Source organism: Dialister pneumosintes (assembly GCF_001717505.1).
In the GTDB taxonomy this organism is placed as follows: Bacteria; Bacillota; Negativicutes; order Veillonellales; family Dialisteraceae; genus Allisonella; species Allisonella pneumosinta.
The window spans coordinates 571,029-628,699 of the sequence record NZ_CP017037.1 but is presented as its reverse complement, the minus strand read 5'-3'; the positions used below and the strand labels follow the sequence as shown (position 1 = coordinate 628,699).

The window sequence follows — 57,671 nt, the reverse complement described above, 5'->3', positions numbered from 1 at the left end:
ATGACTAATAAGTATGCCGAAGGCTATCCGGGGAAAAGATATTATGGTGGGTGTGAGTTTGTAGATAAAGTAGAACAATTAGCTATTGATAGGGCTAAAGAGTTATTTGGTGCTGAACATATAAATGTACAGGCACATTCCGGATCACAAGCAAATCTAGCAGTTTATTATGGTATTTTAAAGCCCGGTGATACTGTAATGGGCATGAATTTAAATGATGGTGGACATTTATCTCATGGAAGCCCTGTTAATATTTCAGGTAATTACTTTAATGTTGTTTCTTATGGTGTAAGTCGTTTGGATGAACGTATTGATTATGATGAATTGGAAAGAATTGCAGTAGAAACTCAGCCGAAGTTGTTGATTGGTGGTTCCAGTGCTTATTCACGTATTATTGATTTTGAAAGAATGGCGACAATCGCGAAAAAAGTGAATGCTTTATTTATGGTAGATATGGCTCACTTTGCCGGATTAGTGGCTGGTGGCGATTATCCTAATCCGATACCATGGGCAGATATTATAACTACCACTACACATAAGACACTCCGTGGTCCACGAGGGGGAATTATTATGTGTAAAGAAGCTTTAGCTAAAATTATTGATAAAGCAATATTTCCTGGAATTCAAGGTGGCCCATTAATGCATGTGATTGCTGCAAAAGCAATTGCATTAGGAGAGGCACTAACTGATGATTTCAAGACATACTCTCATCAGATTTGTCTTAATGCAAAAGCATTATCCAATGAATTAATTCGAAGTGGAATTCGAGTGGTATCAGGCGGGACGGATACTCACGTATTGCTTGCTGATGTAACTACTTTAGGCATTAATGGAAAAGAAGCACAAAATGTATTAGATGAAGTAGGAATTACGTGTAATAGGAATACGATTCCTTTTGAAAAATTAAGTCCTTTTGTTACAAGTGGAATTCGCTTGGGATCACCTGCATTAACAACTCGAGGATTTAAAGAAGCTGATTTTGTAGAATTAGCAGGAATTATTAGTGCTGTATTAAAAAATACTGAAAGTGAAGAAGTAAAAAACATTGTCAAATCACGGGTCAAAACTCTTTGTGATAAATATCCGCTGTATAAAGACTTTTAAATAGAATTTCAAAGGAAATTTTACAGGAGCATCTTTTGATTAATAGATTATTATCAAACTTTACGGACAAAGAGAGAATAGAGGAAGTCATAAGATTTCTTATTGTTGGAGGAGGCTGTTTTCTTCTTGAATATATTTTGTTATATGTTTTAACTGAATATATGCATATAGGATATTTAGTTTCTTCTGCTATAGCGTTTACGGTTTCGTTACTTGTTAATTATATTCTTTGTTTGCTTGTTGTTTTTAATGTGAAGCATCAAAGCAGTTTAGAAATAGGGTTATTTATTATTACTTCATTGATAGGATTAATAATTAATCAAGGAGTTATGTGGTTTTTAGTTGAAATCATTGCATGGTGGTATATGTTTGCAAAAGTGATTGCAAGTGGAATCGTTATGATTTGGAACTATATTACAAAGAGATATATTTTAATTAGAAAATAATGATATAAAAAAGCAAGGAAAATAAATTCCTTGCTTTTTTATATGCTTCAATGTATGTGATCCATAAACACATATAAGTTATTTTATAAATCATTAAAATAACTTGTGTATTTAAAAATCTATGCTAAAATTATAAAAATATTAAATTCATAAATATAGATATTACCAATGCTTTATAGGAGGAATTTGCATGAATAAAAAATGGAAATGGATTATCATAAGCATAAGTTTGCTTGCTATAGCATGTGGTGGAGGATATAGTTATGTATCCACGCAAGAAAAAGCGGTACCTAGCTATACACTTGGGAAAGTAGAAAAAGGCAATATATCACTTCATATTGATGCTACAGGAACTATAGAACCTATCAATAGTGTAGACTTATCAGCTAACGCTTCCGGGATACTTGAAAAAGTATATGTGAAACAAAATGAAAAGGTAACTGTAGGACAAAAACTGGCAACAATCCAATCAAAAGCTTTAAATAGTACACGAGAAGACGCACAAAATACTTTAGAAAATAAAGAATCATATTATAATCGTTTAATTCAGTTGTATCAACAAGATGCTATTTCCTACCAGACTTTAGATAATGCACGTTTAGAATATTTAAATGCTAAGGCTGCTTATGATAAAGCACAAGCAGAAGTAAATGACACAGTGATTATATCTCCGCTTGATGGAACTGTGATTGGAGAACCTATGAAAGCAGGAGAAACGGTTTCTCAAGGGTTAGCTAGTCAAATGCTTATTATGACGGTTGCTGATTTAAGTAGTATGCAAATTCAACTGCTTGTAGATGAAACGGATATAGGAGGAGTTATTGCTGGACAAAGTGTAGAATTTACAGTTGATGCATATCCGGGAAAAGTATTTCATGGTGTAGTTAGAAATGTTTCTAAAAAGAAATATTCTTCATCCTCCTCATCAGTATCCTCTTCTGTTATTTACTATACGGTATATGTAACTATTAATACAGATGAGTTGGAAGGTTTATATCCTTCTATGACTGCTCGTGCGACTATTATTGGGAAAGAAAATAAAGATAGCTTATTAGTTCCTGTTACTGCTATTCGAACGGATGCTTCAGGATCTTATGTCTACAAGTCCGTAGGGAAAGAATTGAATAAGGTTTATGTAAAAACAGGTATTACTACAGATCAAAAAGTAGAGATTTTAAAAGGATTATCTGAAGGAGATGAAATTGTTGTAAGTGGTACTATTGCGAATGAAATAGACACTAAGTCTGACAACAAGCGACAAAGGAGACCATAACTATGACAAATATAGAGGATAATGTAATTAATTTAATAAATATTTCTAAAAGTTACTATATTGGAAAGCAAGAGGTCCCTGTATTAACAGATATTAATCTCTCTATAAAGAAAGGCGAATTTGTATCAATTATGGGATCTTCCGGAGCAGGTAAATCCACATTAATGAATATTTTGGGATGTTTAGATCGTCCTACAACCGGATCTTACTTGTTAAATGGGAAAGAAGTTGCTAATCAAAACGATGATGCGTTAGCGTATACAAGAAATAAAGAGATTGGGTTTGTATTTCAAAGTTTTAATTTAATTCCTAGGCTATCAGCATTAGATAATGTTATTCTGCCTATGATTTATGGTCATGTATATAAATCAGAAAGAAAAGAAAGAGCACTTCATATGTTGGAATTGGTAGGGCTTGAAAGCAGAATTGATCATGTTCCGGCAGAAATGTCAGGAGGGCAACGTCAACGAGTTGCTATAGCACGTGCATTAATTAATAATCCTTCCATTATTATGGCTGATGAACCAACAGGTAACTTAGATAGTAAATCGACAAAAGAAGTAATGGAAATATTTACAAAATTATATAAATTAGGTAAAACTGTTATTTTGGTAACACATGAAACTGGTGTAGCTAATTATGCGTCTCGTCATGTTATTCTTTCTGATGGACATATTAGTAAAGATATAAGAGGTAAATTGGTATGACAAATATTTATCTTGAAAGTATGCAAATGGCATGGCATTCTATTGTAAGTAATAAATTGCGATCATTGCTTACCATGTTAGGAATTATTATAGGCGTATCCGCAGTTATTGCGTTGATGTCTGTTGGTTATGGTGTAAAAGCAGATATTGAAAATGATATTTCAAGTCTTGGCTCTAATACTATTACGATTACACCAGGAGCTAATGATAAACCCGGCATGAAATCTGCTGCAGGATCCATGAAGAATCTTAGTTATAAAGATTATTTAGCTATTCAAAATTTGCCCAATATAGATTTAGCAGCGCCTATAGTAAGTGATAGCTATATAACTGTTAATGGGAATAAGAATTGGACTACTTCAGTTACAGGAATTACTGTAGAATATGCAGATATTTCAAATCAACATCTTAATGAAGGGCGTTGGTGGACTACTGATGAATATAATGAACGTACACGAGTTGCTGTTATAGGAAAAACTGTAGCAACCAATTTATTTGGGAAAGAATCTCCTTTGGGGAAAAAAATTAGAATAGGGAATCAACCTTTTACAGTGATTGGGATATTAAAAGAAAAAGGCTATAGTTTTCAAGATCAAGATGATAAAATTTTTTGTCCATTTACTACAGTTCAGGAACGTATGATGGGAATTACTTATGTGCATGCTATAGTGGTATCGTCTAAAGATAGTAGTCGATTAAATCAAATAGAAACAGATGTGACTAATCTGTTAAGAACTCGGCATAAGACATCTTCTCCTGATGATGACGATTTTAGTATACAAAATTCACAAGATATTTTAGAAACGGTAGAAAATACAACACAAAGTTTAACACTTTTTCTTGGATGTATAGCTGCTATTTCTTTATTAGTAGGTGGTATAGGTATTATGAATATCATGTTAGTTTCTGTGACTGAACGAACAAAAGAAATCGGTATTCGTAAAGCTTTAGGAGCTACTTTTCATATGATTATTATTCAGTTTTTAATTGAATCTGTAACGGTTAGTCTTACGGGAGGTATTATTGGTGTAATTATTGGATGTAGCATAGCGAAGATACTTCCACATATAGTATCTATATCCACCGTTATTACATCAGCACCTGTTATCGGTTCTTTTTTCTTTTCTGTTTTAATTGGACTTGTATTTGGTATTTATCCTGCACGAAAAGCTGCAAAGCTTAATCCTATAGAAGCATTACACTATGAATAAAAAAGAAATTCCTATGTATTGTACATAGGAATTTCTTTTTTATAAAAATATGTGACATATGTTAAAATTAACATATGAAAAGAGGGGTTATGAAATAGTAAAACAGGGGAACAACAAAAAGTAAACCAACAGATATAGATGGAACAAAGCCACATTAATACGTATTTTAACAAAATAAGAGTATTGTGGCTATGTAGATAAAAGCAAGTGACAGATTATAGACAATGTGCATGAGCCGATTATAGACTGAACTACTTTTGAAAATAATGTATCTGTTAAAAGACTAAACGGCGATGGAAAAATTTCCTTTCAGGCTTGATGTACTGTAAATATTGCTGAACGTGAATCCACATTCGCACCATACTCAAAAACGGAAAAGTACAGCGTGTAACCTATTGTAGTGGATATACAAGAGGAAACGCAAAATAACCTAAATGCAATTCCTCATATCGTATTGATCTCAGGCTGTTATGGAAACATTAGTAGAAGTATTGCGAAAGATAGCACCGTATTCTCCAGAAACTAAAGCAGAGTTTGAGAAGCTAAAAAAGCAGTCTGGATAAAGAGCAGACTGAAGAAGTCAAGAAATATAAAAAGCGTATGCCACAAATCACAGACAGAATGAAATAGTATAGAAAGAGTAATGAATAAGCTCTATGAAGAAAATTTTCTTGGCAATATGGATACAGAACACTATGAGCAATTATCAAGAAAGTATACGGAAGAATACTATACCTTGAAAGCAGAAGAGGTAAAAATATGTTAGATTATAAAGTTTTTTTATTGTATATTTTGATTTTTGTACTTGGCGGTATTTTAATTGTAAGATTTGCAAGGCTGCTAAGCTATTTATTCTTTCCGGATGATTATTATACAAAGCATTTTTGTGAGTTGAAACCTCTTATAAAAGTTAAGAGTAAAAAAACAGCTTGGATATTAAGTTTTCTTATACCGATTCCTATTATTGTTGGATTGAGTTTTCTGCGATTGGCCCATATCGGTGACTTTCTTTGGTATCTTTCGCTTTATGCTAAACCAAAGACCGCATTTTATACTTTAGGTTTTATATATTTTGTAGAGGCTTTTATATTTTTGATTATTATACTGGAACAAAAATCAACAAGAAAAACATGTAAGAGTAAACAAAAATTGATACTAGCCACTTTATTTTATTCCATTCTTATTATTAGTTTGTTTATAGGCATATATAAATATATGCCTGAATTTTAGGAATAAAAGATTAACTCCATAAGAAAAAATTGATAGAGTTTTTTGCAGATAGGGAAAATATAAAAAGTCAAGGAGTGGTTAAGGATTTTGAAAATAAATTATATTTTTTTAGAATTACAAGTAGAATATCTAAATTAGAAACAGTAAATCAAAAAAGGTTTACTGTTTTTTGTTCAAAATTAGAAAGAGAGGAAAACGAAAAATGAAAAACATAGAAGAAAAATCTTAATAGCAGATGAAAAAATCAAGCAGTTACAAAATAAAAGAAAAGTAAACAGGAAGATTTTTATAACGCGCATACAGCAGAGCTTATTTTATTTGAAAGTGCATTTAGGAGAAGGTAAGACCTTAAATATATCCAAATGGAAATCAGAAGTTGCCACTTTGAAGAAAGACAAACAAAACCTTTACAATCAAATATTAGAAATAAGAGAAGAAGTAGAACAAGCAGAAAAAAGTTAAGACCTGTATAGAGCAGTTACAGGAACGGGAGAAAGAGCATACACCGGTAAAGAGAAATGAGTTAGGGTTATGAAAAGTGGTATAATAATTCGGTTAGTATAGACAAACAAAATTGAACTTATAAAGATGAAATTATGGTGACTGGGAGTATAACAATGTTTCGTAATGATACTTTATGTGATATCAAAGGGGCATTTAATGAAAAAATATGAATTTAGGGCAGTGAGATCAGGTAAACAAGAGACAATCATAGGTTTTGCTTTTTCTGCGATAATCATGTTTCCGATTTTAGCGATACAGCTCGGGCTGTTTTATACAGGCTTGGATAAAAGCATAAAATCAAATCAATCTTCTTTGTTTGAATTTGGATATGTTTTTTTCATGTTTTTAATAATTTGTGCGAGTTTTTTCCTTGTCAGTAAAATACAAAAGAAGTTAGTAAAAAATTATGTCGTAGAACTTAATGTGACAAATATCAAAATCTTGGAAAATGGAAAAGAAATCATGTCTGGTTCGGTTTCGTATTGCGAGATAATAAACAAAGCAAAAGGAAATCATATAAATAATGTATCTATCATAATATATACTGATACAGATAAAATAACCTTTAAACTTAGGAGTAAGAAGTGGAATAATATTATGGGGAGTTTTCAGTTAAATCCTTTAGGAACAAGTGATGCAAAGGATATGAAAATCGCATTGGAGTTGAGTAAAGATATTAAAGAGATTCTTGAGAAGTATGTAAGTGCCAATTAATGAGTTTGTTCGTTAACTTATAACGTGCAAAACAATTTTTAGGGGATGAAAAAGTTAAATTGTATTGCTAATATTTTTCTGTATTAAGTTCTTGGAAAATTTGAATATTATTCAAATTTTGCCGACAAATACGCTTGAAGAATGAAGTAAATAATAATTGCTTTAGTCTGACAAATAGAGGGATATCAAATACCAAAACAGTAAATCAAAAAGACTAGAGGTTTTTTCTTTGACTAAAAATGAAAATACCTTACAGAAAAAGCATCTATAAATATAAAAAGGTACTTGACAAAATGTTTCTTGAAATATAAGCAAAATTATAAAAACAAATATAGATATACAAATCAAATAATAGGCTTATGTGGTTATAATAAGAGAATAATAGTAATTCATTTATATGTTATAATGCAAGAAATAAGAATTATATTGATGGAGGTCTATAATGGATTTTTCACTTACACCTAAACAAAGAGAAGTTGTAGAACTTGCAAGAGCTATTGCACAGGAAGAAATCAAAGTAGCATCTTTGATTATAGATAAAAACGGAATAGTTCCTGATTCTTTGATGAACATATTAAAACAATCAGGGATGACGCAATTAGCGATACCCAAAGAATATGGCGGTGCAGGATTGGATATTTTAACTGTAGCTATGGTTGCAGAACAATTAGCGATGGGGTGTGCCGGCATTGCTACTATTTGTGCTGCTAATGCATTGGCTACGTTTCCTGTTCTTCAGGCGGGAAATGAAGAACAAAAAAATATATGGTGCAATTGTTTAAATGAAGGTGGTATGGCAGCGTTTGCTTTGACAGAACCCGGGGCCGGTTCTGATGCAGGCGCCGTATCTTGTCAAGCAAAAAAAGTGGATGATGGATATCTTATTAGTGGAAATAAATCTTTTATTACCAATGGACCTATAGCAGATAAAATTGCTTTATTTGCTAATACTAGACAAGAAGGAGGTATTCGTGGACTTACTTTATTTATGGTAGATGCTAAAGCTAAAGGTGTTTCTATCGGGAAGAAAGAAGATAAGATGGGGATTCGTGCTTCTTCTACCTCTGAAATTATTTTTGAGGATTGTTTTGTACCCGACTCCCAGCGAATAGGTAGAGAAGGGCGTGGCTTTAAGATTGCCATGCAAACATTACAAACATCTCGTCCGGTAGTAGGTGCACTGTCTGTTGGTATTGCACAAGCCGCTTTAGATGAGGCAGTTGCTTATTCACAGCAAAGAAAACAATTTGGTGCAAAAGTTTCTTCTTTCCAGATGGTACAAGAAATGATTGCTAATATGGCAATGAAGATTGAAGCAGCACGTGGATTAGTATATAGAGCATGTGTAATGCAAATGAATAATGATCCACAAGCAGCGATGTTTTCTGCTATGTCCAAATGTTATGCATCCGATATAGCTATGGAAGTTACTACAGATGCTGTACAAGTCATGGGGGGAGTTGGATATACTCGTGATTTTTTTGGAGAAAAATATATGCGTGATGCCAAGATTATGCAATTATATGAAGGAACTAATCAAATTCAGCGTCTTGTTATTGCAAATGAAGTTCTTCACTGATACAATGTATTTATAATGGTAATGATGAAGAAAGAATTGTTTACATTATTCTCAGGGATTCGGTGAGAGTGTGACACCGAAAATAATTAAATGGTTTAATTCACTTCGGAGCCTTTATCTGAATTAAGTAGGATAAACGTATAACTGCGTTAAAGTTTTTGAGTAAATAGCAAGGGTGGTACCGCGAATATACACTTCGCCCCTAAGGGGTGGAGTGTTTTTATTTTTTATAATTAAATCTTATTTAGGAGGAGTACATAATGGAAGAAAGAAATTTTCAAGAGCTGAAAAAGAAAGCATCCTACTTATTGGAATCTATCAAGGAAAAAGTAGGAAATACAGATGTAGTTTTAGAAGCTCGGAATCAAATGATGAATCTTCTTGATGATATAAAAAAATTAGAAAAAGAACATCAAGACTCATTATCTGAATTTACCAATGTTTTGCATGCTCATGTTATGGAATTTATGACGTCCGATTTAAAACATATGAAAGAAGAAGCTTCTTTGAAGATCCAAGCAGCATTAAATGAGAAAGAACTACATGAAGTACGTGTTGCTTTTTTAGGCAAAAAAGGACGTTTAACCGGTATTTTACGTATGATGAAAAATCTTTCTGATGAAGTGCGGCCGCAAATGGGCGCTATGGCAAATCAAATTCGAAATGAAATTGAGTCCATGGAAAGTCGAAAAAAGGAAGAACTTAAGAATAAAATTTTAATGGAAAAAATTGAAAGTGAAAAAATTGATATTACACTACCTGCACGTCACGATAGAAGAGGGCATATTCATCCATTAAATAAAGCATTACGTACTATTGTAAAATCATTCACACGTATGGGGTATTCTGTAGAAGAAGGTCCGGAAATAGAAAGTGATTATTACAATTTCTATTGTCTTAATTTGCCTAAAGATCATCCGGCAAGAGATATGCAAGATTCTTTTTATATTACACCCGATATTCTTTTACGTACGCAAACTTCGCCGGTACAAGCTCGTATCATGCAGCGAAACGAACCTAATACACCTATTCGAATGATTGCTCCAGGAAAAGTTTTTCGTTGGGATAATGATGCGACACATTCTCCTGTATTCCATCAAGTAGAAGGTCTTGTAGTAGATAAGGGTATTAAATTTTCTGCTTTAAAAGGAACTTTAGAAGTATTTTTAAAAGATTTATTTGGTTCGGATACAAGAATTAGATTCCGTGCAAGTTACTTTCCTTTTACTGAGCCCAGTGCAGAAGTGGATATTTCCTTCTCTTCTCGTATAGATGAACAAAGTGATGATCCGAATTGGCTTGAAATTTTGGGTTGTGGTATGGTACATCCTAATGTTTTTGAGCTTAATAATTATGATCCGAATAAAGTGAGCGGGTTTGCATTCGGTATGGGGATAGAACGTATTGCGATGCTTCTTTATGGTATAGATGATTTACGTTTATTCTATGAAAATAATATGAAATTTTTAAAACAGTTTTAATGAAAGGAGATTTCTATAATGAATGTTTCATTAAAGTGGCTTAAAACACTTGTTGATATCAAAGACTTACAACCGGAGGAAATAGCAGAAACTCTTACTATAGATGGTATTCCTGTAGAACATATTATTCATCCCGCTGCCGGAATTAAAGGGGTAGTAACCGGTAAAATTTTGGAAGTTGAAAAACATCCGGATGCAGAACATTTAGTAGTTTGTCAATTAGATGTAGGACAAGAAGAACCGGTACAAATTGTTACCAGTGCAGATAATGTAAAACCGGGACAGATTGTTCCGGCAGCTCTTCCGGGGGCACGTCTTCCTGCAAAACATGATAATAGTGCTCCTAATGGAATTAAAGTTGGCGAAGTAAAAATTAAAAAGGGAAAACTTAGAGGGGTTCCTTCTGCCGGTATGATGTGTTCTGTATCGGAACTGTTGCTTGATGTAAACTTATATCCGGATCAAGAAGTGGAAGGAATTATGATTCTTCCGGAAAACACTCCTATAGGTGTAGACTTCCATCATGCATATGACTTGGATGATATTTTATTTGAAATGGAATTGACACCTAATCGTGCAGACTGTTCCAGCATGGTGGGCATGGCAATGGAAACAGGCGCGATTTTTGATAGAAAAGTAACACTTCCTGAAATTAAGGTAAATGCAACAGGAGAATCTATTGTAGGTCGAGCTTCTATTAACATAGAAGACTCTAAATTCTGCCGTCGTTTTTGTAGTAGATTATTGGAAAATGTAAAAATTACACGTTCTCCGGAATGGATTGAGAATAGACTTAGAAGCAATGGGATTCGTCCTATCAATAATATCGTAGATGCAGCGAATTATGTAATGTTAGAGTTAGGACAACCATTGCATACATATGATTATGATAAAATAGCAGGACATTCATTGACTCTTCGTCATGCACATGAAGGGGAATGCTTAATTACGCTTGATAAAGAAGAACGTAAGCTTACTTCTGAAGATTTAGTTATTGCAGATAATAATGGAGTAGTAGGCTTAGCCGGAATTATGGGAGGATTATATTCAGAAGTAACGGACTCTACTCAAAATGTATTATTGGAGGCAGCTGTTTTTGACAGTGTATCCATTCGTAAAACTTCTCGTAGATTTGGATTGCGCAGTGAAGCATCCGGAAGATATGAAAAGGGCGTTAATCCTGTTCGTACAGAAGATGCTATCAATAGAGTTTGCCAATTGTTAGAAGAGCAAGGTGCCTGTATTGTAGCGAATGATATTCTTGATGAATACCCTGTTTTACCTGTAAAACAAGTCATAGAGACCACCTTTGATTATATTAACTCTTACATCGGGATTTCTCTTTCTAATGAAGAAATTATAAATATATTAGAACGTTTGCATTTTAATGTAGAATCAGATGCTGGCAATCTTAGCGTAACAGTACCTGCCTTCCGTGTGGATTTAGACGGGAAGCAAGATTTAGCCGAAGAGATAGCCCGTGTATTTGGGTATGCTAATATCCCGAACACCACGCCATGGAGTCATATCACAGAGGGGATGATGAGTATTGAAAAAGAAGCTATAGATAGCATTGAAGATACTTTGATTTCTAATGGATTTTCTCAGGTTTTAAATTATAGCTTTATGAATAAAGACGATTTAAATAAATTCAATTATAATTCTTCTGATGAAATTTATAATGCCATTCCAATTTTAAACCCCATTTCTGACGAATATCCTGACTTACGTACTACTTTATTCCCTGGACTTATGGGGACATTGACTTATAATTTATCACAGAAAAATACAGATTTAGCATTTTTTGAAGTAGGAAAAGTATATCAACCGAAAGAGTTACCTTTAAAGGATCTCCCTATAGAAAAAACTTTAGTTTCAGGTCTTATGACGGGAAGTATTGGTGAAGACGGATATCCGAATAATCATAAGGCATATGATTTTTATGATATAAAAGGAGTTATAGAAAATATCCTTAATGTACTAGGGATTAGAGAATATGAAACTATAAGAAGCAGTTGTCCGGTTTTCCATCCGGGAATTTCTGCAGATATTATTAAAGATGATAAAATAATAGCTTCTTTTGGTGAAATACATCCGGCTACTTTGGATGCATATCATGTAAAGAAGAAAGTTTTAGGATTTGTATTACATCTTACCGATTTAGTTCCTTTTATCAATGATAGAATACAATTTACTATCATTCCTAAATATCCGGCATCTGTACGAGATTTGGCAATTTTAGTTCCGATAGAGCTTACTAATGAAGAAACTAAAGTAATAATTGAAAAACGGGGGGGCAAGCAATTAGAATATGTTCAATTATTCGATTTATATCAGGGGGAACAAGTACCTGCTGGATATAAGAGTATGGCATATTCCTTGTCTTTCCGGGCAGCGGATAGAACACTGACTGATTCAGATGTAGATGGTTGGATTACAAAAATTGTTCAAGAATTAGAAAAGAATAATTGTAAACTCAGATCATAAATAAAAAGATGGTTATGATATCATAACCATCTTTTTATATTGTTTTCTTTCTGATTGTTGAGACAAATTTTTTACGAGCTTGATTAATTTGACGCCCTACATTTTTTACTTTTCGTAATGTAGTGGTTTTAGATTTAGTGGTAGGTTTCATGTCCGGGTGTGCATCAATATTACCACGACGAATGGACGTGGCTCTAATTTTTTCAGCAGCCAATGTTTTTCTCATAATTTGTATGGCTTGTGTTGGATTAAATCCTACTTCAAAGGTATAAATATCAGCTGCTACATAGTTTAATTGGGGATAGGCATGAATACATACTTGTGAACGTAAACCAAAACCTGCTAAAATAACTTCTTCTTCTGTGAGAGATTCCTCTGTTTTTATAAGTTCAATTTTAATAGTTTTAGAGATAGCAGTTATTATAGATAAGAGAGATTCTTTTGATTGGATATGTTCTGTCTTACATCCGTAACAATCTAATAAAATATGTTTTCCTGTATAGTTGCTCATAATAATTCCTTGCTTTAAATACGGTTATTTACATTTAGATATTTAACATTTTTTATTATAACAAAAATAAACTATTAAAAGATAGATTGTACTATAAAATAGTTAGAAAAAACAAAAAGAGTAGAAGCTATAAGGAAATATAATTGACATATTTAATTGTAATCGATATAATAATGAAGTCATCGTACAAAAGTGCTGTGGCGCAACCGCACAAAAAAGGCTTTTAAACTCATAAGAGTGCCTGTATTTGGCGAGTATAGTATAAGGAGGTGCACATATGTACGCTATTATCAAAACAGGTGGTAAGCAGTATTGCGTAGAAGAAGGCAAGAGCATTACCATTGAAAAGATTGATGCTCAGGTAGGAGAAGATGTAGCATTTGAAGAAGTTCTTCTCGTTTCCGGAGATGAAATGAAGGTAGGACAACCCACTGTTGCAGGTGCTAAAGTAACCGGCAAAGTTGTTGAACATGGTAAAGGAAAGAAAATTCGTATTTTCAAATACAAGGCTAAATCCAACTACCGTCGTCGTCAGGGACATCGTCAACCATATACACTTGTAAAGATTGAAAAGATTGAAGGATAATGATTACTGTAGAGACTTGGAGTAAACCGGAGGCCTTTATCTCAAAGTTCCGTATTACAGGTCATGCGGAAGCGGAAGATGAACAACTCGGTTATGATCTTGTATGTGCTTCTGTCTCATCTATTGCTTTAACAGCAGCATTTGGTATTAAAAATGTTTTGCATAAACAAGGCGTTTATAAAAGTGATAGTGGATATCTCTTAGTAGATCTTGGAAAAGAAAGTGACAGTTATACAGAAGTCATTATACAAACTATGCTTAATGGTCTTACAGAAGTACAAAAACAATTTCCAGAACGAATTATAATGAAAAACCATAGGAGGTGAAGTTCATGTTACAGTTTAATCTCCAGTTATTTGCTCATAAAAAAGGTGTTTCCAGTACTAAAAACGGTCGTGACTCTCGCTCACAAAGACTTGGAACCAAGATGCATGATGGTCAAATTGCTAAATGTGGCAATATTTTAGTTCGCCAGAGAGGTACCCATATTCATCCGGGATTGAATGTAGGTATTGGTAGAGATGACACTTTATTTGCACTTGCTGCAGGCAAGGTAAGATATGAACGTCTTGGAAGAGACAGAAGACAGGTAAGTGTTTATCCGGTAACTGAATAAAAAAGTTATAAAAAGGATTCTCTAAAAAAGAGAATCCTTTTTATACTGTTAAAATAAAATTTGATTAGATAAATAAAAACCACTCTTATAAGAGTGGTTTTTATTTATTCAGGTCAATCAATTTCTACTTTTTGCGTAGAAAAGTTTTCTTCTTGGGAATTATTCTCTTTTTGTTTAAGTGCCTCTTGTTTTTCTTTCTCTTCAGCCAAACGTTTTTCTTCTGCAATACGTTCTTGTTCTGCTATTGTTAAAATTTTTGGATATACAGGTTTATTAGAGACAAGTGCATGAATTTCAAACAATCTGGACCAGGGGAACTTAGCCGAAATAGTTGATGGATTAAGGTTCATTTTCTTTTCTGCGAATTCTTGTATTTCAGCTATTAATTCTTGCTCAATAATGGGACTGATTCGTTCTTTTTTTGTTTTTGAAGTATATTTATCGGATAGTTGATATAAGTTTTTGCGTACATTTGCCTGGTATGCCCAATTATCAATGTATTGCTCAATTAACATATTTTTGTGATTCTGTTTGCTCATAGAAGGGGCTAAGATAGCTTGGGCAATAGAGTATCCGATAGTATTGCTGGCAGTATTCCAACCATTGTAAGAAGCTACTTTATATAATAGTTCATTGTCAGAGAGAAGCCCCATTAATGTGTTATCAGAGCCATTGGCAAAATAAATATCCATAATAGAAACAGGAGTCCCTTTATTAATGGTGTTTTTTATACTGGCAACAAACTCTTTAGTACTGGGTTTGCTCATTTTAAAATTGGCAAATTGGCCAGATTCTTTCGTAGTGAAAAGAGGTGTATTGGCAGCAAGTACTATATCCGGAGTGTTTATATTTATAGTTCCGCCTACTGCCGTTATATGTTGTGCAATCGTTTTACCTACCGGTTGACTTTCATAGCTGGGAATCGTGTCTTCTCCACGTCCTAAAGGATAGATAATATTAAAGGTAGGGGATAATTGATTGTCGTCCACATGATATCTTGCAATAAGAAGAAGTGCTAATTGATCGGCACCTGGAAAAGCTCCTAATTTATTTTCTGATAGATTCTTGAAGTCATTTTTTAAATATCTAGCTTCCATCGCGGATTGTGAATATACGGTACTATCATCAAGTCCTAAACAAAAATATGTAAATATATTATCTTTTGTATATTTTATTAAATTTTGGGTAATTGCATTATTTTTCTCACGTCTATTAAACCAATCTTGCAAATATTCAGTAGGAATAGATGCTTTTAATTGAGTAAGTTGTTTTTCTTCATTGGGAGTTAAGCCTACTTTATCTAATTTATCTTGTAATACAGCTATATGATAAATAGTAGGACCGTATTTTGTATAATAATAAGGTTCAACTCCTGTGTTAGATGCATAAGGGGTACGCATAATTGTTCCAAAAGCATATATAGGTTTTTGTGGAAATTTTTCATGAAGTTGTTGAATTCTTTTTTCACGGTACATTAATTTATCGATGGAATCTGTATGTTTTCTAGAATCAACTAATCCACCGTAAATTAATGTGTCCGTGGATATAACTGCAGCATCCGCTTTTTCAATGTTATTGTCTATCCAAGACCATATTAGTTCAGGGAGTCCCTGATGATGGTTAGTAGATAAATACTGCTCCGGAGGAGTTAATACCGTATATCCTGCTTTTTCGGCAGTAGATACGGTATAAGCTAAACTTACGGGACGATTATCTTGTGGTACTAAAAGAATCGTTTTAGCTGATACATGTATGTTGATTATGCTTAATGAAACAGCAACTAAAGATGCAAATAATTTATTAAATTTCACAATAATCTCCTTTATAGTTTAAATATGATGTGGCTAGGTTTTGGTCGGTGTAGTTGCCAATTAAAATGAATAACACATATTCTCAATAATACAACAAAAATAAATCCACACCAAGATGCTACATCTATCGTTGTAATATTCCATAGTAATGTAATAAGTATACCCCCTAAAATGGAAGCAAGTGCATATACATCCGTTTTTAATATGACAGGAACTCGATGTGCTAAAATATCGCGAAGAATGCCGCCACCTACAGCAGTAATGAGTGCTAAGAGAGTGGGTAAAATCCAATAATTAGGATATAAGGTTAAGCCTGTTATCGCACCTGTTACAGTAAAAGAGGCAAGTCCAAGTGAATCTGAGATATCATAAATTATTTTAATGATTTTTTTACCGGTTTTTGTAAATTTTATTGTTTCAAAAAGAAAACAAACTATAAATGCAGTAAGAATAGAAAGGATGACACCATAAGGATGAATTAAGGTATATGGAGGAATAATACCGACCAGTACATCTCGTATGATACCACCGCCTACAGCAGTTATTACAGCTAAAACGGTAATTCCGAAAATATCCATGCGTTTTGTAATACCGACTACTGTTCCTGAAAAAGCGAAAGCAATAATACCCATAATGTCGAATATATCAAATGTAATCATGTTTTATGTCCTTTTCTTGATGGATAATGCTTATTATTTAAAATCAATAAAATATATCGATTTTAAGAAAGTGTTAAATGATATAGTTTTATTTTTCAAAAACTTATTTATAAATATATCAATTATATTTTAGTATAAAAGAAAAGGCAATTTAAGAAAAATAGAATTATATATTTGTAAATTATATATTTGCAAAAGAAAGATATATAATAGAAATAAAAATATAGAAGAAGGAGAATACTTATGGGATTCTATAAAAAAATTACGGCACAAGAAGCGAAGATTATGATGGATACTACTCCTGTAACAATTGTAGATGTTCGTACAAAATCCGAGTATAAACAAGGACACATTCCTCATGCGATATTAGTAAATAATGAAGATATAGGAAATCAAATGCCTACAGAGCTTCCAAATAAGAATGCAACTCTTTTAGTGTATTGTAGAAGCGGTGTTAGAAGTGCCGAAGCTTCTCAAAAATTATTACATTTAGGTTATACATGTATATATGATTTTGGTGGTATTTTAAGTTGGCCTTACACGGTTGAAAAAGGTGATTAAGGAGATTTTATGACAGATGAAGAGTATATGATTCTTGCTATTAATGAAGCAGAAAAAGCTTTTGATAAGGGTGAGATACCGATTGGTGCTGTAGTTACGTATAAGGGAGCTATTATTGCAACGGCACATAATGAACGGGAACATACAACAGATCCAACCTCTCATGCAGAAATTGTGGCACTTAGAAAAGCTGCTCAAATGCTTGAAAGGTGGCGTTTGACCGGGTGTACACTTTATGTTACGATAGAGCCGTGTCCTATGTGTGCAGGTGCCATATTGAATGCACGAATTGATCGTATAGTATATGGTGCTTCTGATAGAAAATATGGGGCAATTAAATCAGTATTTCATCTTTGTGATACAGATGTTTTAAATCATCACGTAGAAGTAAAGGATGGAGTTCTTTCTGAGCGGTGTAAACAGCTTATGGATAGTTTTTTCTCTTTATGCCGATAATAATGGAGCAGTATCGAAGTGGTCATAACGGGGCTGACTCGAAATCAGTTGAACCGCAAGGTTCCGTGGGTTCGAATCCCACCTGCTCCGCCAGTGAGTAAAATACGTAGAATTTTCTACGTATTTTTATTTTGAGTAAATAAAAAATGTCTATGATATAATAAATTAGGTATATTTTATGGAGGTAATTGGCGATGACAGAAACTAGAATACCGAATTTAAAAGCAGATAAATTTCAATCTTATTTAAAAGAAAATAAAGTAGATTTTTTTAAACGTGATGATAAACATGATGAAAGTAATACGGTATTATTCCGGTCTAATATTGCTGTAGAAGGGCAAAAAATTCCGGTTAATATTATTACAGACAGCAGCATTTATACTTTGATTCGTGTATTTATCGGGTCCGGTTTAATTAAAGATGTTAATCGAAGTAAATTTGAAAATTTTTTAAATGTGCAAAATAGAAGTTATAAAGTATTTAAATATGCAGCTACAGAAGATGGAGATATTTTTTTAGATGCTTGTATTCCCAGTATGCAGGATTCTTTTGATCCGAGAGTGGTTCGTATTGTATTAGATGTTATTGTGGATCATTTAACACATGAATACAAAAATGTAATGAAGCTAGCATGGGAATGATAAATTAAATATAAAATGAAAAAGACCTCGTCCATGAAAAATGGAGGAGGTCTTTTTGGGTGATAATGAAAATGATAATATTTTATAGAGAAGGAATGAAAAAAGTGATAAAATAAATAATAAATAGTTATTGAGGTATTATTATGAATAAAACTTCTATAAAAACATATAAAAATGGAAATTTTATATGGAAATACAATACATCAGAAAGTTTAACTCCGGATTTTTTTCAAAAAGAAAATATATCTTTTAATGTAGCTCATATTTTATATAAGAGAGGTATTAACACTGAAGAAAAACTTTATCATTTTAGATATGATACTCTTTCCAATTTGGCAAACCCTTTTCTTATGAAAGATATGCATGCTGCAGTTGAACGCATTATAAAAGCTATAAATCAACAAGAATCTATTGTTATTTATGGTGACTATGACGTAGACGGTATTACATCTACATCTATTTTATATCGTTTTTTAAAAAAAGAAGGTGCTTCTGTTGATTTTTATATACCTAATAGAGAAAAAGAAGGTTATGGATTAAATCAACAGGCTATAGAACAGTTAGCCGTGCAAGGGACTCAGTTATTAATTACTGTGGATAATGGCATTGCAGCGTCTGATCTAATTGCTTCTGCACCTAAGTCAATGGATTTTATTATTACAGATCATCATATGGTTCCGGATAAGATTCCGGATGCGGTAGCGGTTATTAATCCACATCAAGAAGATTGTTCTTATCCTTATGAAGACTTGGCTGGATGTGGAGTGGCATTCAGTGTTTGTCGAGCTTTATCTTTAGCTATGCATAAACAGGATTATGTAGATGATGTAGAATTGGTTGCCATGGGGACTATTGCTGATGTGGTATCGCTTACCGGAGAAAATAGAATTTTTGTTAAAGAGGGACTTAAAAGATTACAATCTACATCTATTGTAGGAATACGAGCACTTTTAGAAGCTGCCGGTATTGTAAAGCCGGATGAAGATAAGAAAATTTCAGTAGAAGATATATCTTTTGGGTTAGCTCCTAGACTCAACGCTTCAGGGAGAATTGCTCATGCTAAGTTAGGGGTAGAGTTGATGATAGCATCCACCATGACAGAAGCGACATCTATTGCTAAATCGTTATGTGATGTAAATATCAAAAGACAAGCTATTGAAAGAGAAATTTATAAAGAGGCATTAGCTCGATTACACGAGCTGCAGTTAGAAAGCAGCTCTGTCATGGTTATCGATGGACATAATTGGAATTCGGGAGTTATTGGGATTTCAGCATCTAGAATTTTAGAGCAATATAATAGACCGGTTCTTATGATTACTATTAAAGATGGGATAGGTAAAGGTTCTTGTCGCAGTACTCCAAATTTTGATATCTATCAGGCACTTAAAGTTCATGAAAATTTATTAATTCAACTTGGTGGGCATAAGATGGCAGCAGGCTTTAGTATTCAGGAAGAAAACATTCCTTTATTTAGGGAAGCCATTAATTTGTATGCACAAAAGAATTTTAAGGAAGAAGATTTTGTACCTGAATTAGAAATAGAGCAAATCATGCCTTTATCAGAAATGACTACAGAATTTATTAAAGAGTTAGAAATTTTGGAACCGTGTGGGTGTGATAATCCACGCCCTCTTTTTGCAAGCGAAGGACTTTCCGTTTTAGAAACAAAACATATTGGGAAAGATAATAAGCATTTTAAGTGTTTATTGGAACAGGACTCGTCTTTCGTACAAGGAATATTCTGGAATATTGGAATAGATTCTCCATGTAAAATAGGTGACTCTATATCTATAGTATATAGACCCGAAATTCATGAGTGGAGAGGTGAGCATGTACAGTTAATTTGTCGTGATATTGCTTTAAATAAGGAACAAGTTTCTCTTAATAGAGATAAATTGGTAAAGTTTTACTTGGGAATAAAAAATAAACTAAAAATAGGAATTAATTCTGTAACATTTACAGAACTTGAAGTAATAAATATATTTGATACAGATTTTTCTAGAAAAGAAATGCAATTAATGTTTTGTGTTTTTGAAGAAATAGGGCTAATAAGAAAAGAGGCATATAAAAAAGAAACGTATTATACCTATATTCCTTCTACAAAAAAGTTAGATTTAACTGTATCACCTACGTTTTGTAAATATTCATTTAGAGAGTGATGCTTATGGAACAAAATAAAGATACACGATATGAAGTAATCAAACAATCTAAATCTCAAGATTTATTAGAAGAAGTTTTGCATACAGATGCTTCTGCATCTACATTGGCTGATTTTCTTATTAATGAAAATCATGTAAATGATAACTCTTCAAAAGAAAAAGATTTCGATAAAGAAATTACGATTTGGTACCAACGACTTATTGATAGAGTATCTTCTTATATAACAGATAGAAATGCGTTAAAAAAGATAGAAGAAGCTTATAAATTAGCAAAGAAAGCACATGCAGGACAAGTGCGAGCCAGTAATGAGCCTTATATCATACATCCGATATCTGTTGCTTATATTTTAGCTGGTTTGCAGATGGATTTATCCGGAATTATTGCGGCCATTCTTCATGATGTAGTTGAGGACACCGAATATACATTAACCGATATAGAAAAATATTTTGGAAAAGAAATAGCTTTTTTGGTTGATGGTGTAACTAAATTATCTAGCTTTTATTATGCAAATAAAGAAGATCAACAACTGGAGAATTTCAGAAAAATGTTTCTGGCAATGGCTAAGGATATTCGTGTTGTAGTTATTAAGTTAGCAGATCGTCTTCATAACATGAGAACGTTAGGTGTGTTTAGAAGAGAAAAACAACAGCGTATTGCACAGGAAACTTTAGAAATTTATGCACCGTTGGCACATCGTCTCGGAATTTACAATATAAAGTGGGAATTGGAAGATTTATGTTTTCATTATCTTCATCCGGAAGAATATTATGACTTAGTTCGACAAATGAAACAAAAACGTCGTGTTCGAGAAGAAATTGTTGAAGAAACGATGAAAGTTTTAAAGGAGCGGTTAGATAAAGAACATATTCATGCTAAAGTTACAGGTAGACCAAAGCATTTTTATAGTATCTATAAAAAGATGAAGAAAGGAAAAAAAGAGTTATCACAGATTTATGATTTATATGCAGTTCGTGTTATTGTAGATACAATACCGCAATGCTATGGTGTACTTGGACTAGTACATTCTTTATGGAAACCTTTACCTAACCGTTTTAAAGATTATATTGCTGTGCCTAAGCCAAATTTATATCAATCATTGCATACTACAATTATTGGGACGCAAGGGCAACCGGTTGAAATACAAATTCGAACATGGGGAATGCATCATGTATCAGAGTATGGTGTTGCAGCACATTGGCAATATAAAGAAGGAAGCACATCTTCTTCCAAAGATTTTAATTCTAAAATAACTTGGTTGCGTCATATTTTAGAGTGGCAAGACACAAGCAACCCTAAGGAATTTATGAATGCAATTAAACTGGATGTATTCTCTGATGAGGTTTTTGTTTTTACTCCTAAAGGAGATGTCGTTAATCTTCCACAAGGTTCTATTCCTATTGATTTTGCTTACCGTATTCATACAGAAGTAGGTAATCATTGTATTGGTGCTAAAATCAACAATAAAATAGTACCTTTGGATACAAAGTTGAAAAATGGTGATATTGTATCTATTATTACTTCTAATTCTGCCAAACCAAGTTATGATTGGCTGAGTATGGTAGGAGCTACAGAAAGTAAAACTAAAATACGAAGTTGGTTTAAACATGAAAACAGAGAAGAAAATATTTCACGTGGATTAGAAGCACTCATAAAAGAGGCGGAACGAGCCGGTTATGTATGGAAAGAATTGGCGACCAAGAGCCGATTGGAGGAAATGGCAAAAAAATTAAATGTCATGTCTGTAGATGATATGTTATCTTCTATTGGATATGGCGGAATTACTTCTCGTAATGCATTCTTGAGTCTTCTTAATATCTATAAAAAAGAAACAAAAATACTAGAGACTACAGTAGGCGATACAACAGCTAAAGCTTTAGAACTACTTAATACAGAACAAAAAAGAAAAAAAGCATCGCTTAAAGGGATATTGGTAAAAGGAGAATCTTCTTTAGATGTCCATTTGGCCAAATGTTGTAGTCCTGTTCCGGGTGATAAAATAATTGGATATATAACAAGAGGTAGGGGTGTTACTATTCATAGAGTAGATTGTTCTAATTTATCTCATATGCAGGATATTGAACGTCTAGTTGATGCAAACTGGGAACAGCAGACGGTAGGGACATTCCAAGTTATGATTTCAGTAGTAAGTTATGACCGAAATGGATTTATGACAGATGTTTTAGCTACTTTAAGTGATATGAAGACTTCTGTTTCAGCCGCTAATGTACAAGTAAATGATAATGGTATTACACATATGAAATTGGGAATTCAAATTAGAGACTTACAGCAGCTTGAATTTATTATGACCAAAATAAGAAGAATTAAAGGTGTTCATTCTGTTGAGAGACTCCAGGGGAAACGGGGAACTAAGTTATGAGAGCAGTTATCCAACGATGTGCATGTTGTGAAGTTTTGTCGGAAGGACAATTAGTAGGGAGTGTAGGACAAGGTCTGGTTATATTTTTAGGAATAAAAAAAGGAGATACAATTAAGGATGGAATTTACATTGCTGATAAAATTATGAACTTACGTATTTTTGAAGATGAAGAGGGAAAGCTTAATAAATCCATTCTTGATGTTGATGGAGAGCTTATGATTGTATCTCAATTTACATTATATGGAGATTGTAGACATGGAAGAAGACCCAGTTTTTTTGATGCAGAAGAACCATTAAAAGCTAATAAATTGTATGAGGATGTAGTGACTTATTGCCGAGAAAAAGGGATAAGTGTAAAGACAGGTAAATTTCAAACTATGATGAATGTTAAACTTGATAATATAGGACCGGTTACTATTTTATTGGACAGTGAAAAAGTATTTTAAAATATTTCAAGTAATATTCGTCGTTAATCCATAGGAGTTTCTTATGATAAAAACAAGCTCTGAGTTTTGGCTTAGGATTACAGTGGTCATATTTTTTGTGGGAATCATATTATTGGTTCCTTCCATTTTATTTCCATTTGCGATTTCTTTAATATTATCTATATTACTTACCCCTATAGCTGAGTTTATTCATAAAGGTATAGTTAAAATAGGACTAAAAAGATTTCCTTATGATTTATCTATTGGAATATCATTTATAACTTTCATCGCTATTCTGTATTTAATGATTATTCATATTTTGCTTCCTTTTATAACAGAAGCTAAGTTATTCTTGAATAGTCTTTCTGCTGCTTTGGAGGAAATTCAAAGTGTAGTTCCTGTTCTTATTGAAAAGTATGATATGCGGTTTGTTCCTCCTGAAATGCAGCAATTAGTTAGCAATATTGTTAATTACATTGGTACTTATACATTGCGAATTGCACAGTTTAGCTTAGTGGCCATTTTTTCTGTAGCAAGCACTTTAATAGAAATGATTGCAGTTCCTTTTATTACTTTTTACATGATGAAAAAGGGAAGTACATTTAAGAATGCCATAGCAAGTTTGTTTCCTGTTCAATATCAATCTCATTTAACTCGTTTGATGGAAGAAATGTATGGGATGTTATGTGCATATGTTAGAGGTCAATTAATATTATCAGTATTAATGGCATTTGTAATTTTTTTGGGAATGATAGTATTAGGAATTCCCTATCCTTTGGTTATCGGATTATTAGCCGGAGTTGTAGAGTTGATACCTATTATAGGTCCTATTGTTGGTGCTATACCTCCAATGCTCTTAGGGTTGTTACAAAGTTCCTCAGTTATGATTAAAGTTATTATTTTTTATGTTATAGTTCAACAATTGGATGCTCATATTATTATGCCTAAATTAATGGGAAGTGTTATTAAGGTGCATCCGGTAGCTATTATTGCTGGAGTATTAATTGGTGGACATCTGTACGGGATTATTGGAATGATGGCAGCGGTACCTGTTTTAGCTATAGTACAAGTTATTATTAGACATATGTGGTTTTATGATTATTACAAGGTTGTTAATTGAAATGGTGTGAAAATATGAAAAAGTCAACAGTTATGAATACTTTGAAGAAACGGATTAGAGAACATAAGTATAAATTTACTACACAGAGACAAATTATATTGCAAGCATTTCTTACCAGCAAAAATAACCATTTAAGTGCAGAGGATATTTATGAAATGGTTAAAGGTGAAAATCCTGATATTGGACTTGCGACGGTATATCGTTCTTTAGAGTTATTTACTTCTTTAGATTTAGTAAAGAAACTTGATTTTGGGGATGGAAGAAGTCGATATGAACTGAATGATCATAATTTATCTCACTCTCATCATCATTTAATATGCCTTGGATGTGGAAGAGTTATAGAATTTAATTCCGATTTTATTGAAGCAACTAGAGAAAAGATAAAAGGTAAAAATGGATTTAATATTGTTGACTATCAATTAAAATTTTATGGATACTGCAAAGAGTGCCAAATAACACATCCAGAATATGCAGATAAAGAGTAGTTACAAACATAGTTTTATTTGCCAAGATAAGAATATAAGTGATACAATTTACTTGTCTTTTGCCTAGAAAAATAAGGTAAATTCGTTAAAGTATTAAAAATTTAGAAAAAGAGGGTTGCTCATGCAGGCGTTAAGAGGCACACAAGATATTCTTCCGAAACAAGTGTATAAATGGAATTATATAGAAAACATGATTCGTCATTTATGTGCATTATATGGTTATGGAGAAATTAGAACTCCTATGTTTGAGGATACCAGACTATTTCTTCGTGGAATTGGAGATACAACAGATGTAGTAACAAAGGAAATGTATACATTTTCCGATAGAGGTGGACGCTCTATTACTCTTCGACCGGAAAATACTGCTTCTGTAGTACGCTCTTTTTTAGAACACAAGATGTATGGTGATCAACAAGTTCAGAAAGTTTTTTATATAGGTTCTATGTTTCGCTATGACAGACCGCAAGCAGGGCGTTATAGAGAGTTTCATCAGTTTGGTGTTGAAATTCTTGGAGCAAAGTCTCCTATCGCAGATGCAGAGTGTATTGCTTTAGCTTACGATCTTTTTAAACGATTAGGATTAAATGAGCTTAAACTTTATATTAATTCAATTGGTCACAGTGAATGTAGAAATACATATAGACGGAAATTAATTGAATTTTTTGAACCGAAAACAGAGCATCTTTGTGATGATTGTAAAGAGCGTTTACATAAGAATCCATTACGCATACTTGACTGTAAGGAAGATTGTTGTAAACATGCGAGTATAGGTGCTCCGGAAATTACCGATTATTTATGTGATGATTGTCATAATAAATTTGAAGATGTAAAAAAATATTTAACATCAATGGGTATTTCTTATGAAGTCAATCCACGATTGGTGCGTGGGTTAGACTATTACACAAATACAGCCTTTGAGATACAGTACACTCCGTTAGGTTCACAAAGTGCTATTTGTGGTGGTGGGCGTTACGATGGTCTTGTTGAAGAAATTGGAGGACCAACAACGCCGGGAATTGGATTTGCGGTAGGAATGGAGCGTTTATTATTAGCATTGGAATCTCAACATTTGATTCCGGAGCCTAAAGAAACAAAACATATTTATATTGCGGCTATTGGAAAAGAAGCAATGAATCTAGGAATTCGCTTACAGAAAGAACTTCGAGATAAAGAGATTAGGGCTGAAATTGATTTACAAGAAAAAAGTTTAAAAGGGCAAATGAAATATGCAGGCAAGACGAATGCTTCTATGACAATTATTATTGGAGAATCAGAATTGGCAGACGGTATTGTACAAATTAAAGATATGAATACCGGCATACAGCAAAAAATAAATATTGCTCAAGCTTCTTCCTATATTGAAGAACATTTAGATATATAAATTTAAGATCATATAAAATAACAAAGGCAGAGAGGTATTCAAATTATGGAGAATATGGTAGGAATGCATAGAACTTGTGGATGTGGAGATGTCAGAGAACATCATTCTGGTAAACAACTAACATTAGCCGGTTGGGTTCAAAGAAGACGTGATCATGGTGGATTGATTTTTGTTGATTTACGTGATCGTTCCGGTGTAGTACAACTTGTGTTTAGTCCACAATATGGTGAATTGGCATTTCATAAAGCAGAAGATATTCGAAATGAATATGTAGTTGCTATTATTGGACAAGTTAGAGAACGTAGTGAAGATACAGTAAACTCTAATATGCCGACAGGAAAAATAGAAGTTGTAGTTACTGAAATGCGTATATTGAATAAGGCTAAAACGCCCCCATTTTATATTGAAGATGATATCAGTGTTGATGAAAATGTACGTTTGAAACATAGATATTTAGATCTTCGTCGACCTGAAATGCAACGCAATTTAATTATGCGTCATAAAATTATACATGAAATGCGTTCGTTTCTTAATGAATTGGATTTTTTAGAAATTGAAACACCAATGCTTACGAAGAGTACTCCGGAAGGTGCACGAGATTATTTAGTACCTAGTCGTGTAAATGCTGGGAAGTTTTATGCATTACCGCAATCTCCACAAATATTTAAGCAATTATTAATGGTTTCCGGATTTGAACGTTATTTTCAAGTAGCACGTTGTTTCCGTGATGAAGATCTTAGAGCGGATCGTCAACCGGAATTCACACAATTAGATATGGAAGTTTCCTTTGAAGATCAAGATTTTATTCTTAATCTTGTAGAAAATATGATGCAAAGAGTATTTAAGAATGTTCTTGATATGGATATTCCAACACCATTTAAGAGAATTACTTGGGATGATGCGATGAATCTTTATGGATCTGATAAACCGGATCTTAGATTTGATATGCATTTCTATGAAATTTCTGATTTATTGCGTGATACAGAATTTAAAGTATTCCGTAATGTTTTAGATAATGGAGGACAGGTCAAAGCAATCACTGTCAAAGGCAATGCAGGTATTCCACGTCGAGAATTGGATGATTTGGTTGATTATGTTGGACAATATGGTGCCAAAGGTTTAGCCTGGATTGGGTTTAATGAAGATGGAACTTTGAAATGTCAAATTACAAAATTCTTAGGTGAAGAAAAAGTAAGAGAAATTGGTAAAATTTGTGAGGCTGAAAAAGGTGATTTAGTTCTTATTATTGCTGACAAGCCAAAAGTAGTAGCACAAGCTTTGGGTGAATTACGCTTGGAAATGGCTCGTCGTATGAATTTAATTAATCCTAATGAATTCTGCTTCCGTTGGGTAGTAGATTTTCCAATGTTTGAATATAATGAGGAAGAAAAACGCTATGTAGCAATGCATCATCCATTTACTGCACCGCGAGATGAAGATGTAGAACATCTTTTAACAAATCCGGGTAATGTATATGCTAAGGCTTATGACTTAGTTATTAATGGTGTAGAAGCTGGTGGTGGAAGCCTTCGTATTTATCAAGAAGATTTGCAAGAAAAAGTATTCCAAGCTATCGGCATTAGTAGAGAAGAAGCAGAAGAAAAATTTGGATTCTTGCTTAAAGCATTCCAGTATGGTGCACCACCACATGAAGGAATTGCGTTTGGATTAGACAGATTAGTAATGCTTATGCTTCATAGAGCATCTATTCGTGATGTAATTGCATTCCCCAAAACACAGAGTGCTGTTGATCAAATGGCAGAAGCTCCTAATGTTGTTACTGAAAAACAATTAGGAGAACTTCACATAAAGTTAGACTTGGATGAAGATAAAGAAAAAGAATTATTTTAATAGACAGACCATTTGTTCTAAAATTCTTGTCAAAGATTCCTAATTCTGCTACAATATAACAAGTAAATAAACCCTGCTGTGCACGTACAGCTTGAATATTTTGAACCAACACCTTTACATAGGGAGTTAGAGCTGAGGGATAGCGTTAATGCCCTGAAGTGGGGACTAGTAAAGTCCTTCATGATGACGCCCACCTGCATTTTTGCAGTCTCAAAATACGGGTAATACGACATGGTGGGGATAAAAATAACAGTCGCCGAGGGAACTTGGCGACTGTTATTTTCTGTAAAAAACTAATGAAAGGGTTTATATAGCAAAGGAGGAGAGAATACATGAGAAAACGTACTGTTTCTAATAAAAGGAATAAAAATAAAAAAGGATTGCAGCACTATGAAATCATTGGACTTCTCCTTGTTGTGATAGGTACATTGGCTGTTCTTAGTATTGCAGGGCAAAATATTGGATTTATAGGGGAGTGTATTTTTAATCTATTTTCTTTTTTGTTTGGGAAAAGTGCCGGTATCCCGGCTATTGTTTTTATCTTTGTTGGAATACGTTATATTGCTTTGCGAGAAAAATTTAAATACTCTTTAAAGTTTTTTATTGGAATCATTTTGTATTGGCTGTTGATAGCAGCTATACATGCATGGTTTACATCTTTTGGAAATGAATTAAATTTTGAGATGTTAATTTCTTATGGCGGTGCATTAGGGGGCATTGCTGTTTGGGGATTACGGTTTTTATTTGGAGAAATTGGTACTTGGATAGTACTTTTCGTAGCTGTTTTAATTACAATAGTTTTTTTTACCAAGTGGTCATTATCCAGTGGGGTTATTTATGTAGGGAAAAAAACTACACAAAAAGTAGCTAAAGTAGGAGAAGCAATAAAAGCGAAGAAAATAGAATATGAAGAAAGACATCGATTAACCAAAAAAAGTAAATCTACATACTCTATGAGAGATTTTATATTTAAGAAAAAGCAAGATAAACTTTCTTTAAATGCTGAACCTGTTAAAGAATCGGATTATTATGAAGAATCTCATAATAATTCAGAAGACTTGTCACAAGATAATGAAAAATTCGATTGTATGTCTCATTCAGAAGTTGAAAATATAGAGTTACCCAGTGTATTTGTAGAAATAGATGATACAAATGTTAAAAATTCTGAAGATTTAATGATATCCAGCCTTCAAGTAGAAGGAAATCCCATAAATGCGATAGAAGAGTTAAATTCTTATCAATATCCGCCACTTACGTTATTACAACCTGGAGTAAAACAAAGTTATAGCTTAGCTAAAGAAGCTTCTGATAAAAAGAAAATTTTAGAAGATACACTTCATAATTTCGGAGTGGCTGCTAAAGTTATAAATACTAGCGTAGGTCCAACTGTTACTCGTTTTGAACTGGAACCTGCTCCCGGAGTGAAAGTTAAGAAGATAGAGAACTTATCAGATGATATTGCACTTCAGTTAGCAGCAACACATGTACGTATAGAAGCGCCCATTCCCGGAAAATCAGCAGTGGGAATTGAAGTTCCTAATGGGAAAAACAGTGTAGTGGTACTTCGTGATGTGTTAGAAAGTCAAGAATTTATTGAAGCACGAGGGAATATCAATGTTGCATTAGGAAAAGATATAGCAGGGAAAACTATAGTAGCAGATTTAGCTAAAATGCCGCATCTTTTGATTGCTGGCTCCACCGGAAGTGGTAAGAGTGTTTGTATTAATACCATTATTATGAGTATTTTATATAAATATTCACCTGAGAAAGTAAAAATGATTTTAATAGATCCTAAGGTGGTTGAATTATCTATATATAATAAAATCCCTCATCTTAGATCTCCTGTTGTAACAGAACCTAAAAAATCAGCAGGTGCTTTACAGTGGGCAGTTAAAGAGATGGAAAATAGATATAAGTTGTTTTCTCAATCTGGCGTAAGAGATATTCGTGGATATAATCGTTTACATACAGAAGATAAAATGTCATTTTTATTAATTGTTATAGATGAATTGGCAGATTTAATGATGGTTGCAGCAGACAGCGTTGAGCAAGCTATTTGTAGATTGGCGCAAAAAGCTAGAGCTGCCGGAATTCATTTAATACTTGCAACACAACGTCCTTCAGTGGATGTTATTACAGGTCTTATTAAAGCGAATATTCCAAGTCGTATTTCTTTTGCAGTTTCGTCACAAATTGATTCTCGTACTATTTTGGACAAGTCGGGAGCAGAGCATCTTTTAGGTAAAGGTGATATGCTATTTGCTCCTATTGGAGTTATTAATCCTATACGTATTCAAGGTGCATTTGTATCTGATGAAGAAGTAGAAGCCGTAACAAATTTTGTGGAAAATCAAAAGGTTGTTGCAGAAATGATTAAGAGTCAAGAACCAATAGTTTTTACAGCACCAGAAGAAGCAACTAAAGTAGTAGGCGAAGAACAACAAGATGAATTATTATCAGAGGCTGTAGACTGGGTATTGAGTACCGGTCGAGCGTCTGTTTCTATGCTGCAAAGACGTTTTCGTATTGGATATACTAGAGCCGGGCGGTTAATGGATACTATGGAAGAATTGGGAATTGTAGGAACTGCTAATGGTGCTAAACCTCGAGATATATTAGTTAGTAAGGAACAAGCAGAACAAATATTAAAGGGCGATTAGCAGTGAGGTAGTAAATATATGACTAGAGAAACTGTTGGAGAAATATTAAGGAAACAGCGAGTACAATTAGGGTTGAATACGAGAGATATTGCAGAAAAAACTTTTATAAATGAAGCGTATATCATTGCAATAGAAGTTTCTCAATATGATCGTATTAGAGATCCTGTTTATGTTAAAGGATTTATTCGGAATTATGCGCAAGCTGTTTGTTTAGATCCGGATATGCTTATTCAATATTATAATGAAGAAACATCGGCTGAAAAAATTCGTATTCCTTTTGCGACTACTTTTTCAAAAGAGAGACAAAAAACTTTAAGAAAAAGTATAGAAGTCGTAACTAGAAAAACAAATAAACGTGAAGGTAGAATGTCTAAAGTTGAGAAAGCAATTATCGGTGCATTAGGAATTCTTGCTATTATATGGTGGATTCGTTTTTTCTATAGCTAAAAATTCCTTTCATAATAAAAAGAGGTAAAAATATGAAACGTTTTATTTCTGTAGTTTTTTTCTTGATTGTTTCAATAGCAATTTTAGGGAGCGTATATTATAAAGCTAAAAAACAAGATATTCAGAGACAAAGTGTTGCACAATCTACAAAAACATTATATGTGTATACAGATATGTCACTTGAATTGATTCATGCTGTAGCAAAGCTTTTTGAAATGAAAACAGGAATTACAGTAGATGTTATACCTCTTACAGAGAATCAAATACTTGATGCCTCTTTACGTACAGCTCAACAAGCAGATATTGTTATTTCTTCTCAAGAAGTATTACAACAATTGAGTACAAAACAGCAATTACATCCTTTTATTTCGGAGCAAACAGATACTGTACTTTATCCATATAGGGCAGAAAATGGTTTATGGACCGGTGTGTGGATAGACCCTATTATATTTATTGTTAATCCTACTTTTTATAAAGAAAATTTTGATATTTTGTATACATGGGATAGCGTTATACAAAATATGGATATACGTATTTCTGTGACTGATTTCGTAACTTCTAGAGAATCAGAAAATTTATTGTATTGTATGGGGGAGCATTTTGGTGATGAAGAAACATTAATGCGTCTCTTGCAATTAGGAAAGCATGTTGTTCAGTATGGTAAATACCTATCAACTCCTGTGCGTATGGTTGCAATGAATAAAGCGGATGTTGGCATATCTAATTATTCAGAAGCGATGCGTGCAAAAAAAGAACAGTTCCCTGTTCAAATTATTTATCCTGATGATGGGCAACCTTGGTATCTTTATGGTATAGGAATTTATAAAGATGCTCCTAATTTTGAACTGGCAGGAGAGTTTGTTGATTGGGTGTTATCTGAAGATTTAAAGAATACTATGGGAGAAGTAGGGACTTATTACTTGCTTACTAATGATGTTATGCAAGAAAAAGATGATAGAGGATGTCTTTTAGATCTTTGGGATTTAAAAAAAGTATTTGTAAAAGAAGGACGAGATGCTTTTAAGAAAGAATGGATTTCTGAAGTTAGATTTGCAAAAAAGGCGGAGTAAATAGATGAAAAAGGTAGGATTTATAAGCTTAGGTTGCTCTAAAAATCTTGTTGATACGGAAATGATGCTTGGCATTATGGAAAAGGGGGGATATCAATTAACAAAGGATTTAAACGAAGCTCATATTATTATTGTTAATACTTGCACATTTATTGATACAGCAAAGGAAGAATCAATAGAGACTATTCTTGAAGCGGCACAATATAAAAAAACAGGAAAATGTGAAATGCTAGTAGCTGCCGGTTGCTTATCACAACAGTTTCAAGGAGATTTAGCTACAGAAATTCCGGAATTAGATGTATTAATTGGGACTAATTCTTGGCAGCATATATTAGAAGCTGTAGAACGGGCTTATGAAGTAGGTTCACAAATTAACAGATTTGATCGTATTCCTTGTGAACATGAAGAACTACTACCAAGGAAATTAGTAACACCTAATTATTCCGCTTATGTAAAAATTGCCGAAGGCTGTAGCAATGGATGTACTTTTTGTTATATTCCCTACGTAAGAGGACAAATGCGGAGCCGTCCTATTTCGTCTGTAGTACATGAAGTAAAACGTTTAGCGGCAACAGGTGTTAAAGAATTTAACCTCATTGCACAAGATCTCAGTTATTATGGGAGGGATTTAAAGGATGGAACTACGTTGACAGCACTTTTAAGAGAGTTAGTCAAAATTGATAGTATTAAGTGGATTAGACTTTTTTATCTTTATCCTACTTATTTTGATGACGACCTACTTTCTTTTATTATAAAAGAAGAAAAAATTTGTAAATATGTAGATATTCCACTTCAACACATTAGTGACTCTGTTTTAAAAAGAATGCATCGGAAAGATACAAAAGAAAGTATACGGAAGTTATTAAAAAAGCTTAGAGAAGCTAGACCTCGTATGACATTGCGAACTACGTTAATGGTAGGATTTCCTGGAGAAACAGAAGAAAACTTTGAAGAACTTTGTGCGTTTATAAAAGAAGTATCTTTTGATGATATGGGGGCATTTACTTATTCACCACAAGAGGGCACTCCTGCTGCCAGAATGAACGATCAAATTAAGGAAGATATAAAAGAAGATAGATATCATCGTTTAATGTCTATTCAAGCTAAAATTGCAGAAGAGAATAGTCGAAAGCTTATTGGTCTTGAAACAGAAGCTTTGATAGAAGAATTAGTGGATAATGGAGATGGTATAGTAGCAAAAGGAAGAACTTCTTTTCAGGCCCCTGAAGTTGATGGAAATGTGTACATTGAAAATCCTGGTGACTTAAAACCGGGAGATTTTTGCAAAGTGCAAATTATAGATGGATACGCATATGATTTGATTGCTAATCGAATTATGGATAGTGAATAAATAATCAATATATGAAAATGAACATTAGTCACAAAAATATAGAAGATTTGAGTAAACTTTTAATTGAAGAAATTGTTAATAGAAATTTGTTGCTGTGTACGGCAGAATCTTGTACAGGAGGACTTCTCGCTAAAATATTAACAGATATGCCGGGGAGTTCAGTATATTTTAAAGGTGGTATAGTAGCATATTGGAACGAAATAAAGAATAAGGTTTTAAAAGTAAAACAAGAGACTTTAAATCGATATACGGCAGTAAGCTCTTTCGTGGCTATTGAAATGGCTATTGGAGTTAGAAAAATATATCAATGTGATTTGTCAATTGCTATTACCGGATATGCAGGTCCCGGATTAGGAGAACGAGGAGAAGAACCCGGATTAGTGTATATTGCTATCAGTGAACCATCAGGAACACAAGTATATGAAGAACATTTTGAAGGAGACAGAGATTCTATTAGAAATAAATCGGTTTTAAAAGCGATGATTCATACGTTGGAATATATTTACGAATTTAATCTCAGGAGGTAATGTTATGGCTAAACTTGATAATAATGCAGGAAGACAAAGGGCGTTAGATAGTGCTTTGCATCAAATTGAAAAAGAATTTGGTACAGGAGCTATTATGAGATTAGGCGATTTAGGTAGTAAAATGAACATCGAGGTAATTCCTACCGGGTCATTAGCTGTAGATATTGCTGTAGGGGTAGGTGGTTATCCTAGAGGGCGTGTAGTAGAAATCTATGGACCGGAATCTTCCGGAAAGACTACATTAGCTTTACATGCTATTGCAGAAGCACAGAAAATGGGCGGTGTAGCTGCATTTATTGATGCGGAGCATGCATTAGATCCTATTTATGCACATAAGTTGGGGGTTGATACTAAAGATTTGTTAATCTCACAGCCGGATAGTGGAGAACAGGCATTAAGTATTTGTGAAGCTTTAGTACGCAGTGGTGCTGTAGATATGGTTGTTATTGATTCAGTAGCTGCATTAGTACCTAAACAAGAAATTGATGGAGATATCAGTGATCAATCAGTTGGTTTGCAAGCTCGACTAATGAGTAAGGCTTTGCGTAAGTTAACCGGTATTATTAGTAAGTCAAGAACTATTGTTATTTTCATTAACCAGATTCGAGAAAAAGTCGGAATTATGTTTGGTAATCCGGAAACTACTACAGGTGGACGGGCATTAAAATTTTATGCTTCTATGCGTATTGAAATCAGACGTGGAGAAGCTATAAAAAATGGTACAGAAGTTATAGGAAATAGAACACGTGCTAAGGTAGTAAAAAATAAAGTGGCACCACCTTTTCGTGTAGCTGAATTTGATATTATGTATGGACATGGTATTTCTACAGAAGGGACTTTATTAGATATAGCATCTAATATGGAAATTATAAAGAAGAGTGGTGCTTGGTACTCTTATAATGGCGAACGTATTGGACAGGGACGTGAAAATGCCAAACAATATTTAATTAGTCATCCGGAAGTTATGTCTGAAATAGAAAAAATTGTTCGGGATACTTTAGTTGTAGAACCGGAACAATTTGATGATACAATTATTGCAAATCGTGATGAAGAAACTTAATAAGAAACCATTTGATGTAGCTCTTTATTTGTTAGGATATAGAGCTTTATCTGAATATGAGATTGAGAATAAGCTTAAGCAAAAAGAATATGAAAAAGATGAGATTGAAGAAACTATAAAAAAGTTAAAATATTACGGATATATAAATGATGAACAATTAGGAGATGAAGTCTTTTATTCATTAAAACAACGTAAAGTGTATGGGGATTCATATATACATAGTAAGCTAAAGTATAGAGGGCTTTCTTCTAATTTACATCTTTCCGTTTCAGAAGAAATGGAATTTGCTAAGAATGTTATCAATACTAAACTACATATAACTAATGTAGATATAAAAACCAAAAGAAAAGTGGCAGGTTTCTTGTCTAGGAGAGGGTTTAGGACTACAGTTATATACTTAATTTTAGAAAAACTAAAAGATAATAAGTTTACAAAATAAAAAAGAGTTGATTTTTAACTCTTTTTTATTTTTTGTCCTTAAAAGTCTAACAATTCTTTATTACGCTTTAAAATAGAATAAAATACAAAAATAAGTTTAAAAGTATAACTTACTTTGACTTTTAAACTTTTGAGAGTTATAATTAGGATAAAAGAAAGGAGGCATATATGAGATTATCCGATAAGATAGAACAAATTATTCTTGAATTACTTGATAAGCAAGAGTTGGAACCACTTACATTAAGTCGAAATCAAATTGCAGATTATTTAGGTTGTGCACCTTCACAAGTAACTTATGTGGTGAATACTCGTTTTTCAGAAGATCAAAACTATGTAGTAGAGTCAAAGAGAGGAAATGGAGGTTATATTCGAATTTCTTTATCACCACAAACACAAATAAAAAAACTTCCTGTCAAAGTTAATCGGAAAGATTTTTTTTCTGAAAATAGAAATAATCAAATAAAAGCTCATAATTATGTTGCTCCTATAGAATCAGAGGTAGTTTCTTATTTTAGGATATTAAAAAATTGCAGGATGATTACAGAAAGAGAATATCAGTTTATTCAATGCATGATGCATTCCATATTTAAAACTTGTACAGCCAATGAACAACATCAGATAATATCTTCGTTTATTCAGAATGTAAATCAAATATTGAAAGGGGATAATTAATATGATTTGTCAAAATTGTAAAAAAAGAGAAGCTACTATTCATATTACTGAAATTGTAAATGGTTATAGACGAGAAAAACATTTATGTAATATGTGTGGATCACATGAAAAAAATTTTAGAATGAAAGATATGTTTTTTCAAAATGCTTTTGATGATTTTTTCCATGAAGATACCGTATTTGAACGTTTATGGGGAAACCAATCTGATTACATTCCAGGAAGTTTAGCATGTTCATCTTGCGGTACTACTTATGCAAATTTTAAGTCTGATGGACTATTAGGTTGCCAGTTTTGTTACTCTGATTTCAGAGATAAATTACGCAATTTGTTTCAGCAAATTGGCGAATCGCATATACACATAGGTAAAAAACCTGTAGAGGAAGAAGTAAAGGTTAACACAGAAAGTTTATCTGAATTAGATAAGTTGGAAAAACAACTCAAACAATGTATTGCAGAAGAAAAATATGAAGAAGCAGCGATATTGCGTGATAAGATAAAAGTTTTGAGCAAGGAGTAATAGGATGACATTTATAGAATGGATTACAGAAATGCCACCGATTTCATCGGAATGGAAATCGGTGGTTTCCTCAACTATTAAATTATCAAGAAATATAAAAGATATACCATTCCATAAAAATGTAAGTATTCAAGAGCAAAGAACAATCAATAAATTAGTAGATGAAAGTATTTCTTTATGGAATAAAGAAAATGATAATACATTTCTTGTATGTCCATTAACTACCTTAACAAATGGGGATATACAAGCTTTACGAGAATATGGGATTGATATTCCAAATATAGAACATAGAGAATCGCAAAAGTTATATTTATCTAAAGATAGATTATTAGTTATACTAACGAATGGAATCGAACATATTACTTTATGGGGCATATCTTTTGAGGCGGATATTACTCAAATATGGGATAAATTATCTCGCTTAGATACGTGGCTCGCACAAAAAATATCTTTTGCATTTGATAATGAATTTGGGTATTTAACAGCTTCTCCATTAATAGCAGGAACTGGTATGGAGATTAGAGCAACGGTATTTTTACCTGGAATTACTAATGTTAACCAAATGGATAATTTATCCGGTAAATTGGCACGTAGTGGCTATAAAATATCCAAATTACGAAATCATTTCTATTTTATAGAGAATTCCTTTTCTATGGGACTTAAAGAAGAAACTTTTTGTAATCGATTGGAAGAAGTACAAAAAAATATAGAATTTATAGAGGAAAAAGCATGGAATAGTTTTTATGATATCAACCAACAACAGATTAAAGATAAAATATGGCGTTCATTAGGGATATTTTCTTATGCAAGAAGTCTTAATTATGAGGAAACTTTAGAATGTATTGCTTGGCTTTATATAGGGATGAGATTTAATATATTGCCTATAAAAGATAGATTATTATTCTATAAGTTGCTTAGACTGGCAGGACCTTTTTATGTAGAGAAAAAAATACATAAAGAAGAAATGAGTGAAAATGATATTAATACATGGCGTGCAGTTCTTATTAGAGATGTTATTAAGGAAATGAGTTTATAAAGTATAAAACAGATAAAGTAAGGAGGGATTTATATGAATCAAAGAAATACTGACGGAGTAAAAAATGCTTGGAAATATGCTATTTCACAGGCACAAAAACTAGGGAGCCAATATGTTGGAATTGAACATCTTTTGATGGGAATTGCACATCAGAAAGATACTGTAGGAGGTAAAATTTTACAATCTTTGGGGATTACCGTCGATAAGATTGAACAACAATTAGATAGGAAGGCTTTTGGTATATTCAGCCATGAATTATATATATCTCCGCGAACAAAACATGTATTGGAAATGTCATTGATTGAAGCAAATAAAATGAGAAGTAATTATGTGGGGACAGAACATGTTTTACTTGCTATTTTACATGAAGGGGATAGTTTAACGATGAGTATTCTTTCCTCTTTTGGTGTTACAGAAGATAAATTGCAAAAGGCTTTTGAAAAGTTTATGACAGAAAATGGAAGAGCAAGCAATGACAATGACTTAGGTGCACTTGCTGATTATGCTATTAATCTTAATCAACGTGCCAAAGAAGGAAAAATAGATCCGGTTATTGGACGACAAGATGAAATTAATCGTGTTATTCAAATACTATCCAGACGTAATAAAAATAATCCTGTACTTATCGGAGAACCTGGGGTAGGTAAAACAGCTATTGCTGAAGGATTGGCACAACGAATAATTGAAAATGATGTGCCGGAAATATTAAAAAATTGTAATGTTATTTCTCTTCAAATGTCTACAATGGTAGCAGGGACTAAATATAGAGGGGAGTTTGAAGAGCGTTTAAAGAAAGTAATTGATGAAGTAAAAAAACATCCGGAGTGGATCTTATTTATTGATGAACTACATACTTTAGTCGGTGCGGGCGCCGGTGAAGGTACTATGGATGCAGCAAATATTATGAAGCCTGCTTTAGCAAGGGGCGAGTTACGTTGCATAGGTGCTACTACCTTAGCTGAATATAAGAAATATATAGAGAAAGATGCAGCATTAGAACGTCGTTTTCAACCTGTTAAAGTAGGGGAGCCGACTCCTCAAGAAACCATGGAAATTTTAAAAGGACTTAGGGATAAATATGAAGCATTTCATAAAGTGAAAATTAGTGATGAAGCACTGGACTTATCCGTGAAATTATCTTCGCGTTATATAACAGATAGATTTCAACCGGATAAAGCAATTGATGTTATTGATGAAGCCGCTGCTAAAATTAGGATGGAAGCATCTTCTGCTCCGGAAGGGTTAAAAAAGAAAGAGGATGAATTACTATCTATTCAAAAAGAAAAAGAAGCAGCAGTATCAGCACAAGATTTTGAAAAAGCAGCTGTTTATCGGGACCAAGCTCATAAACTATCGGAGGAGATTGAATTATTGAAGAAAGAGTGGAAAGGTTCTTCACAAGATAATCTTACTGTCACAGAAGAAGATATTGCACAAGTAGTTGCTAAATGGACAGGTATTCCACTTCAAAATCTTACAAAAAGTGACTCTGAACGACTTCTTCATTTGGAAGAGGAAATTCACAAGAGGGTTATCGGGCAAGAAGATGCTGTTGGAGCAGTTGCTAAAGCTATTCGCCGTGCTAGAGCCGGTATGAAAGATATTCATCGTCCGATTGGATCTTTTATGTTTCTTGGGTCTACGGGGGTAGGTAAAACAGAATTAGCTAAAGCTTTAGCTATGTGTATGTTTGGTAGTGAAAAGTCTTTAATTAGATTTGATATGTCTGAATTTATGGAGAAACATGAAGTATCTCGCTTAATTGGTGCACCTCCCGGATATGTAGGTTATGATGAAGGAGGACAATTGACAGATGCTGTGCGTAGGAACCCTTATTCTGTAATTTTATTTGATGAAGTAGAAAAAGCACATATTGACTTTTTCAATATTCTACTGCAAGTTCTTGATGACGGACGTTTGACTGATGGACAGGGACGTACTGTTGATTTTACAAATACGGTTATTATTATGACGAGTAATTTGGGTGCTCAACTTCTTAGAAATCAGAATAAGAAACTTGGTTTTATTGCAGAAACAAAGATACAAAATGATAATTCTTTTGAATCAGCAAAAGACAAAATTTTACAAGAAGTAAAGCGAACATTCCGTCCTGAATTTATTAATCGTATTGATGAAATTATTGTATTCCATCCACTATCTGAAGAACATTTACGTCATATTGTAAAACTTATGATGAATGCTGTTCAGAAAAAAATGGATAATATGAATATCACTATTGATATTTCAGACAAAGCATTAGAGTACCTTATGAAGAAAGGTTCTGATTTTGAGTATGGTGCAAGGCCTTTAAAACGAGTTATTCAACGTGAAATAGAGGATGCTGTTTCAGAACTAATCCTAGAAGGTACTTTACAAGGGAAAAAGGTTCTTCATATTGATGAAAAAGAAGAAAAACTTGTTTTTACTGCCGAATAGTTAAAAATATATAAGGTATAATAAAGGGTACGAGAAGATTCGTGCCCTTTTACTTTGTATATCAATTATAAGGAGTTATCTATGTGTGCAAAAAAACAGATGGTGAAATTTATGTGTAATGAGTGCGGTGCGGAATCTCTACAATGGTTAGGACGCTGTCCTCTTTGTGGAGAGTGGAATACAATGGAAGAAATAAAAGCTTCTAAAAGCGAGTATCCTGCCTCTGTTTTATTATCTACTGGAACCAAAGTCAAAAAGGCAGTTAAATTATCAGATATTGAAGTGGCAGGAGAAAAAAGATTTCCTACACAAATAACAGAAATTGATAGAACTTTGGGAGGAGGGATTGTACCGGGCTCAGTTATTCTTTTTGGGGGAGAACCGGGAATTGGGAAATCTACATTAATACTTCAAATATGTAATGCATTAGCTTTACAAAATATAGTTGTTTTGTATTGTAGTGGGGAAGAGTCGGAACAACAACTTAAAATTCGGGCAGAACGATTATGTGTAGATATGCAGCCTTATTTTGTTTTATCAGAAAATAATTTAGAAACTGTTATTGAGATAATAAGTAAAATTAAACCTAAATTTGTAGTTATTGATTCCATTCAAACCGTTTATAGTGTAAATAATGATTCTCCTATGGGAAGTCCGAATCAAATTAAAGCAGTGACTGCTATATTGAATCAATTAGCTAAAACTCATAATATTACTTTTCTTATTGTAGGACATGTAACTAAAGAGGGAAACTTAGCAGGACCTCGTATGTTAGAACATATGGTGGATGTAGTATTGTATTTAGAAGGAGATCGGAGCTATCAATTTCGTGTTTTAAGAACCGTAAAAAATAGGTTTGGATCTACTGCTGAAACCGGACTTTTGGTTATGGAAGAAAAAGGTCTTAGAGAGATTACTAATCCATCAGAGTATCTTGTAAGAAAAAAAGAAGAACCGGTTGCAGGAAGTGTTATAACACCTTGCATGGAAGGACAGCGTGCGATTATGGTAGAAATACAAGCATTATCAGTACACTCTGTTTTAAATATTCCTCGACGTATTAGTGTAGGATATGACTATAATCGTATGATTGTATTGTTGGCAGTATTGGAAAAACGGACAAAACTACCATTTTCTACTAAAGATGTATATGTGAATGTGGCAAGTGGATTTAGAGTACAAGAAACAGCTGCTGATTTAGCAACTGCAATGGCTATTGTTTCTTCTCAATGGGATATATCTATTCCTTCTCATATTATTGCATTGGGAGAAATAAGTCTTACCGGTGAAATTTTACCTGTATCTCATATCACTACAAGGATTAAAGAAGCAATCAAGATGGGGAATACTACTTTTATTTGTCCACTAGGCAATAAAATGGAGATAGAGAATTTTTTCACACATTCTAAAAATCATCTCATAAAAACTATTTTTGTTGATAAACTTTCAGAAGTAGTTCAATTAATGGAAGGATTGCGAAGTAAATAAAATACCGATAATTTATTGCTCTATGTATAGCAAGAAAATTATGGGTGTGATAATATACTTTATATATTGAATATATATATATATTCAATAATCAAAATAAAAGTTATATGGAGATTAGCGTATGCCGGAAAAAATATTAAATATGATTTTTATCTTGCTATTTGCCATCTTAGGCATTGTAGCAGGAGCACAACCGGCTCAATTAATGACTGCATATATTCCTAAAACCTTACTAACAGAAACCGTGTGGGGAATTAGTGCGTTATCTTTAGGAATGATGATTTTGAGTGGTATGGTTGGCGCCGTAGCAGGAGTTTTAGTAGCTCCGTATTTAAATCGTTTTATTTTCTTATTAACTGCATATATTGAAAAATCTTTATCCGAAATATCTATTCAAAACCTTTTACTTGGTACTGTTGGGCTTTTTATCGGTTTAATTATTGCTAATTTAGTAGGAGCGGCTTTTGAGAATATTCCTTATATTGGCCCCTACATTTCTATAGTACTTAGTATATTATTAGGGTATGTAGGCATGCATATGTCTATTATTAAGCAAGGGGAAATATCAGATTGGATTCGATTGCGACCGGGAAACACTGATAAAGCAATAGCTGATAATGATGTTACTAAGGGGAAGTTATTGGATACCAGTGTCATTATTGATGGTCGCGTAGCGGATATTCGTGAAACCGGTTTTTTAGAAGGTAAAATAATAGTGCCTGTATTTGTTTTGGAAGAGTTGCAAAAAATAGCAGACTCATCTGATTTACTTAAAAGAAATAGAGGTAGGCGAGGGTTAGATATTTTAAATAAGATGCGTAAAATTCGTAAAGATAATTTTACTATTGTTGCAGATGATTTTGAAGATATAACAGAAGTGGACTCTAAATTAATTCGACTTGCAAGAAAAAGAGGCTATCAAATTATTACTAATGATTATAATTTAAATAAAGTGGCAGAATTACAAGAAGTGCAAGTACTTAACATTAATGATTTGGCGGGTGCATTAAAACCTGTCGTTATTCCTGGTGAAAAACTATTTGTTCAATTAATCAAGCATGGGAAAGAAAATGGGCAAGGGGTTGCCTATCTTGATGATGGCACTATGATTGTTGTAGAAAATGGTGGAGATTCTATAGGCAAGGATGTAGCTGTGGTTATTGCATCGGTTCTTCAAACTTCAGCAGGAAGAATGATTTTTGCAGAAATGGAGAGTTCTGAACAATGAATAGCATGATACTTTTAGCAGCAGGGAAAGGGCAACGTGTTGGTGCTGCAATTAATAAAATGCTAATCAAAGTACAAGGGAAACCTATTTTTTGGCATTCTTTACAACATATACTTACTAGTCAACTTTTAAATGAAATTATCGTAGTTGTACAAGAGCGAGAAAGACCGGAATTTGAATCAATTATCCGGTCTTTTAATTCGAATATCCTATTTCACATTGCGATAGGTGGGAATACACGTCAAGCATCGGTTTATAATGGACTTAAGCTTGTTTCTCCACAAACAGAAAAGATTATTGTTCATGATGGTGCAAGGCCACTTGTAGATGGAAAATGTATTGATAAGGTTTTAAATAAAATAAGCGAATCGACTCCTGCTATTGTAGTCGGAATTCCTTGCATAGATACAATAAAAAAAATATCTGAAAGGGGAATTGTAAAAGAAACTCTTGATAGAAGTCAATTGTTTAGAGCACAAACACCTCAAGGATTTTATGCACCTTTATTTAGAACCGTTATCCACTCAGTTATGGAGAGAAAATTATTTACAGATGATGTTTCATTATTTGAAGAGCAAGGTATTCCTGTAACAACAATGATCGGACGAGAAGAGTACTATAAAATCACTGTAAAGGAGGATATTGATAGATTGAAAACTTCTTTAAAAAACGAGAAAATTGATTTTCGGATTGGTCAGGGGTATGATATACATCAGTTGTGTGATGCAAGACCGTTAATTCTTGGTGGTGTAAAAATTTCAGATACTTTTGGCTTATTAGGACATTCTGATGCAGATGTTTTAACACATGCTATTATGGATGCACTTTTAGGTGCTGCAGGATTTCCTGATATTGGACATTTTTTTCCGGATACAGATTCTAAATTTAAAAATGTATCCAGTATAAAATTGTTAGAACAAGTTATGCAGAAAATTAGAGAAGCCGGGTATGAAATAGGAAATATTGATACTACAATTATTGCGCAAAAACCAAAATTAGCAGCCCATATAGAAGAGATTAAAAAAGTTCTTGCAGATGTAATGTGTATACATATAGAATCTATTGGTATAAAAGCAACTACAAAAGAAAAAATGGATGCTATTGGAGCAGGGAAAGCCATTGCTGTTATTGCCAATGCGTTACTTTATCGGAGGAATTAGAAAATGACAGAAAAAATTAGAGTTCGCTTTGCACCAAGTCCTACAGGACCGTTTCATATTGGGGGAGCACGTTCTGCTCTTTTTAATTGGTTAGTAGCTAAGCATACAAATGGAACATTTCTTGTACGTATTGAAGACACTGATTTAGCTCGTTCTTCTCGAGAATCAGAGGAAAATATTAAAGAAGCAATGAAATGGTTGGGGCTTGATTGGGATGAAGGTATTGATGTTGGCGGAGAGACCGGTCCTTATCGTCAAACGGAAAGAGTGGATATTTATAAGAAAGAAGTAGAACGCCTTATTCAGGAAGGAAAAGCATATTATTGTTATCTTTCACCGGAAGAGTTGGAAAAAGAAAGACAAGAGCAATTAGCAGCAGGAAAGACACCTGTACATAAAGGAACTTGTCGTCATTTAACACCGGAACAGATCGATATTTATAAACAGATGGGAAGAAAACCGGTAGTTCGTCTAATGGTACCTACTGATAAAGTGTATGCATTTGATGATATGGTTCGTGGACATGTTGAATTTCAATCTGCCGGCGTAGGTGATTTTATTATCATGAAATCAGATGGTATTCCGGTATATAATTTTGCAGTAGTTGTAGATGATGCACTTATGAAAGTTACACATGTTATTCGAGCAGAAGAACACTTATCGAATACCCCTAGACAACTCGCTATTTATGAAGCATTAGGATATGATATACCTACTTTTGGGCACATTTCGTTGATTTTAGGTTCTGATCATAAAAAGATGAGTAAGCGTCACGGTGCGACTTCTGTTCAAGCTTATAGAGATAAGGGCTATTTGCCGGATGCAATGGTAAACTATTTATCTCTTTTGGGGTGGGCACCGAAGGGAGAACAAGAAATTTTCACACGAAAAGAACTTATTGCACAATTTACAATGGATAGAGTTTCTTCTAATGATGCTGTATTTGATATTGAAAAGTTAAATTGGATTAATTTCCAATATATGAAAAAACTTTCTCAAACAGAACTTTTTGATTTTGTTATGCCATTTTTAGTTCAAGCAGGATATGTAGATACAACTATTAGTGATCAGCGTAGGCTTTGGCTTGAAAAAGTAGTTTGGTATGTTCGTGAACACTTATATTATGGACAACAAGTTATAGAAAATGTGAAGCCGTTTTTTGAAGATGTTCCTGAAAGCTTAGCTGCTAATATACAAGACATAATGGCTTTAGAAGAAAGTAAGAAAATTATTGCTGCTTATGCTGACAGTTTGATGAATTTATCATCTTTTGATGAAGAAAGCATAAAAAAATGTTTTAAAGATGTAATGAAAGAAACCGGTATAAAAGGAAAAGCTGCTTTTGAACCTGTTAGAATAGCATTAACAGGAGAAACTCATGGGCCGGGACTTTATACGATGATAGAGCTTTTAGGTCGTGAAGAAACGACAAGAAGACTTCAACGATTTATATAGTAATATCTATTGTTTAGATAAAGGAACAGAAAATAATTCTGTTCCTTTATTTTGTTTTATAAATTTATGAAATTGTATAAATACTCAAAAAATATGATTTAATAAAAATAACTACAAAAATATGATTTTTACAGTTATTAATTAAATAAATATCATTGACAGAGAATCATTTGGGTTGTATTATTAACGATACAAGTTGTTATATATACATTAAAAATGATTTGGAGACGTATACATGGATTTGGAATTAATTGAAAAATCTTTGCCTTTCCTTTTGCAAGGGGCACTCATAACGATAGAAATTACTATGCTTAGCGTTGGTATAGGCTTTTTTATTGGACTATTTACGGGAATAGCTAGAATTTCTAGAGTTAGATTGCTTAGAATTACAGCGACTATATATGCAGACGGAATTAGAGGTACTCCATTGCTGATTCAGATTTTTTTAATTTATTTTGCTTTACCTGTAGTTTTAGGTATGCATATTAATCCGTTTGTTGCTGCTGTTACTGCTTGTGGTATTAATAGTGGCGCCTATGTTTCTGAAATTTTTAGGGCAGGCATACAATCTATTGATATTGGACAAATGGAAGCAGGGCGTTCTTTAGGGCTTACTTGGTGGCAGACGATGTATTATATTCTTCTTCCACAAGCTTTTCGCAATATCCTTCCTCCGCTAGGTAATGAATTTATCACTATGCTTAAAGATTCATCATTGGTTTCGGTTATTGGTTTTGAAGAGCTTACGAGACGTGGACAGTTGGTTATAGCCCAAACATATGCATCTTTTGAAATTTGGATGACGGTTGCTGTCTTATATTTAATCATGACATTGGTTATTGCAAGATTTATATCTTATATGGAGGGAAAATAATGGAAACAATAAATAATAATACTCCCTATTTAATTAATGTAGACCATATAAGTAAATCATTCCAAAAGACAGAAGTATTAAAGGATGTAACACTTAAAGTAAAACCTAAAGAAGTGGCTGTTATTATTGGACCTTCCGGTTCCGGTAAAAGTACTTTATTACGTTGTATTAATGGATTAGAAATGCCGACTAAAGGAACAATTACTTTTGATAACATTCCCTTAAATAGTGAAGAAAATTTAAATAAAGTGCGTGTTGAAGTAGGTATGGTATTTCAACGCTTTAACTTATTTCCACATATGTCGGTTATTAATAATATCATGTTGGCACCTATGAAAATTAGAAAAATGAGTAGAGATGAAGCATATGAACGTGGTATTGCGTTATTAGATAAAGTAGGACTAAAAGATAAAGCCACCTCTATGCCGTCTCAACTTTCCGGAGGACAGCAACAACGTGTAGCTATTGCACGTGCTTTAGCTATGAAACCTAAAGCGCTCTTATTTGATGAACCTACATCGGCTTTGGATCCGGAAATGGTACATGATGTACTGGATATTATGAAAGAAGTTGCACTTGAAGGCATGACAATGGTAGTAGTTACTCATGAAATGGGATTTGCAAGAGAAGTAGGCACAAGAGTTCTTTTTGTCGATCAAGGTTCTATTCTTGAAGAAGGAATACCTGAAGCCATTTTTAATCATGCTAAAGAAGAGAGAACAAAGAATTTCTTATCAAAAGTTTTATAATTAATAATGAATATAATTAACACATTCTGCGCTTAAATGGTATACTCCATTTAAGCGCAGAATGTGTTATTATTAAATAATAATGACATTTGAAGCATACAACATAGGAGGTATCTTTATGGATAGGCAGTTGTCTTTGGAGTTTGTACGTGTTACTGAACAAGCTGCAATCAAGAGTGGTCGTTTAATGGGATGTGGAGATAAAGAAGGCGCAGATCAATTAGCTGTTGATGGGATGCATGAAGCGTTTTCTAAAACAGCTGTTTCAGGCACAGTAGTAATTGGTGAAGGCGAATTAGATGAAGCACCTATGTTGTATATTGGCGAGCACGTTGGGGCAGGTGGAGAAGCTATTGATATTGCAGTCGACCCTGTAGAAGGTACTAATTTAGTGGCTAAAGGAAAAGACGGGGCGATTGCAGTTATGGCAGTTGCTCCGGCTGGAAGTTTACTTCATGCTCCTGATATGTATATGTATAAGATTTGTGTAGGACCAAGAGCAAAAGGTCGCATTAATATTGATGCTCCTGTTGCTGTTAATCTTAAAAATGTTGCGGAAGCAATGAATAGAGAAATAGCAGATCTTACAGTAGTAACTCTTGATAGAGAACGTCATGCGGGTATTATTCGCGAATGCAGAGAAGCCGGTGCGCGCATTCGTTTAATTACGGATGGGGACGTGGCACCTGCTGTTGAATGTGGAATTCAAGGTAGCGGTATTCATATGGTTATTGGACAGGGAGGTGCACCGGAAGGTGTATTAGCTGCAGTTGGACTAAAATGTTTAGGTGGAGATATGCAAGCAAGATTACTTCCTCATAATGAAGAAGAAATTAATCGTATGCGTGCAATGGGAATTGAAGATCCTTCTAGAGTCTTTACAATTGATGACCTTGTAAAAGGAGATGATTGTATTTTTTCAGCAACTGCTATTACCGATTGTAATTTTTTAAAAGGTGTAAGATATTTTGATAATGGATGTCGTACATCTACCATGCTTCTTAGATATAAAACAGGTACAGTACGATTTATAGATACAGTTCATCGTTTTGGTGAAAATAAACCGATAGTTAAACTATAAAAAAAGTCTTAAATCTGTTAAAATAGCGGATATGTATCCGCTATTTTATTTTACTTTTATAAACTGGTTATACTATATCAATATGGGGGATTTTATGCATGAAGTGTTAGATTGGCTGTATTCTATCGTTGTAGCCTTAATTTTAGCTATGATTATTCATATCTTTATTTTTGTACCTACTCGAGTTTCGGGAGAATCTATGTATCCATCTTTGCAAAATGGACAATATTTAATTGTGTCGAAAATAGGGCATGTTTTGCATAAAGATGTTAATTATAAAGATATAGTTATTATTGATAGCCGTGTACAAAGAGAAAGAACTTGGGCAGATGATGTATTAGAACCCTTAGACAATTATTTATCCATTTTTAGTCATAATTCACAACAACATAATATTTGGGTGAAAAGAGTAATTGGAAAAAGTGGAGATGAGCTTGCTTTTCATGATGGATATGTGTATCGTAATGGAGAAAAATTAGAAGAAGCTTATATTAAAGAACCTATGGAATTTTCTATGGATGGAACCTATGTAGTACCGGAAGGAATGGTATTTGTAATGGGTGATAATAGGAATCATAGTAGTGATAGCCGATTTATTGGCGCAGTACCATTGGATCATGTACTAGGAACAGTTGCCTTTCAATTATAGTGCTAAAAACATATAGGAAATATGCTGTTTTTATAAAAGAATCTGGAAATAATAGGAGAAAATATATGGCGTATTGTAATGAGGCGTTTATTGAACTTCAGGGAGCTTATCTGTTTGCTGAAATTAGAAATAGAATAGATGCATATAAAAAACTACATTCGAATACTAATATTATTTCATTAGGGATTGGTGATGTGACACAACCCTTAGCGCCTGTGGTTATTAAGGCAATGCAAAAAGCTGTTTTTGAAATGGGAAATATAGAAACTTTTAGGGGATATGGACCTGAACAAGGATATTCGTTTTTACGTGAGGCTATTGTAAATGGTGATTTTAAATCACGTGGTATTGATTTAGAACCTTCTGAAATTTTTGTTAGTGATGGAGTAAAATGTGATGTAGGGAATATGCAAGACATATTTGCAGAATCCTCTCTTGTTGCAGTAACAGATCCTGTATATCCCGTATATGTTGACAGCAATGTTATGGCAGGACGGGGTGGAAAATTTGTGAATGGTAATTATCAAAGAATTATCTATATGCCTTGCTATGAAGAATGTGCATTTAAACCAAGTTTACCTATACATGATCCTCAAATTATTTATTTATGTTCTCCTAATAATCCGACAGGATCTGTCTTTACTCATAAAGACTTAACTATGTGGGTTAAATATGCACAACAAACAGGATCTGTCATTTTCTTTGATGCAGCGTATGAAGCATTTATCACAGATAAAGACTTGCCTCATAGTATTTATGAAATTGAAGGAGCTAAAGAAGTAGCTATTGAGTTTAGATCCTATTCTAAAAGTGCAGGATTTACTGGTGTTCGATGTGGTTATTGTGTAGTTCCTCATGCATTGATGTTAGAAACACAATCCGGAGAGAAGATAAGTGCCAATGAATTGTGGAATCGTCGTCAATGTACCAAATTTAATGGCTGTTCTTATATTGTGCAACGTGGAGCAGAAGCACTTTATACTGAGGAAGGAAAAGCACAAGTACAAGCCACTATAAATATATATCGTGAAAATGCACATATGATTTTAGAAGGGCTTATGGAAGTCGGTTTAACATCCTCGGGGGGAAAAAATAGCCCTTATATCTGGGTAACAGTTCCGGAAGGAATGACAAGTTGGGAATTTTTTGACTTGCTTTTGCAGCAAGCAGGTGTTGTTTGTACACCGGGTGCCGGATTTGGTCCTTGTGGAGCAGGTTATATTCGATTAACCGCATTTAATACTCCAGAAAATACTCAAGAAGCAGTACAACGTTTAAAAAAATTATTGAAAAAAGGGGAATCGTAATGAGCACAAATTTGCAAATTGGTATTGTAGGTCTTCCGAATGTAGGTAAAAGTACTTTGTTTAATGCTATTACAAAAGCTGGGGCAGAAGCAGCAAACTTTCCGTTCTGCACTATTGAACCGAATGTAGGAGTTGTAGAAGTTCCCGATCATAGAATTTATGATTTATCCAAACTTTTTAATACAAAGAAAATCGTTCCGGCATTTACTCGTTTTGTTGATATTGCAGGTTTAGTATCAGGTGCATCTAAAGGAGAAGGATTAGGGAATCAATTTTTAAGTCATATTCGAGAAACAGATGCTATTGCACATGTAGTTCGTTGTTTTGAAAGTGATGATATTGTTCATGTAGAAGGATCTGTAGATCCGATTCGTGATATGGAAATTATCAACACGGAACTTTGTTTAGCAGATTTAGATAGTATAGAAAAAAAGAAAACAAAGACTGCTAAATTAGCACAAACAGGCAATAAAGAAGCTAAGGCGCTTCTTCCCACTTATGAAAAAGTGTTCAATGCATTGGCAGATGGAAAACCTGCAAGAGTGGTTGATTTAACAGATGAAGATAAAGAGCTTTTACAGGAATTAAATTTAATTACACTAAAGCCGGTTCTTTACGTATTAAATACAGCGGAAGATGATATAGCAGATCCGATGTCAAATTCTTTAGTACAAAAAGTTTCAGCACAAGCTGAAAAAGAAGGGGCCAAATGGGTAACTATTTCTGCTGCTATTGAGCAAGAAGTATCTGAATTGGAACCGGAAGAAGCCAAAGCGTTTCTTGCAGATTTAGGAGAAACAGAACCGGGACTTCATCGATTGATTCGTACTGCTTATTCTATGTTAGGTTTAATTAACTTTTTCACAGCTGGTGAAGTAGAATGTAGAGCATGGACTATTCGTAAAGGAACTAAAGCACCACAAGCTGCCGGTAAGATTCATACCGATATGGAACGTGGATTTATTCGAGCAGAAATTGTTTCTTATGAAGATCTTATGGAATGTGGCTCTTATGCAGCTGCCAGAGAAAAAGGATTGCTTCGTGTAGAAGGAAAAGAATATATAGTAGAAGATGGAGATACGGTATATTTTCGTTTTAATGTATAAATAAAAAGACTGTAATGAAAACTCATTACAGTCTTTTTGTTTACATATTTACCTTTTTTTAGTAATATGCAAATCTTTAATATAAAAATAAATAAATGCAGTACAAGCACATAAAAAACCTATAACAGCTGTAATCTGAGCACTTTTTAGTCCCCATAACAGGATTTGATAGTCACCACGAAAATACTCTAGGAAGAAACGAAGAATAGAGTATAGCATTAAATAGAGAGAAAAAATTGTGCCCTTAGGTCTCTTTTCACAACTATATAAAATAAGAAAAACAAAGATTAGTAAGTCGCCTTGGCATTCCCATACTTCAGCCGGCCATAAGGGTTGAGAACCATAGGTTTGATAGGCAAGTGTTGTATTAGGATATAGTAGGCCAAAGTTCATTCCCGTGGGATGTCCGAATGCGTCGCCATTCATAAAATTGGCAATACGCCCTACAGATTGTCCTAAAATAATGGCAGGAGCGATTGTATCGGCAAAAGATAAAATAGGAATATTTTTTTGCTTAAGGAAGAAATAAGCAGCAATTATAGCAAACAATAGTCCTCCTTGAATAGCCATACCACCTTGCCATACATAGAATATTTCAGAAAGGTGATTATGGTAATATTCCCAATCAAAAAAGAATACATCCCAAAGTCGTCCACCGAGAATTCCCCAAAAAGCGATAGTTATACCTAAATCGAATATGTGTTTAGCCCATTCTTTATTTTCTTTTTTTAGAAGAAAATAAGCCATAATACATCCGGAAATAATACCTAATGAAAAAAATATTCCATAAAATCGAATTGGCCAATTACCAATAAAGAAAAGATATTGGTGCATTTTAATTTACCTTTCTTTAACAAAATACAAAAAGAAAAATGAATTTATTTTGTATATTACATGGTATATGAAAATTATATCATTATGAAGATACATATTGTGTAGAAATAGAATGTTATCTTTGTTTTTCCTATTAGTTGACGTGAAATTTTCTTAATTATATAATTGATTTTATATAATAAGGTAGTTATTATCTATTAATAAAGCTATGCTTTCTTTATTTTAATAGAATAAATTATGGAAGGTGATACGAATGTCAGACAAATATGTTCCGCAAGAAATTGAAAAGAAATGGCAAAAATACTGGTTGGATACGAATGCTTTTGAAACAAAAGAAGACTCTAATAAGGAGAAATATTATGTTTTAGAAATGTTCCCTTATCCGTCAGGAAATCTTCATATGGGACATGTTCGAAATTATTCTATTGGTGATGTAGTTGCTAGATTCAAAAAAATGCAAGGGTTTAATGTATTACATCCAATAGGATATGATGCATTTGGTATGCCTGCAGAAAATGCGGCTATAAAAAATGGGGTAGCTCCTGCTCAATGGACTTATTCAAACATAGAAAATATGACTCGTCAACAACGTGAATTGGGTCTTTCTTATGATTGGAATAGAGAAGTGGTGACTTGTAGAGAAGATTATTATAAACATACACAAAAACTTTTTGAAATTTTTTATAATAAAGGACTGGTATATAAGAAAGAAGCAAAAGTTAACTGGTGCGATACTTGTCATACCGTTTTAGCAAATGAACAAGTAGAGGATGGAAAGTGCTGGCGCTGTAAGAATTCGGTAATTAAGAAAAATTTAGCACAGTGGTTTTTAAAAATTACAGATTATGCGGATAGACTTCTCGAAGATTTAAATCATATGCCGGGATGGCCGGAACGTGTTAAAAGCATGCAGAAAAATTGGATAGGTAAGTCAACCGGTGTTGAATTTGCTTTTGATGTAGAAGGTATGGAAGAAAAAATTTCTGTTTATACCACACGAGTAGATACTGTTTTTGGCGTAACTTATATCGTGTTGGCACCTGAACATCCAATCGTGTCTGCTCTGATTGCTAACAATCCTAATAAAGAAGAACTTAATGTTTTTATTGATAAAGTAAAGAATCAAAGTGATATTGAAAGAACAGCAGAAGGTGTTGAAAAATTAGGAATGTTTACAGGTAGCTATGCTACGAATCCAATGAATGGAGAGCGTGTTCCTATTTGGATTGCTAATTATGTTTTGTCCGAATATGGCACTGGAGCTGTAATGGCGATGCCGGAAGGTGATCAGCGTGACTGGGAGTTTGCTAAGAAATATAATTTACCAATTAAATTAACTATTCAAAATCAAGAAAAGAATCTTGCATTAGATGATATGGATGCAGCATATGTGGAAGATGGTTATTTAGTAGACTCCGAGGAATTTACAGGACAATCATCAGCAGAAGCTAGAGTATCTATTATTAACAAGATGGAAAAGATGGGAATTGGGAAAGAGAAAGTAAATTATAGACTTCGTGATTGGCTTATTTCTCGTCAACGTTATTGGGGTTGTCCGATTCCGATTATTAATTGCCCAACTTGTGGTTCAGTATTAGTTCCTGAAAAGGATTTACCTGTACGTCTTCCTGAAGATGTGGAATTTGTTTCCGGTGCGGTATCACCTCTTCAAACAAGCGAGTCTTTCTTGCAGTGTAAGTGTCCTAAATGTGGCGGGGCTGCACTTCGTGAAACCGATACTATGGATACATTTGTAGATTCCTCTTGGTATTTCTTACGTTATTGTGATGCACATAATGAAAAGCAGCCATTTGATAAAGAGAAAGTAAATTATTGGATGTCTGTAGATCAATATATTGGTGGTATTGAGCATGCAATTTTACATTTATTGTATTCTCGTTTCTTTGTAAAAGTGTTATATGATGAAGGATTGGTAAATTGCATAGAGCCGTTTACGAATTTACTTTGCCAAGGTATGGTTCTCAAAGATGGCGGGAAGATGAGTAAATCGGTTGGTAATGTAGTAAGTCCGGAAGAAATAGTTGCTAAGTACGGTGCAGATACAGCACGTTTGTTTATTTTATTTGCTGCACCACCGGAACGTGACTTAAATTGGAGTGATCAAGGTGTAGAAGGCTCTTACCGTTTCTTAAAGAGAGTTTGGGCTATTGTTGAGAAGTATCTCGATATGGATAATTATCAAGAAAACACACTTTGTTCTGATCAAATAAAATTAAGACGTCGCCTGCATAAAACAATTGCTAAAGTTACAGAGGATTTAGATGGAAAATTTAATTTTAATACAGCAATCAGCTCTATTATGGAATTAGTGAATGAAATGTATTCATATGCAGAAAGTCATTCATCTATAGCGGAAGGTTTTAAAAAAGAAATAGTACGCAGTTTATTGATTTTATTGGCGCCTTTTGTTCCTCATATTACAGAAGAACTTTGGCAGAAATTAGGAGCGGAAGAGAGCAGTGTACATGATGCTGAATGGGTTGTTGTAGACTCATCTGCATTGACGGTAGATGAAGTAGAATTGGCAATACAGGTTAATGGGCGTGTACGAACAGTTATGTCCGTGCCTATTGCTATGGAAAAAGAGGAGATTGAGTACAAAGCAAAAACTCTTTCAGCTATTCAAAAATTTATAGAAGGAAAAACAATTGTTAAAGTTATAGTAGTGCCTAAAAAGATTGTTAATATTGTTGTAAAGTAAAAGGAAAATCCTCAGTTCTATAATGAATTGAGGATTTTTTTGTGAATAGTTCACTTGACTATATCGATAAAAAACGATATAATCAAAATATAAAATTATATTATATTTAAATAAGAGGTAAAATTATGACTATATATGATACTATCGTAATTGGAGGAGGTCCGGCAGGACTTACTGCAGCGTTATATGCTATTCGCAAAGAAATGTCTACTGTGCTTATTTCTCCTGATATCGGTGGGCAAATGTTATTGACTAATGAAATTGAAAATTATCCGGGATTTGAATCGATATTAGGTTTTGATTTATCAGATAAAATGGAAAGCCATGTAAGAAAATATCCGGTGTCATTTGAAATGGCTTCTGTTGAGAAATTAAAAAGATTACCTGATGGTCATTTTAGTGTGGAACTTGATGATGGAAAACAAATTATTGGTAAAACTGTAATTGTAACTGCCGGTAAACGAAATCGTACATTGAATATTGACGGGGAATCGCGATTAACAGGACGTGGTGTAAGTTATTGTGCAACTTGTGATGGTCCTTTTTACAAGAATAAAGTGACAGCAGTAGTTGGTGGTGGTGATAGTGCTATTCAAGCTGCTATTGAAATGGCTTCTATATCCAAACAGGTATATTTGTTAGTACGTAGTAAGATACGAGCTTCAGAAATTTTAGTTTCTAGGTTAAATAAGTTACCAAATATAAAAGTTATGCTAGGATATTCTCCGGTTAAAATTATAGGTGAAGATAAAGTAGTTGGGATAGATATAAGAAATAATCTTACAGAAGAAGAGTCTTCTATATCTCTTGATGGTATTTTTATAGAAGCAGGTGGAATTCCTAACAATGGTTATCTTCCTGAAAGTGTTACTACTAATAAATCGGGAGAAATTATTAGTGATAAATATGGAGTTACAAATATTTCCGGGTTATTTGCTGCAGGAGATGTTACCGATCGTAAAGATAAACAAGTAGTAATTGCTGCCGGTGAAGGAGCAGCAGCGGCTTTGGCAGCACATGATTATTTACTTAGGCATTAAAATGGAGAGTTATGAGAGTTACTAAAGCGATAAAGACGGAACAGTTACGTAGATTGGAAAATGTATATCATGACTATACAACAGCATTAGAATATACCAATCCATTTACATTATTGGTAGCTACTATTTTATCTGCACAATGTACTGATGCTAGAGTTAATATTATTACAAAACGTATTTTTCCCAGATTGGATAGTCCTGCTAAAATGATTACACTTTCACAACAACAATTAGAAAAAGAAATTCATGATTGTGGACTTTATCGTAGTAAATCAAAGCATATTTTAGAAATGTGTAGAATATTATTGAACAATTATGATGGACAAGTTCCGGAAGATTTTGATGCACTAGTTTCACTGCCGGGAGTAGGGCGTAAGACAGCTAATGTTGTTAGAAGCGTATGTTGGGGGTATCCTGGTATTGCAGTTGATACACATGTATTTCGTGTATCTAACCGATTAAAATTATCCATTGGAGATACTCCATTGGAAGTAGAAGAAGGTCTGCAAAAAGCAATACCAAAAGAAAATTGGTCATCCGCACATCATTGGCTTATTTGGCATGGACGTAAGATTTGCAAAGCAAGAAAACCTGCTTGTGAGGAATGTTTTTTACAAGATGTATGTCCTTCTTGTCTGGTAAAAGTTTCACCTTGGGAAAATAATATAAAGTAAAAATGTGGTATACAAATATTTGTATACCACATTTTAGTTATAAGTTATTTGAGTAAAGAAGATGCTTTTTCTAAAGTGTATTCTGTTTCTGCAATTAACTCTGACATAATTTCTTTCATAGGTTGAATTTTCTTAAGATTGGTTAGTGACATTCCTGCTAATACGTATCCATTTTGCACATCTCCTTCAATGACCGCTTTTTTTGTAGTTCCATGAGATAAGGCACGGAGTTCTTCTATAGATGCACCATCATATTCTGCTTCAAGATATTTCTTGGTAAATGCATTACGAAGCCCACGTACACTATCATTTTTAGAAAAACCTGTAACTACAGAATCTTTATCGTTAGCATGGATGAGAGCATTTTTATAGTTTATATGTGTTTGGCATTCTTCTGCAAGAAGGAAACGCGTTCCTATTTGAACTCCGGAAGAACCCATAATAAGTGCAGCAGCAATTCCACGACCGTCAGAAATACCGCCGGCAGATATAACGGGTATTTCTAAGGAAGGGATAACATTTTCCATTAAAGCCATGAGTGTTAATTTTCCATCATGTCCACCTGCTTCCATTCCCTCAATAATGACTGCATCAGCACCTCGTTCTTGTACACGTTCCGCTAATTTTACGGTAGGTACAATTGCCAAGGCATGTATTCCCGCCTGATGAAGTGGATTTATATAAGAGGAAGCATTGCCTGCACCAATAGTTACG

General features: G+C 33.5%; 54 protein-coding genes, 1 tRNA gene, 1 other RNA gene and 2 other annotated features (2 of these 58 cut by a window edge). Of the genes, 51 read left to right on the top strand and 5 right to left on the bottom strand.

Going from position 1 to position 57,671, the window contains the following annotated elements; translation table 11 throughout:
* From BCB69_RS03120 to pheT, 12 genes are all read left to right on the top strand, one after another.
* Window positions 1-1,104, top strand: partial view of a serine hydroxymethyltransferase gene (locus BCB69_RS03120; RefSeq protein WP_069176981.1) — the 3' portion only. It extends 135 nt beyond the left edge of the window; 1,104 of the gene's 1,239 nt are visible here — the last part of the coding sequence; its start codon lies beyond the left edge, outside the window; its stop codon occupies window positions 1,102-1,104.
* A gap of 35 nt (window positions 1,105-1,139) precedes the next feature.
* A complete protein-coding gene (locus tag BCB69_RS03115) occupies window positions 1,140-1,550 on the top strand; it encodes a GtrA family protein (RefSeq protein ID WP_022514171.1) in 411 nt (136 codons plus the stop codon).
* 190 nt (window positions 1,551-1,740) lie between these two features.
* Complete coding sequence (locus BCB69_RS03110) at window positions 1,741-2,823, top strand: efflux RND transporter periplasmic adaptor subunit (protein WP_022514170.1); 1,083 nt, start codon at window positions 1,741-1,743, stop codon at window positions 2,821-2,823.
* Window positions 2,824-2,825: 2 nt separating this feature from the next.
* A complete protein-coding gene (locus tag BCB69_RS03105) occupies window positions 2,826-3,530 on the top strand; it encodes an ABC transporter ATP-binding protein (protein ID WP_022514169.1) in 705 nt (234 codons plus the stop codon).
* Entirely contained in the window at window positions 3,527-4,741 is a 1,215-nt protein-coding gene (locus BCB69_RS03100; RefSeq protein WP_022514168.1) for an ABC transporter permease, read from the top strand. The genes BCB69_RS03105 and BCB69_RS03100 overlap by 4 nt, the downstream gene beginning before the upstream one ends.
* A gap of 643 nt (window positions 4,742-5,384) precedes the next feature.
* The gene (locus tag BCB69_RS06545; RefSeq protein WP_257784616.1) at window positions 5,385-5,507 is read left to right on the top strand and encodes a hypothetical protein; all 123 of its coding nucleotides are present in this window, start codon (window positions 5,385-5,387) and stop codon (window positions 5,505-5,507) included.
* Window positions 5,501-5,971, top strand: coding sequence for a hypothetical protein (locus BCB69_RS03095; RefSeq protein ID WP_022514167.1), 471 nt, complete (start codon window positions 5,501-5,503; stop codon window positions 5,969-5,971). Before BCB69_RS06545 ends, BCB69_RS03095 begins: the two co-directional genes overlap by 7 nt.
* Window positions 5,972-6,289: 318 nt before the next feature.
* On the top strand, window positions 6,290-6,433 hold the full coding sequence (locus tag BCB69_RS06580; RefSeq protein WP_173644810.1) for a hypothetical protein: 144 nt from the start codon (window positions 6,290-6,292) through the stop codon (window positions 6,431-6,433).
* Window positions 6,434-6,631: 198 nt separating this feature from the next.
* Window positions 6,632-7,189, top strand: a complete 558-nt coding sequence (locus BCB69_RS03090) for a hypothetical protein (RefSeq protein WP_022514166.1) — start codon at window positions 6,632-6,634, stop codon at window positions 7,187-7,189.
* A 442-nt stretch (window positions 7,190-7,631) separates the two neighbouring features.
* The gene (locus BCB69_RS03085) at window positions 7,632-8,768 is read left to right on the top strand and encodes an acyl-CoA dehydrogenase family protein (RefSeq protein ID WP_022514165.1); all 1,137 of its coding nucleotides are present in this window, start codon (window positions 7,632-7,634) and stop codon (window positions 8,766-8,768) included.
* 12 nt (window positions 8,769-8,780) lie between these two features.
* Window positions 8,781-8,975: a binding site (T-box leader), on the top strand.
* A gap of 260 nt (window positions 8,976-9,235) precedes the next feature.
* Window positions 9,236-10,249, top strand: coding sequence for a phenylalanine--tRNA ligase subunit alpha (gene pheS, locus BCB69_RS03080; RefSeq protein WP_173644821.1), 1,014 nt, complete (start codon window positions 9,236-9,238; stop codon window positions 10,247-10,249).
* An 18-nt stretch (window positions 10,250-10,267) separates the two neighbouring features.
* Window positions 10,268-12,736, top strand: coding sequence for a phenylalanine--tRNA ligase subunit beta (pheT, locus tag BCB69_RS03075; RefSeq protein WP_069176979.1), 2,469 nt, complete (start codon window positions 10,268-10,270; stop codon window positions 12,734-12,736).
* Window positions 12,737-12,770: 34 nt separating this feature from the next.
* On the opposite strand, the gene BCB69_RS03070 is transcribed toward pheT, so the two are convergent.
* Window positions 12,771-13,247: an S-adenosylmethionine decarboxylase family protein gene (locus BCB69_RS03070; protein ID WP_022514162.1), complete on the bottom strand. Its 477-nt coding sequence runs from the start codon at window positions 13,245-13,247 to the stop codon at window positions 12,771-12,773.
* Window positions 13,248-13,441: 194 nt separating this feature from the next.
* Window positions 13,442-13,514, top strand: a sequence feature (ribosomal protein L21 leader region).
* A 10-nt stretch (window positions 13,515-13,524) separates the two neighbouring features.
* Between BCB69_RS03070 and rplU the strand changes: the two genes are divergently transcribed.
* Genes rplU through rpmA form a run of 3 tightly spaced genes read left to right on the top strand, consistent with a single transcriptional unit; the run spans window position 13,525 to window position 14,449 of the window.
* Window positions 13,525-13,833, top strand: coding sequence for a 50S ribosomal protein L21 (gene rplU, locus BCB69_RS03065; RefSeq protein WP_022514161.1), 309 nt, complete (start codon window positions 13,525-13,527; stop codon window positions 13,831-13,833).
* A complete protein-coding gene (locus tag BCB69_RS03060; protein ID WP_069176978.1) occupies window positions 13,833-14,159 on the top strand; it encodes a ribosomal-processing cysteine protease Prp in 327 nt (108 codons plus the stop codon). Before rplU ends, BCB69_RS03060 begins: the two co-directional genes overlap by 1 nt.
* Before the next feature lie 5 nt (window positions 14,160-14,164).
* Window positions 14,165-14,449, top strand: a complete 285-nt coding sequence (gene rpmA, locus BCB69_RS03055) for a 50S ribosomal protein L27 (protein ID WP_022514159.1) — start codon at window positions 14,165-14,167, stop codon at window positions 14,447-14,449.
* A gap of 113 nt (window positions 14,450-14,562) precedes the next feature.
* On the opposite strand, the gene BCB69_RS03050 is transcribed toward rpmA, so the two are convergent.
* Window positions 14,563-16,260: a DUF4127 family protein gene (locus BCB69_RS03050; RefSeq protein ID WP_107528609.1), complete on the bottom strand. Its 1,698-nt coding sequence runs from the start codon at window positions 16,258-16,260 to the stop codon at window positions 14,563-14,565.
* An 11-nt stretch (window positions 16,261-16,271) separates the two neighbouring features.
* The gene (locus tag BCB69_RS03045) at window positions 16,272-16,919 is read right to left on the bottom strand and encodes a trimeric intracellular cation channel family protein (RefSeq protein WP_022514157.1); all 648 of its coding nucleotides are present in this window, start codon (window positions 16,917-16,919) and stop codon (window positions 16,272-16,274) included.
* Between the two features lie 243 nt (window positions 16,920-17,162).
* Between BCB69_RS03045 and BCB69_RS03040 the strand changes: the two genes are divergently transcribed.
* From BCB69_RS03040 to ychF, 33 genes are all read left to right on the top strand, one after another.
* A complete protein-coding gene (locus BCB69_RS03040) occupies window positions 17,163-17,480 on the top strand; it encodes a rhodanese-like domain-containing protein (RefSeq protein ID WP_022514156.1) in 318 nt (105 codons plus the stop codon).
* Between the two features lie 9 nt (window positions 17,481-17,489).
* On the top strand, window positions 17,490-17,936 hold the full coding sequence (tadA, locus tag BCB69_RS03035; RefSeq protein ID WP_022514155.1) for a tRNA adenosine(34) deaminase TadA: 447 nt from the start codon (window positions 17,490-17,492) through the stop codon (window positions 17,934-17,936).
* Between the two features lie 4 nt (window positions 17,937-17,940).
* Window positions 17,941-18,029: transfer RNA gene (locus BCB69_RS03030), tRNA-Ser, on the top strand.
* 101 nt (window positions 18,030-18,130) lie between these two features.
* Window positions 18,131-18,577: a hypothetical protein gene (locus BCB69_RS03025; protein WP_022514154.1), complete on the top strand. Its 447-nt coding sequence runs from the start codon at window positions 18,131-18,133 to the stop codon at window positions 18,575-18,577.
* 143 nt (window positions 18,578-18,720) lie between these two features.
* Window positions 18,721-20,736 (top strand): single-stranded-DNA-specific exonuclease RecJ, encoded by a 2,016-nt coding sequence (recJ, locus tag BCB69_RS03020; RefSeq protein ID WP_083989997.1) that lies wholly within the window; start codon window positions 18,721-18,723, stop codon window positions 20,734-20,736.
* A gap of 5 nt (window positions 20,737-20,741) precedes the next feature.
* Window positions 20,742-23,114, top strand: a complete 2,373-nt coding sequence (locus BCB69_RS03015; protein WP_069177392.1) for a RelA/SpoT family protein — start codon at window positions 20,742-20,744, stop codon at window positions 23,112-23,114.
* Window positions 23,111-23,560, top strand: a complete 450-nt coding sequence (dtd, locus tag BCB69_RS03010) for a D-aminoacyl-tRNA deacylase (protein ID WP_022514151.1) — start codon at window positions 23,111-23,113, stop codon at window positions 23,558-23,560. Before BCB69_RS03015 ends, dtd begins: the two co-directional genes overlap by 4 nt.
* Before the next feature lie 43 nt (window positions 23,561-23,603).
* Complete coding sequence (locus tag BCB69_RS03005; protein WP_236887204.1) at window positions 23,604-24,659, top strand: AI-2E family transporter; 1,056 nt, start codon at window positions 23,604-23,606, stop codon at window positions 24,657-24,659.
* A 14-nt stretch (window positions 24,660-24,673) separates the two neighbouring features.
* Window positions 24,674-25,144, top strand: a complete 471-nt coding sequence (locus BCB69_RS03000; protein WP_022514149.1) for a Fur family transcriptional regulator — start codon at window positions 24,674-24,676, stop codon at window positions 25,142-25,144.
* Window positions 25,145-25,259: 115 nt separating this feature from the next.
* Window positions 25,260-26,525 (top strand): histidine--tRNA ligase, encoded by a 1,266-nt coding sequence (gene hisS / locus BCB69_RS02995; RefSeq protein WP_069176976.1) that lies wholly within the window; start codon window positions 25,260-25,262, stop codon window positions 26,523-26,525.
* Between the two features lie 45 nt (window positions 26,526-26,570).
* A complete protein-coding gene (aspS, locus tag BCB69_RS02990; RefSeq protein ID WP_069176975.1) occupies window positions 26,571-28,376 on the top strand; it encodes an aspartate--tRNA ligase in 1,806 nt (601 codons plus the stop codon).
* Between the two features lie 67 nt (window positions 28,377-28,443).
* Window positions 28,444-28,621, top strand: a non-coding RNA gene (gene ssrS / locus BCB69_RS02985) — 6S RNA.
* 87 nt (window positions 28,622-28,708) lie between these two features.
* Window positions 28,709-31,036, top strand: coding sequence for an FtsK/SpoIIIE family DNA translocase (locus BCB69_RS02980; RefSeq protein WP_083989996.1), 2,328 nt, complete (start codon window positions 28,709-28,711; stop codon window positions 31,034-31,036).
* An 18-nt stretch (window positions 31,037-31,054) separates the two neighbouring features.
* Window positions 31,055-31,483: a helix-turn-helix domain-containing protein gene (locus BCB69_RS02975; protein ID WP_022514145.1), complete on the top strand. Its 429-nt coding sequence runs from the start codon at window positions 31,055-31,057 to the stop codon at window positions 31,481-31,483.
* A 32-nt stretch (window positions 31,484-31,515) separates the two neighbouring features.
* Window positions 31,516-32,553 carry an ABC transporter substrate-binding protein gene (locus tag BCB69_RS02970; RefSeq protein WP_069176974.1) on the top strand — a complete coding sequence of 346 codons (1,038 nt, stop codon included), beginning with the start codon at window positions 31,516-31,518 and terminating at the stop codon, window positions 32,551-32,553.
* Window positions 32,554-32,557: 4 nt separating this feature from the next.
* Window positions 32,558-33,904, top strand: a complete 1,347-nt coding sequence (gene rimO / locus BCB69_RS02965; protein ID WP_069176973.1) for a 30S ribosomal protein S12 methylthiotransferase RimO — start codon at window positions 32,558-32,560, stop codon at window positions 33,902-33,904.
* Window positions 33,905-33,915: 11 nt separating this feature from the next.
* Window positions 33,916-34,431, top strand: coding sequence for a CinA family protein (locus BCB69_RS02960; protein ID WP_083989995.1), 516 nt, complete (start codon window positions 33,916-33,918; stop codon window positions 34,429-34,431).
* 4 nt (window positions 34,432-34,435) lie between these two features.
* Window positions 34,436-35,491: a recombinase RecA gene (recA, locus tag BCB69_RS02955; protein WP_022514141.1), complete on the top strand. Its 1,056-nt coding sequence runs from the start codon at window positions 34,436-34,438 to the stop codon at window positions 35,489-35,491.
* Entirely contained in the window at window positions 35,478-35,930 is a 453-nt protein-coding gene (locus BCB69_RS02950) for a regulatory protein RecX (RefSeq protein WP_069176971.1), read from the top strand. The genes recA and BCB69_RS02950 overlap by 14 nt, the downstream gene beginning before the upstream one ends.
* 167 nt (window positions 35,931-36,097) lie before the next feature.
* Window positions 36,098-36,601 (top strand): CtsR family transcriptional regulator, encoded by a 504-nt coding sequence (locus BCB69_RS02945; RefSeq protein WP_069176970.1) that lies wholly within the window; start codon window positions 36,098-36,100, stop codon window positions 36,599-36,601.
* A 1-nt stretch (window position 36,602) separates the two neighbouring features.
* Window positions 36,603-37,118: a UvrB/UvrC motif-containing protein gene (locus tag BCB69_RS02940; protein WP_069176969.1), complete on the top strand. Its 516-nt coding sequence runs from the start codon at window positions 36,603-36,605 to the stop codon at window positions 37,116-37,118.
* Window positions 37,119-37,122: 4 nt separating this feature from the next.
* Window positions 37,123-38,154, top strand: a complete 1,032-nt coding sequence (locus BCB69_RS02935) for a hypothetical protein (RefSeq protein ID WP_069176968.1) — start codon at window positions 37,123-37,125, stop codon at window positions 38,152-38,154.
* 33 nt (window positions 38,155-38,187) lie between these two features.
* On the top strand, window positions 38,188-40,590 hold the full coding sequence (locus BCB69_RS02930) for an ATP-dependent Clp protease ATP-binding subunit (RefSeq protein ID WP_022514137.1): 2,403 nt from the start codon (window positions 38,188-38,190) through the stop codon (window positions 40,588-40,590).
* An 81-nt stretch (window positions 40,591-40,671) separates the two neighbouring features.
* Window positions 40,672-42,078: a DNA repair protein RadA gene (gene radA / locus BCB69_RS02925; protein ID WP_069176967.1), complete on the top strand. Its 1,407-nt coding sequence runs from the start codon at window positions 40,672-40,674 to the stop codon at window positions 42,076-42,078.
* Between the two features lie 121 nt (window positions 42,079-42,199).
* On the top strand, window positions 42,200-43,306 hold the full coding sequence (locus tag BCB69_RS02920; protein ID WP_022514136.1) for a PIN/TRAM domain-containing protein: 1,107 nt from the start codon (window positions 42,200-42,202) through the stop codon (window positions 43,304-43,306).
* A complete protein-coding gene (gene ispD / locus BCB69_RS02915; RefSeq protein WP_022514135.1) occupies window positions 43,303-44,466 on the top strand; it encodes a 2-C-methyl-D-erythritol 4-phosphate cytidylyltransferase in 1,164 nt (387 codons plus the stop codon). The genes BCB69_RS02920 and ispD overlap by 4 nt, the downstream gene beginning before the upstream one ends.
* A 3-nt stretch (window positions 44,467-44,469) precedes the next feature.
* Window positions 44,470-45,921, top strand: a complete 1,452-nt coding sequence (gene gltX / locus BCB69_RS02910) for a glutamate--tRNA ligase (protein WP_069176966.1) — start codon at window positions 44,470-44,472, stop codon at window positions 45,919-45,921.
* Window positions 45,922-46,156: 235 nt separating this feature from the next.
* Window positions 46,157-46,795 (top strand): amino acid ABC transporter permease, encoded by a 639-nt coding sequence (locus BCB69_RS02905; RefSeq protein WP_069176965.1) that lies wholly within the window; start codon window positions 46,157-46,159, stop codon window positions 46,793-46,795.
* The gene (locus tag BCB69_RS02900; RefSeq protein ID WP_022514132.1) at window positions 46,795-47,544 is read left to right on the top strand and encodes an amino acid ABC transporter ATP-binding protein; all 750 of its coding nucleotides are present in this window, start codon (window positions 46,795-46,797) and stop codon (window positions 47,542-47,544) included. Before BCB69_RS02905 ends, BCB69_RS02900 begins: the two co-directional genes overlap by 1 nt.
* A gap of 118 nt (window positions 47,545-47,662) precedes the next feature.
* Window positions 47,663-48,625, top strand: coding sequence for a class II fructose-bisphosphatase (gene glpX / locus BCB69_RS02895; RefSeq protein ID WP_022514131.1), 963 nt, complete (start codon window positions 47,663-47,665; stop codon window positions 48,623-48,625).
* Window positions 48,626-48,707: 82 nt separating this feature from the next.
* The gene (gene lepB, locus BCB69_RS02890) at window positions 48,708-49,274 is read left to right on the top strand and encodes a signal peptidase I (RefSeq protein ID WP_069177389.1); all 567 of its coding nucleotides are present in this window, start codon (window positions 48,708-48,710) and stop codon (window positions 49,272-49,274) included.
* 65 nt (window positions 49,275-49,339) lie between these two features.
* Window positions 49,340-50,581, top strand: a complete 1,242-nt coding sequence (locus BCB69_RS02885) for an LL-diaminopimelate aminotransferase (protein WP_069176964.1) — start codon at window positions 49,340-49,342, stop codon at window positions 50,579-50,581.
* Entirely contained in the window at window positions 50,581-51,687 is a 1,107-nt protein-coding gene (gene ychF, locus BCB69_RS02880) for a redox-regulated ATPase YchF (protein WP_022514128.1), read from the top strand. The genes BCB69_RS02885 and ychF overlap by 1 nt, the downstream gene beginning before the upstream one ends.
* A gap of 48 nt (window positions 51,688-51,735) precedes the next feature.
* Here the strand turns inward: ychF and lgt are convergent, their stop codons facing one another.
* The gene (gene lgt, locus BCB69_RS02875) at window positions 51,736-52,521 is read right to left on the bottom strand and encodes a prolipoprotein diacylglyceryl transferase (RefSeq protein ID WP_022514127.1); all 786 of its coding nucleotides are present in this window, start codon (window positions 52,519-52,521) and stop codon (window positions 51,736-51,738) included.
* A gap of 253 nt (window positions 52,522-52,774) precedes the next feature.
* Here lgt and leuS point away from each other — a divergent pair, with 253 nt between their 5' ends.
* The 3 genes from leuS to nth all read left to right on the top strand — a co-directional run bounded on the left by leuS (window position 52,775) and on the right by nth (window position 56,957).
* Window positions 52,775-55,243: a leucine--tRNA ligase gene (leuS, locus tag BCB69_RS02870; RefSeq protein ID WP_069176963.1), complete on the top strand. Its 2,469-nt coding sequence runs from the start codon at window positions 52,775-52,777 to the stop codon at window positions 55,241-55,243.
* Between the two features lie 125 nt (window positions 55,244-55,368).
* Window positions 55,369-56,283, top strand: a complete 915-nt coding sequence (locus BCB69_RS02865; RefSeq protein WP_083989993.1) for an NAD(P)/FAD-dependent oxidoreductase — start codon at window positions 55,369-55,371, stop codon at window positions 56,281-56,283.
* A gap of 11 nt (window positions 56,284-56,294) precedes the next feature.
* Window positions 56,295-56,957 carry an endonuclease III gene (nth, locus tag BCB69_RS02860; RefSeq protein ID WP_069176962.1) on the top strand — a complete coding sequence of 221 codons (663 nt, stop codon included), beginning with the start codon at window positions 56,295-56,297 and terminating at the stop codon, window positions 56,955-56,957.
* Window positions 56,958-57,001: 44 nt separating this feature from the next.
* On the opposite strand, the gene BCB69_RS02855 is transcribed toward nth, so the two are convergent.
* Window positions 57,002-57,671 carry the 3' portion of a nitronate monooxygenase gene (locus BCB69_RS02855; RefSeq protein ID WP_022514123.1) on the bottom strand. Its footprint extends 281 nt past the window's final position, so only the last 670 of its 951 coding nucleotides appear in the window; its start codon lies off the right edge, out of view — the gene reads right to left on this strand; its stop codon occupies window positions 57,002-57,004.

Excerpts from the sequence above, each read along its gene's own strand:
- BCB69_RS03085 (WP_022514165.1), top strand. The coding sequence starts at position 7,632 with ATGGATTTTTCACTTACACCTAAACAAAGAGAAGTTGTAGAACTTGCA.
- ispD (WP_022514135.1), top strand. The coding sequence starts at position 43,303 with ATGAATAGCATGATACTTTTAGCAGCAGGGAAAGGGCAACGTGTTGGT.
- BCB69_RS02920 (WP_022514136.1), top strand. The coding sequence starts at position 42,200 with ATGCCGGAAAAAATATTAAATATGATTTTTATCTTGCTATTTGCCATC.
- radA (WP_069176967.1), top strand. The coding sequence starts at position 40,672 with ATGTGTGCAAAAAAACAGATGGTGAAATTTATGTGTAATGAGTGCGGT.
- BCB69_RS02975 (WP_022514145.1), top strand. The coding sequence starts at position 31,055 with ATGACTAGAGAAACTGTTGGAGAAATATTAAGGAAACAGCGAGTACAA.
- BCB69_RS02950 (WP_069176971.1), top strand. The coding sequence starts at position 35,478 with ATGAAGAAACTTAATAAGAAACCATTTGATGTAGCTCTTTATTTGTTA.
- BCB69_RS03090 (WP_022514166.1), top strand. The coding sequence starts at position 6,632 with ATGAAAAAATATGAATTTAGGGCAGTGAGATCAGGTAAACAAGAGACA.
- recJ (WP_083989997.1), top strand. The coding sequence starts at position 18,721 with ATGAATAAAACTTCTATAAAAACATATAAAAATGGAAATTTTATATGG.
- glpX (WP_022514131.1), top strand. The coding sequence starts at position 47,663 with ATGGATAGGCAGTTGTCTTTGGAGTTTGTACGTGTTACTGAACAAGCT.
- BCB69_RS02930 (WP_022514137.1), top strand. The coding sequence starts at position 38,188 with ATGAATCAAAGAAATACTGACGGAGTAAAAAATGCTTGGAAATATGCT.
- leuS (WP_069176963.1), top strand. The coding sequence starts at position 52,775 with ATGTCAGACAAATATGTTCCGCAAGAAATTGAAAAGAAATGGCAAAAA.
- BCB69_RS03060 (WP_069176978.1), top strand. The coding sequence starts at position 13,833 with ATGATTACTGTAGAGACTTGGAGTAAACCGGAGGCCTTTATCTCAAAG.
- rplU (WP_022514161.1), top strand. The coding sequence starts at position 13,525 with ATGTACGCTATTATCAAAACAGGTGGTAAGCAGTATTGCGTAGAAGAA.
- BCB69_RS02970 (WP_069176974.1), top strand. The coding sequence starts at position 31,516 with ATGAAACGTTTTATTTCTGTAGTTTTTTTCTTGATTGTTTCAATAGCA.
- BCB69_RS03110 (WP_022514170.1), top strand. The coding sequence starts at position 1,741 with ATGAATAAAAAATGGAAATGGATTATCATAAGCATAAGTTTGCTTGCT.
- BCB69_RS03015 (WP_069177392.1), top strand. The coding sequence starts at position 20,742 with ATGGAACAAAATAAAGATACACGATATGAAGTAATCAAACAATCTAAA.
- recA (WP_022514141.1), top strand. The coding sequence starts at position 34,436 with ATGGCTAAACTTGATAATAATGCAGGAAGACAAAGGGCGTTAGATAGT.
- BCB69_RS02865 (WP_083989993.1), top strand. The coding sequence starts at position 55,369 with ATGACTATATATGATACTATCGTAATTGGAGGAGGTCCGGCAGGACTT.
- BCB69_RS03095 (WP_022514167.1), top strand. The coding sequence starts at position 5,501 with ATGTTAGATTATAAAGTTTTTTTATTGTATATTTTGATTTTTGTACTT.
- gltX (WP_069176966.1), top strand. The coding sequence starts at position 44,470 with ATGACAGAAAAAATTAGAGTTCGCTTTGCACCAAGTCCTACAGGACCG.
- pheS (WP_173644821.1), top strand. The coding sequence starts at position 9,236 with ATGACGTCCGATTTAAAACATATGAAAGAAGAAGCTTCTTTGAAGATC.
- BCB69_RS02945 (WP_069176970.1), top strand. The coding sequence starts at position 36,098 with ATGAGATTATCCGATAAGATAGAACAAATTATTCTTGAATTACTTGAT.
- rimO (WP_069176973.1), top strand. The coding sequence starts at position 32,558 with ATGAAAAAGGTAGGATTTATAAGCTTAGGTTGCTCTAAAAATCTTGTT.
- dtd (WP_022514151.1), top strand. The coding sequence starts at position 23,111 with ATGAGAGCAGTTATCCAACGATGTGCATGTTGTGAAGTTTTGTCGGAA.
- BCB69_RS02960 (WP_083989995.1), top strand. The coding sequence starts at position 33,916 with ATGAAAATGAACATTAGTCACAAAAATATAGAAGATTTGAGTAAACTT.
- BCB69_RS03040 (WP_022514156.1), top strand. The coding sequence starts at position 17,163 with ATGGGATTCTATAAAAAAATTACGGCACAAGAAGCGAAGATTATGATG.
- BCB69_RS02900 (WP_022514132.1), top strand. The coding sequence starts at position 46,795 with ATGGAAACAATAAATAATAATACTCCCTATTTAATTAATGTAGACCAT.
- BCB69_RS06545 (WP_257784616.1), top strand. The coding sequence starts at position 5,385 with ATGAATAAGCTCTATGAAGAAAATTTTCTTGGCAATATGGATACAGAA.
- lepB (WP_069177389.1), top strand. The coding sequence starts at position 48,708 with ATGGGGGATTTTATGCATGAAGTGTTAGATTGGCTGTATTCTATCGTT.
- BCB69_RS02980 (WP_083989996.1), top strand. The coding sequence starts at position 28,709 with ATGAGAAAACGTACTGTTTCTAATAAAAGGAATAAAAATAAAAAAGGA.
- ychF (WP_022514128.1), top strand. The coding sequence starts at position 50,581 with ATGAGCACAAATTTGCAAATTGGTATTGTAGGTCTTCCGAATGTAGGT.
- tadA (WP_022514155.1), top strand. The coding sequence starts at position 17,490 with ATGACAGATGAAGAGTATATGATTCTTGCTATTAATGAAGCAGAAAAA.
- pheT (WP_069176979.1), top strand. The coding sequence starts at position 10,268 with ATGAATGTTTCATTAAAGTGGCTTAAAACACTTGTTGATATCAAAGAC.
- rpmA (WP_022514159.1), top strand. The coding sequence starts at position 14,165 with ATGTTACAGTTTAATCTCCAGTTATTTGCTCATAAAAAAGGTGTTTCC.
- BCB69_RS03045 (WP_022514157.1), bottom strand. The coding sequence starts at position 16,919 with ATGATTACATTTGATATATTCGACATTATGGGTATTATTGCTTTCGCT.
- BCB69_RS03025 (WP_022514154.1), top strand. The coding sequence starts at position 18,131 with ATGACAGAAACTAGAATACCGAATTTAAAAGCAGATAAATTTCAATCT.
- BCB69_RS02905 (WP_069176965.1), top strand. The coding sequence starts at position 46,157 with ATGGATTTGGAATTAATTGAAAAATCTTTGCCTTTCCTTTTGCAAGGG.
- BCB69_RS03000 (WP_022514149.1), top strand. The coding sequence starts at position 24,674 with ATGAAAAAGTCAACAGTTATGAATACTTTGAAGAAACGGATTAGAGAA.
- BCB69_RS02935 (WP_069176968.1), top strand. The coding sequence starts at position 37,123 with ATGACATTTATAGAATGGATTACAGAAATGCCACCGATTTCATCGGAA.
- nth (WP_069176962.1), top strand. The coding sequence starts at position 56,295 with ATGAGAGTTACTAAAGCGATAAAGACGGAACAGTTACGTAGATTGGAA.
- BCB69_RS03005 (WP_236887204.1), top strand. The coding sequence starts at position 23,604 with ATGATAAAAACAAGCTCTGAGTTTTGGCTTAGGATTACAGTGGTCATA.
- BCB69_RS03105 (WP_022514169.1), top strand. The coding sequence starts at position 2,826 with ATGACAAATATAGAGGATAATGTAATTAATTTAATAAATATTTCTAAA.
- lgt (WP_022514127.1), bottom strand. The coding sequence starts at position 52,521 with ATGCACCAATATCTTTTCTTTATTGGTAATTGGCCAATTCGATTTTAT.
- aspS (WP_069176975.1), top strand. The coding sequence starts at position 26,571 with ATGGAGAATATGGTAGGAATGCATAGAACTTGTGGATGTGGAGATGTC.
- BCB69_RS03070 (WP_022514162.1), bottom strand. The coding sequence starts at position 13,247 with ATGAGCAACTATACAGGAAAACATATTTTATTAGATTGTTACGGATGT.
- BCB69_RS02885 (WP_069176964.1), top strand. The coding sequence starts at position 49,340 with ATGGCGTATTGTAATGAGGCGTTTATTGAACTTCAGGGAGCTTATCTG.
- BCB69_RS03100 (WP_022514168.1), top strand. The coding sequence starts at position 3,527 with ATGACAAATATTTATCTTGAAAGTATGCAAATGGCATGGCATTCTATT.
- BCB69_RS02940 (WP_069176969.1), top strand. The coding sequence starts at position 36,603 with ATGATTTGTCAAAATTGTAAAAAAAGAGAAGCTACTATTCATATTACT.